This window comes from Parachlamydiales bacterium (assembly GCA_041671045.1).
Taxonomy (GTDB): Bacteria; Chlamydiota; Chlamydiia; order Chlamydiales; family JABDDJ01; genus JABDDJ01.
Genome location: JBAZCF010000003.1, coordinates 57,672 through 115,342, shown reverse-complemented (window position 1 = coordinate 115,342; position 57,671 = coordinate 57,672). Strand labels below are relative to the sequence as shown.

48 protein-coding genes (2 of these 48 cut by a window edge) are annotated in these 57,671 nt (G+C 42.1%); 18 read left to right on the top strand and 30 right to left on the bottom strand.

Annotated features, from left to right (window positions below; genetic code table 11):
* Window positions 1-663: the start of a glycoside hydrolase family 15 protein gene (locus WC222_05065; GenBank protein ID MFA6915747.1), read on the bottom strand. It extends 1,752 nt beyond the left edge of the window; the window shows 663 of its 2,415 coding nt (coding positions 1-663); its start codon is at window positions 661-663; its stop codon lies beyond the left edge, outside the window.
* A gap of 131 nt (window positions 664-794) precedes the next feature.
* Between WC222_05065 and WC222_05060 the strand changes: the two genes are divergently transcribed.
* The 3 genes from WC222_05060 to tdh all read left to right on the top strand — a co-directional run bounded on the left by WC222_05060 (window position 795) and on the right by tdh (window position 4,713).
* Window positions 795-1,985, top strand: a complete 1,191-nt coding sequence (locus tag WC222_05060; protein ID MFA6915746.1) for a glycine C-acetyltransferase — start codon at window positions 795-797, stop codon at window positions 1,983-1,985.
* 144 nt (window positions 1,986-2,129) lie between these two features.
* The gene (locus WC222_05055; GenBank protein MFA6915745.1) at window positions 2,130-3,335 is read left to right on the top strand and encodes an AAA family ATPase; all 1,206 of its coding nucleotides are present in this window, start codon (window positions 2,130-2,132) and stop codon (window positions 3,333-3,335) included.
* A gap of 349 nt (window positions 3,336-3,684) precedes the next feature.
* The gene (tdh, locus tag WC222_05050; GenBank protein MFA6915744.1) at window positions 3,685-4,713 is read left to right on the top strand and encodes an L-threonine 3-dehydrogenase; all 1,029 of its coding nucleotides are present in this window, start codon (window positions 3,685-3,687) and stop codon (window positions 4,711-4,713) included.
* Window positions 4,714-4,835: 122 nt separating this feature from the next.
* On the opposite strand, the gene WC222_05045 is transcribed toward tdh, so the two are convergent.
* The 16 genes from WC222_05045 to WC222_04970 form a co-directional block, all read right to left on the bottom strand.
* Window positions 4,836-5,246 carry an NUDIX domain-containing protein gene (locus WC222_05045; protein ID MFA6915743.1) on the bottom strand — a complete coding sequence of 137 codons (411 nt, stop codon included), beginning with the start codon at window positions 5,244-5,246 and terminating at the stop codon, window positions 4,836-4,838.
* Complete coding sequence (gene fabF / locus WC222_05040; GenBank protein MFA6915742.1) at window positions 5,236-6,480, bottom strand: beta-ketoacyl-ACP synthase II; 1,245 nt, start codon at window positions 6,478-6,480, stop codon at window positions 5,236-5,238. Before fabF ends, WC222_05045 begins: the two co-directional genes overlap by 11 nt.
* Window positions 6,481-6,505: 25 nt before the next feature.
* Complete coding sequence (rsfS, locus tag WC222_05035; protein MFA6915741.1) at window positions 6,506-6,874, bottom strand: ribosome silencing factor; 369 nt, start codon at window positions 6,872-6,874, stop codon at window positions 6,506-6,508.
* A gap of 2 nt (window positions 6,875-6,876) precedes the next feature.
* A complete protein-coding gene (nadD, locus tag WC222_05030; protein ID MFA6915740.1) occupies window positions 6,877-7,482 on the bottom strand; it encodes a nicotinate (nicotinamide) nucleotide adenylyltransferase in 606 nt (201 codons plus the stop codon).
* Window positions 7,479-9,650, bottom strand: a complete 2,172-nt coding sequence (locus WC222_05025; GenBank protein MFA6915739.1) for a glutamine synthetase III — start codon at window positions 9,648-9,650, stop codon at window positions 7,479-7,481. The genes nadD and WC222_05025 overlap by 4 nt, the downstream gene beginning before the upstream one ends.
* The gene (locus WC222_05020; GenBank protein ID MFA6915738.1) at window positions 9,647-10,312 is read right to left on the bottom strand and encodes an HAD-IB family phosphatase; all 666 of its coding nucleotides are present in this window, start codon (window positions 10,310-10,312) and stop codon (window positions 9,647-9,649) included. Before WC222_05020 ends, WC222_05025 begins: the two co-directional genes overlap by 4 nt.
* Before the next feature lie 206 nt (window positions 10,313-10,518).
* A complete protein-coding gene (locus WC222_05015) occupies window positions 10,519-12,222 on the bottom strand; it encodes a hypothetical protein (protein ID MFA6915737.1) in 1,704 nt (567 codons plus the stop codon).
* 212 nt (window positions 12,223-12,434) lie between these two features.
* Window positions 12,435-13,466, bottom strand: a complete 1,032-nt coding sequence (miaA, locus tag WC222_05010; GenBank protein ID MFA6915736.1) for a tRNA (adenosine(37)-N6)-dimethylallyltransferase MiaA — start codon at window positions 13,464-13,466, stop codon at window positions 12,435-12,437.
* 24 nt (window positions 13,467-13,490) lie between these two features.
* Window positions 13,491-13,841 (bottom strand): STAS domain-containing protein, encoded by a 351-nt coding sequence (locus WC222_05005; protein ID MFA6915735.1) that lies wholly within the window; start codon window positions 13,839-13,841, stop codon window positions 13,491-13,493.
* Between the two features lie 142 nt (window positions 13,842-13,983).
* The gene (gene ssb / locus WC222_05000; protein ID MFA6915734.1) at window positions 13,984-14,358 is read right to left on the bottom strand and encodes a single-stranded DNA-binding protein; all 375 of its coding nucleotides are present in this window, start codon (window positions 14,356-14,358) and stop codon (window positions 13,984-13,986) included.
* 185 nt (window positions 14,359-14,543) lie between these two features.
* Entirely contained in the window at window positions 14,544-14,774 is a 231-nt protein-coding gene (locus WC222_04995) for a KH domain-containing protein (GenBank protein MFA6915733.1), read from the bottom strand.
* Window positions 14,775-14,792: 18 nt separating this feature from the next.
* Entirely contained in the window at window positions 14,793-15,149 is a 357-nt protein-coding gene (gene cutA / locus WC222_04990; protein ID MFA6915732.1) for a divalent-cation tolerance protein CutA, read from the bottom strand.
* A gap of 152 nt (window positions 15,150-15,301) precedes the next feature.
* Complete coding sequence (locus WC222_04985; protein ID MFA6915731.1) at window positions 15,302-16,132, bottom strand: hypothetical protein; 831 nt, start codon at window positions 16,130-16,132, stop codon at window positions 15,302-15,304.
* On the bottom strand, window positions 16,099-18,528 hold the full coding sequence (murC, locus tag WC222_04980; GenBank protein ID MFA6915730.1) for a UDP-N-acetylmuramate--L-alanine ligase: 2,430 nt from the start codon (window positions 18,526-18,528) through the stop codon (window positions 16,099-16,101). Before murC ends, WC222_04985 begins: the two co-directional genes overlap by 34 nt.
* 47 nt (window positions 18,529-18,575) lie before the next feature.
* Window positions 18,576-19,664, bottom strand: coding sequence for a UDP-N-acetylglucosamine--N-acetylmuramyl-(pentapeptide) pyrophosphoryl-undecaprenol N-acetylglucosamine transferase (locus WC222_04975; GenBank protein MFA6915729.1), 1,089 nt, complete (start codon window positions 19,662-19,664; stop codon window positions 18,576-18,578).
* Window positions 19,665-19,671: 7 nt separating this feature from the next.
* Window positions 19,672-21,279, bottom strand: coding sequence for a glucose-6-phosphate isomerase (locus WC222_04970; GenBank protein ID MFA6915728.1), 1,608 nt, complete (start codon window positions 21,277-21,279; stop codon window positions 19,672-19,674).
* Window positions 21,280-21,504: 225 nt separating this feature from the next.
* Between WC222_04970 and WC222_04965 the strand changes: the two genes are divergently transcribed.
* Both WC222_04965 and WC222_04960 read left to right on the top strand, forming a co-directional pair.
* Window positions 21,505-22,389 carry a methionyl aminopeptidase gene (locus tag WC222_04965; GenBank protein ID MFA6915727.1) on the top strand — a complete coding sequence of 295 codons (885 nt, stop codon included), beginning with the start codon at window positions 21,505-21,507 and terminating at the stop codon, window positions 22,387-22,389.
* A gap of 132 nt (window positions 22,390-22,521) precedes the next feature.
* Window positions 22,522-24,060 carry a protein kinase gene (locus tag WC222_04960; GenBank protein MFA6915726.1) on the top strand — a complete coding sequence of 513 codons (1,539 nt, stop codon included), beginning with the start codon at window positions 22,522-22,524 and terminating at the stop codon, window positions 24,058-24,060.
* Window positions 24,061-24,069: 9 nt separating this feature from the next.
* Here WC222_04960 and WC222_04955 read toward each other — a convergent pair whose 3' ends face one another.
* Window positions 24,070-25,152, bottom strand: coding sequence for a hypothetical protein (locus tag WC222_04955; protein ID MFA6915725.1), 1,083 nt, complete (start codon window positions 25,150-25,152; stop codon window positions 24,070-24,072).
* Between the two features lie 148 nt (window positions 25,153-25,300).
* Between WC222_04955 and WC222_04950 the strand changes: the two genes are divergently transcribed.
* Window positions 25,301-28,600, top strand: coding sequence for a hypothetical protein (locus tag WC222_04950; protein ID MFA6915724.1), 3,300 nt, complete (start codon window positions 25,301-25,303; stop codon window positions 28,598-28,600).
* Between the two features lie 204 nt (window positions 28,601-28,804).
* Here WC222_04950 and WC222_04945 read toward each other — a convergent pair whose 3' ends face one another.
* From WC222_04945 to murF, 5 genes are read right to left on the bottom strand one after another with little or no spacing between them, the layout of a single operon-like run.
* Window positions 28,805-29,905, bottom strand: coding sequence for a putative peptidoglycan glycosyltransferase FtsW (locus WC222_04945; protein ID MFA6915723.1), 1,101 nt, complete (start codon window positions 29,903-29,905; stop codon window positions 28,805-28,807).
* Between the two features lie 14 nt (window positions 29,906-29,919).
* Window positions 29,920-30,645, bottom strand: a complete 726-nt coding sequence (locus tag WC222_04940) for a LysM peptidoglycan-binding domain-containing protein (protein ID MFA6915722.1) — start codon at window positions 30,643-30,645, stop codon at window positions 29,920-29,922.
* A 15-nt stretch (window positions 30,646-30,660) separates the two neighbouring features.
* Window positions 30,661-31,944 carry a UDP-N-acetylmuramoyl-L-alanine--D-glutamate ligase gene (gene murD / locus WC222_04935; protein MFA6915721.1) on the bottom strand — a complete coding sequence of 428 codons (1,284 nt, stop codon included), beginning with the start codon at window positions 31,942-31,944 and terminating at the stop codon, window positions 30,661-30,663.
* A gap of 2 nt (window positions 31,945-31,946) precedes the next feature.
* Complete coding sequence (mraY, locus tag WC222_04930; GenBank protein ID MFA6915720.1) at window positions 31,947-33,197, bottom strand: phospho-N-acetylmuramoyl-pentapeptide-transferase; 1,251 nt, start codon at window positions 33,195-33,197, stop codon at window positions 31,947-31,949.
* An 11-nt stretch (window positions 33,198-33,208) separates the two neighbouring features.
* Window positions 33,209-34,555 (bottom strand): UDP-N-acetylmuramoyl-tripeptide--D-alanyl-D-alanine ligase, encoded by a 1,347-nt coding sequence (gene murF / locus WC222_04925; protein MFA6915719.1) that lies wholly within the window; start codon window positions 34,553-34,555, stop codon window positions 33,209-33,211.
* A 93-nt stretch (window positions 34,556-34,648) separates the two neighbouring features.
* On the opposite strand from murF, the gene WC222_04920 reads away from it, so the two are divergent.
* Window positions 34,649-35,827 (top strand): branched-chain amino acid transport system II carrier protein, encoded by a 1,179-nt coding sequence (locus WC222_04920; GenBank protein ID MFA6915718.1) that lies wholly within the window; start codon window positions 34,649-34,651, stop codon window positions 35,825-35,827.
* A 38-nt stretch (window positions 35,828-35,865) separates the two neighbouring features.
* Here the strand turns inward: WC222_04920 and WC222_04915 are convergent, their stop codons facing one another.
* Window positions 35,866-37,809 carry a hypothetical protein gene (locus WC222_04915; GenBank protein MFA6915717.1) on the bottom strand — a complete coding sequence of 648 codons (1,944 nt, stop codon included), beginning with the start codon at window positions 37,807-37,809 and terminating at the stop codon, window positions 35,866-35,868.
* Window positions 37,802-38,614 carry an aspartate kinase gene (locus tag WC222_04910; GenBank protein MFA6915716.1) on the bottom strand — a complete coding sequence of 271 codons (813 nt, stop codon included), beginning with the start codon at window positions 38,612-38,614 and terminating at the stop codon, window positions 37,802-37,804. The genes WC222_04915 and WC222_04910 overlap by 8 nt, the downstream gene beginning before the upstream one ends.
* A gap of 157 nt (window positions 38,615-38,771) precedes the next feature.
* Here WC222_04910 and queD point away from each other — a divergent pair, with 157 nt between their 5' ends.
* From queD to WC222_04865, 9 genes are all read left to right on the top strand, one after another.
* A complete protein-coding gene (gene queD, locus WC222_04905) occupies window positions 38,772-39,143 on the top strand; it encodes a 6-carboxytetrahydropterin synthase QueD (protein ID MFA6915715.1) in 372 nt (123 codons plus the stop codon).
* Between the two features lie 101 nt (window positions 39,144-39,244).
* Window positions 39,245-41,011 carry a 30S ribosomal protein S1 gene (gene rpsA / locus WC222_04900; GenBank protein MFA6915714.1) on the top strand — a complete coding sequence of 589 codons (1,767 nt, stop codon included), beginning with the start codon at window positions 39,245-39,247 and terminating at the stop codon, window positions 41,009-41,011.
* Window positions 41,012-41,204: 193 nt separating this feature from the next.
* Entirely contained in the window at window positions 41,205-42,482 is a 1,278-nt protein-coding gene (nusA, locus tag WC222_04895) for a transcription termination factor NusA (protein ID MFA6915713.1), read from the top strand.
* A 3-nt stretch (window positions 42,483-42,485) separates the two neighbouring features.
* A complete protein-coding gene (gene infB, locus WC222_04890; protein ID MFA6915712.1) occupies window positions 42,486-45,455 on the top strand; it encodes a translation initiation factor IF-2 in 2,970 nt (989 codons plus the stop codon).
* Between the two features lie 45 nt (window positions 45,456-45,500).
* The gene (rbfA, locus tag WC222_04885; protein ID MFA6915711.1) at window positions 45,501-45,881 is read left to right on the top strand and encodes a 30S ribosome-binding factor RbfA; all 381 of its coding nucleotides are present in this window, start codon (window positions 45,501-45,503) and stop codon (window positions 45,879-45,881) included.
* 9 nt (window positions 45,882-45,890) lie between these two features.
* Complete coding sequence (gene truB / locus WC222_04880) at window positions 45,891-46,598, top strand: tRNA pseudouridine(55) synthase TruB (GenBank protein ID MFA6915710.1); 708 nt, start codon at window positions 45,891-45,893, stop codon at window positions 46,596-46,598.
* A gap of 58 nt (window positions 46,599-46,656) precedes the next feature.
* Entirely contained in the window at window positions 46,657-47,595 is a 939-nt protein-coding gene (locus tag WC222_04875) for a bifunctional riboflavin kinase/FAD synthetase (protein MFA6915709.1), read from the top strand.
* A gap of 15 nt (window positions 47,596-47,610) precedes the next feature.
* Window positions 47,611-47,895, top strand: coding sequence for a hypothetical protein (locus WC222_04870; GenBank protein MFA6915708.1), 285 nt, complete (start codon window positions 47,611-47,613; stop codon window positions 47,893-47,895).
* A 28-nt stretch (window positions 47,896-47,923) separates the two neighbouring features.
* Window positions 47,924-48,346 carry a hypothetical protein gene (locus WC222_04865; protein ID MFA6915707.1) on the top strand — a complete coding sequence of 141 codons (423 nt, stop codon included), beginning with the start codon at window positions 47,924-47,926 and terminating at the stop codon, window positions 48,344-48,346.
* On the opposite strand, the gene WC222_04860 is transcribed toward WC222_04865, so the two are convergent.
* The 5 genes from WC222_04860 to ychF all read right to left on the bottom strand — a co-directional run bounded on the left by WC222_04860 (window position 48,343) and on the right by ychF (window position 54,780).
* Window positions 48,343-49,461, bottom strand: coding sequence for a DUF4116 domain-containing protein (locus WC222_04860; GenBank protein MFA6915706.1), 1,119 nt, complete (start codon window positions 49,459-49,461; stop codon window positions 48,343-48,345). The two genes, WC222_04865 and WC222_04860, sit on opposite strands and share 4 nt — an antisense overlap.
* A 169-nt stretch (window positions 49,462-49,630) precedes the next feature.
* Window positions 49,631-51,124 carry a hypothetical protein gene (locus WC222_04855; protein MFA6915705.1) on the bottom strand — a complete coding sequence of 498 codons (1,494 nt, stop codon included), beginning with the start codon at window positions 51,122-51,124 and terminating at the stop codon, window positions 49,631-49,633.
* Window positions 51,125-51,215: 91 nt separating this feature from the next.
* The gene (locus WC222_04850; GenBank protein ID MFA6915704.1) at window positions 51,216-52,247 is read right to left on the bottom strand and encodes a collagen-binding domain-containing protein; all 1,032 of its coding nucleotides are present in this window, start codon (window positions 52,245-52,247) and stop codon (window positions 51,216-51,218) included.
* 301 nt (window positions 52,248-52,548) lie between these two features.
* The gene (locus WC222_04845) at window positions 52,549-53,673 is read right to left on the bottom strand and encodes a THUMP domain-containing protein (protein ID MFA6915703.1); all 1,125 of its coding nucleotides are present in this window, start codon (window positions 53,671-53,673) and stop codon (window positions 52,549-52,551) included.
* 12 nt (window positions 53,674-53,685) lie between these two features.
* Window positions 53,686-54,780: a redox-regulated ATPase YchF gene (ychF, locus tag WC222_04840; GenBank protein MFA6915702.1), complete on the bottom strand. Its 1,095-nt coding sequence runs from the start codon at window positions 54,778-54,780 to the stop codon at window positions 53,686-53,688.
* Window positions 54,781-55,207: 427 nt separating this feature from the next.
* Here ychF and sctU point away from each other — a divergent pair, with 427 nt between their 5' ends.
* On the top strand, window positions 55,208-56,287 hold the full coding sequence (sctU, locus tag WC222_04835; GenBank protein MFA6915701.1) for a type III secretion system export apparatus subunit SctU: 1,080 nt from the start codon (window positions 55,208-55,210) through the stop codon (window positions 56,285-56,287).
* Window positions 56,288-56,319: 32 nt separating this feature from the next.
* Window positions 56,320-57,671 carry the 5' portion of a type III secretion system export apparatus subunit SctV gene (gene sctV / locus WC222_04830; protein MFA6915700.1) on the top strand. 826 nt of this gene lie beyond the right edge of the window, so 1,352 of the gene's 2,178 nt are visible here — the first part of the coding sequence; it begins with the start codon at window positions 56,320-56,322; the stop codon falls past the right edge of the window.

Sequence of the window (57,671 nt, the reverse complement as noted above, 5' to 3'; positions counted from 1 at the left end):
ACCATCGTCAGCCCTCTCATAAGTATCCAAAAGGTCTTTATTCTTTTTCAGCTCTTGCCAAGCATCGCTGATTCCCACATAACCTACAGTCATGCGTTTAAAAGGAGTGGAGCAAGCACAGGCCATGTTTAACGAGGGAGTGTTCGTTGAGCTTGCAAACAGCATCGGAAACCCTTTATACTCACCTGACCACCCTGTATTACCCATTCCCTTATTACGCATATGCGGCGCCAAAAGGACAAAAATTTTGTAATCCTTCAGTGTTCCTATCAAGGGTATAAATTCGATTTGCTGTAAAAGTACGCTGCGGCGAGTATCCGCAATAATTCTCTTCTCGATACGGTAGCGACCTTGGTTACAAGTATTTATTAGGTGGTATGCCGGAACGCCCTCCCCCAATGTCGTATAGTCATGGATCGCATCGCGTTTTTCCTCGGAAAAAAACTCTTTACCATCAGTAACAATCAGCTCCATATCCCGCAAGTTTGCTACGTCAATCCGTGGCCAATACACCTCATTGACAATTCCATGCGAAATTGTAAACCAAAGGTTGCAATCGTTGTATAATGCTGTACCGACACCGATTTTAGCACTCGAAGTCCATCTAGCAATATGCCCGGGCGCTCCAGGCGCTAATTTAGAATGGTCTATTGTTGCTGTCATGCCTATCCAATTTAAAAATCTAAATTATTTTTAACATAATATTTTAACCTAATAAATGTGAACAACTACCTAGGCAGAATATTGTGTAATAGCTATTCTTTCTGTGAATATTTTTATAAAACGGATTTTTTATGAGCCAGAATACATTAAATACTTTTCTCTTGAATCAATTGGATGAAGCCAAAAAAGCAGGGCTCTTTAAGGAAGAAAGAGTTATCTCCTCACCCCAGGATGCAGTCATTAAATTGGCTGATGGTAAAGAGGTCATCAACCTTTGCGCCAATAACTACTTGGGCCTTGCCAATCATCCAGCTCTGATCGAAGCTGCTAAAAAAAGTTTAGATGACTACGGATTTGGTATGGCATCCGTCCGATTTATCTGCGGAACTCAGACACTGCATAAGCAATTGGAAGAGAAAATTTCCCATTTCCTAGGAACCGAAGACACGATTCTATATTCCTCTTGCTTTGACGCCAATGGCGGTCTATTTGAAACTCTTCTTGGCCCTGAAGACGCTATCATCAGTGATTCGCTTAATCACGCGAGCATCATCGACGGCATACGCCTCTGCAAAGCTAAACGTCTACGTTATGCTAACAACGATATGCAAGAATTGGAAAAATGCCTTCAAGAATCTCAGTCAAGCCGTTTCCGTATTATCGCCACGGACGGTGTTTTCTCCATGGACGGTATCATTGCTAACCTCAAAGGCATTTGCGACCTTGCGGATAAATACAATGCGCTAGTGATGGTAGACGACTGCCACGCCGTGGGTTTTCTGGGTGAACACGGTAGAGGCTCGCCCGAATACTGCCATGTCTTAGGACGTGTGGATATTATCACAGGAACTTTAGGTAAAGCACTAGGCGGAGCTTCCGGTGGATATACCTCCGGCAAAAAAGAAGTCATCGCTTGGCTGCGTCAACGTTCCAGACCTTATCTTTTTTCCAATACATTGATGCCTGCCATTACTGCTGCATCCATCGAAGTCCTTAGAATGTTAGAACAGTCGGGCGACCTGCGTGTTAAAGTGCGTGAAAATGCCGCCTATTTCCGTGAAAATATGGAAAAACACGGTTTCAAACTACTCGGCAAAGACCATGCTATCATTCCTGTGCTGTTAGGTGATGCTGCATTAGCTCAAGAAATGTCTAAGAGAATGCTCGAGCATGGAGTCTATGTCGTAGGTTTTAGCTATCCCGTCGTACCGCAAGGGCAAGCGCGTATTAGAACGCAAATGTCCTCGGCTCACACTAAAGAACAGCTAGACAAAGCGATTGAAGCTTTTGCAATTGTAGGTAAGGAACTAGGAGTAATATAGCTATCTCTTGAACTGTTAAGACAAAAAGGACTTCGTTTTGTTCTTTTTGTCTTTTCTAATAGTTAAACTAGACATTTTTTATTGATTTAATACCTTAATGTATTTAAAGTATATTATTTAATCAAACTATAAAAATGTGATTCTATGTTTAAAACTGCACTATCCATATTATTATTGCCTGTAATGATTCTAAGTGCTCAACCGCAGAATCTTCAATACTCTAACACCGTTAATACCTATGGCTGGTGGGACGATTCTGATTCTAAACCTGCACAACCCAACCCTACTCCTCCAAATACTCCTAAGCCAACTCCTCCAAATACTCCTAAGCCAACTCCTCCAAATACTCCTAATCCTACTCCTCCAAATACTCCAACACCTCCTCAGCCCGGTGTTCCCACTCAACAAAAAGGCTTCGACTTCAGCAATATCCTAACTTTGGAAGAAAGGCTTAACAAAAAAATTATCGGTCAGGAAGAGGCAATCCGAGCAACCGTTGATTCAATCCTTCCCTATACTGCCGGAATCCATGACAAAAATAAACCTATAGCTACTTTAATTTTCATAGGTTCTACAGGCGTCGGTAAAACTGAACTCGCGAAAGAACTCGTGAATGAATTATCCAAAAACCCTACAAAAAGCTTTATCAGGGTCAACATGTCTGAGTACTCCTTAGAAGACGGAGTAAATAAGATTATTGGCGCAGGACTTGGATACAGAGATAATGAGAAAGGCGGAATCCTTGCTAACGCTATCAAAGCAAACCCGGCTTCTGTTGTTCTTCTGGACGAATTCGAAAAAGCTAACTCTCTTGTACATAAACTCTTTCTGCAAATTTTTGACGAAGGATATTTTTCTGACGGATCAGGCAACATCATAAACTGCCGCAGCTGTATCTTCATTGCTACAACCAATATCGGCGCAGAAAAATTACAACAAGCTTATGAAGCAGATGTTCCATATGAAGATGCACTTTCATACGTCGAATTAGATCTGATGAAAAAACTTTCTCCAGAGCTTTATAATCGGATGGAACCTGTCCTCTTTAAAGCAATCTCAGAAGAAGCTTTAATGCATATCGCATGCAATAAACTGAAAAAGCTCTCTGAAAAGATTTATTCCCTCAAAAAAGTAAAAGTCGATTTTGACAGCTCTGTACAAGAATATATTCAAAACTATGGATATAATAGAAAACTGGGTGCACGTCCGCTTAATAGAATTGTGGATAAAGAAATCAGCTCCACTATTACACGCTCATTAATTACTCATGTCTATTCCGAGGGGGATACTATGATTATTGCCCACGACGGAAGTCACTTCATCGCTTCTCATCTAGAAACGAATAAATAGTCTCACTGTGCATTCTTCCATTGATCCGGTTTAATTGCTGAGATCAATGGGTATATTTAATACAATTTAATTTATTTAAAATATTTATCACAAACCGTTATAAATCATATCCAAGGATATTTATGTCTTTAGGGGTTACAAGACAATTCTTGGCTCCTCATCGACTCTCTCTTTTGCATTGTGGATAGAGCAAATAGACGCTATAATTAGGTTAGACCAAAAATAAGTCCTATCCCATAAATATAAAGAAAGTCTTTTACTATACCCTTTTTATTGACAGAATACCTCAATCAAAGGACAATACTCTTTTTTTTTAATATTAATATCCTTCTCTTTAATGGTAATACTTATGAAAGCAATAGTAAAAAAAGAAGCTAAGGAAGGTCTCTGGCTTTCCGACGTTCCAGTACCCACCCTCGGTAAAAATGACGTTCTCATTAAACCCATCAAAACTGCTATTTGCGGAACCGATATTAATATCTATAAATGGAGCCCCTGGGCTCAAAAAAATGTCCCCGTTCCTCTTGTCATTGGACACGAATTTGTTGGTACCATCACAGAAGTCGGCTCAGATGTAAAACACCTTAAACCAGGTATGCGTGTAACAGGTGAAGGCCACCTTACCTGCGGACACTGTACTGGCTGCCGCCACGGTAAAAGACACCTCTGCAGCAATGTCAGAGGGCTGGGGTACCACTCTCCCGGTTGCTTTGCAGAATATTTTACTATGCCGCAGGAAAATGTCTTCCCTCTTCCAGAATCTATACCTGACGACATCGCGGCCATTTTTGATCCATTTGGCAATTCAGTACATACAGCTTTTTCACTTGAATTACCTGCTAACAACATCCTCATCGCGGGTTCCGGTCCGATAGGCATGATGGCCACTGCCATTGCAAAACACGCAGGTGCTCGCAGAATTATCGTTACCGACGTCAACGCCTCAAGGCTTGAAATTGCTAAGCAAATGGGCGCCACGGACATTGTCGACGTTACAAAACAAAAACTATCCCACTATCTAAAAGAGATCGGTCTGGAAGAAGGTGTGAGCGGAAGTATGGAAATGTCAGGGCATCCGGACGGCCTAAAACAACTGTTAGAGAATACGCGTTACGGCGGAACAGTTGCCCTTCTCGGTATACTGCCTCCAAATACTGTGATCGACTGGGATTTAGTCATCTTCAAAATGCTGATACTAAAAGGAATTTACGGACGCGAAATCTTCGCTACCTGGGACTATATGGTCAATTTAATCGAGTCAGGGCTAGATCTCAAACCTATCATCACACACCGATTCCACTACACAGATTTTAACGAAGCCTTCCAGACAATGACCTCCGGCAAAAGCGGTAAAATCATTCTTGACTGGTCTGTCTAATCAGGGAGCTTCCCCTACTATACTAGGCTTGTCCTAGTATAGGAGCTGCGAATTGCCGCACTCCTATGCTAGGAACATTTTGCTTCGCAAAATAATTTCCAATATTAACATCTCCACATTCTCTATGAACTTTTGCTTAAAATAGAATTAAGTTGGATAGCTAGTTGCTGGGAAGGATTGTAGGTAAGGATTTGATGAGCTGCGGAAAGGAGCACCCAAATGTGGTTAGAGATTTCTGAAGGTTGGGTAATGACATCTCCTTTAACGATAGCAGGATAATAGGTAACGGTTTTAGGGATGGAATTGTGTAAATAAGATTCTGAGAGTGGCGGAATATTGAGCCATTCGGAGATATGGAGGTTAGTTTCTTCGAAAAGTTCACGTTCAGCAGTTTGCTGAGGAGTTTCTAAGGGGTTGGGATGACCCTTGGGAAACGACCAGTGATTGCCGGAGAGAAGCTGGACGAGGAGAACGAACCACTCCCCCTCACGCAATTGGAGGGGGATGATACCAAAGGATGTCTCAGTTTTCATATTTACTGAAGATAATAGCGGCGTTATGGCCGCCAAATCCAAATGAGTTAGAGATAGCGTTTTTGACATCCCATTTCATGGCTGTAGGGGAAGTGACAAAGCCAATGTCATCTTCAGGGTCTTCAAGGTTTAGCGTCCCGTGAATCTCACCGGACTGGATAGCCATGATGGTGGCGATAGCCTCTAGTCCGCCGGCAGCCCCTAAGGCGTGGCCGATCATGGATTTCGTGCCATTGATCGCAACCTTTGAAGGATTCGCAAAGATTTTTTTAAGGGCATTAAGCTCGGCTACGTCACCTGCTGGTGTGGAGGTAGCGTGAGCATTGATATAGTTGATAGAGTCCGCACTGATTTGAGCGTCAAGCAGAGATTCATGGATACACTGAGCAACACCTTTACCTTCCGGATGCGGGTTTGTCATATGGTATGCGTCACAGGAAACGGCACCGCCGAGGTATTCTGCGATAATATGCGCGCCGCGTTTTTGAGCGTGTTCTAAAGATTCGAGGACAAGAACGCCTGCGCCTTCTCCCATAACAAAGCCGTCACGCCCTTTATCAAAGGGTCTGGAAGCTCGTGTAGGTTCGTCATTGCGTACGGAGAGGGCTTTAATGTTACAGAAACCGGCAAGGCCGATAGGAAGGATAGCAGCTTCGGAGCCCCCGCAGATCATAAGTTCAGCGTCGCCTTTACGTATGTGGTTTGCGGCGGCAATGATGGAGTGGTTGCTAGTAGCGCAAGCTGTCGAGATAGAATAGTTTGGTCCCATAAAGCCAATTTCTTGAGCGAGGAGGCCGCCGCCCATGTTCGTGATGATGTAAGGTATGAGGAACGGAGAGACATGTCTTGGGCTTTCGTTGAGAGCGTTTACATTCTCCACAAACATGTTCATACCGCCCATGCCGGAACCGATGATAATACCGCATTTAGCAAGATTAAGGTCACTCAGAGAATCTGCATTGAGGTGTGCATTTTCTAGTGCAAGTTTTCCTGCTGCAATAGCGTAAGCAATAAATTTGTCCACGCGCCGAGCTTGTTTTTTATCCAGGAATTGTGTGGGGTCAAAATCTTTTACTTCGGCGGCAATTTGCGTGGTAAAGTTATCGGTGGGAAAAGAGGCTATTTTCGAAACACCGGAAGTACCTGAGAGGAGTGCTTGGTAGAATTTCTGGAGATTTGTGCCAAAGCAGGAGACAAGTCCCATACCGGTGACAACGATTCTTTTTTTAGACATATGTCCTCTTATTAAACATTAAATATTATTGTAGGTGGGTATGAATTAGAACGTCGACTATTACCCCTTGATTCCATACTTTTTCTAGAGAGTATCTTTCTCTAAGTTCCGGTGTGAAAAGGTGAATGAGAAAGTTAGTGTAGTCTAAGACGATCCAATCAGAGCCTGAACAGCCTTCCTTGCGGGAGGGGTGTCCAATTTCAGGCTGTAGGGTATGCATCAACTCATCAGCGATAGATTTCACATGACGGTCGACGTTTCCTTCTGCGATGATAAAAAAATCTGTCAGTGAGGAGATATTAGAAACATCCAGGATGAGGATATTACTCCCCTTTTTATCGTATATGGTTTGGGCGATGAGATCTAAGATGGGAGGATGTGATTTTTTTTTCATCGTTAATTATATATTTTTTTGCGTTTAATATATTTCCAAACAGGAGTTGGTAGTAAGTGTTCTACATGCTGTCCTTTTCGGATACGCTTCCTTATGTCCGTGCCAGAAATTTCTATATATCGTGTTAAAGTAATTCCATTGTTCAATTCATGAGGAATATTATGTTTTACTTTTGAAATAATTTCTCTTCTTCCAACAATAACAGTAACTAATTTTAATATATCTTGGGGTTGTTTCCAATCAAAAAATGTTTCGGCGGAATCTTCGCCAAGAATTAAATAGAACTTAGTGTTCCTTTTCTTTTTAAGCATCTCGTGTTGAAAAATGTTTAGGGTGTCAATGGTATAAGAGGGGGCAGGTCGTGTGAGTTCAACATTTTTACATTTAAGTTGTGGAATGTCCTTTATAGCAAGACGAATCATCGCTAGCCTATCTTCATCAGAAGCTGAAGCACCCTGTTTTTTTAAAGGGTTGCGTGCTGCCGGACAGAACCACACCTCATCCAATTTGTGTGCATCCAGCATTTCTAAAGCGAGACTTAAGTGTCCTATATGGATCGGATCAAAAGTCCCGCCTAGAATTCCAACAGAGCGTTGCTTGCTTATCATAGGATGAAAAGCAGCTCACGGTATTTAGGTAGCTGCCAAAGAGTATCGTCAACGATACCTTCAAGTTCATCGACATTTTTTCTCAACTGTTCAGCAGCACGCTGGACTTCATTTGCATACACTTTAGCTTGAGAGCCAATAGGTAGTGATTTAGCTGCAATAAGGTCTTCGTTGAGTTGTTCTGCAGATTGAATGGCAGCTTCAGTCAGCTCCACAAGCAGTTCAAAATGGCGATGCAGCCCTGAAATATTAGCTTTAACCGGAGCCGTTGCTGCTTTAACAGAACCTAATGTATTGGCTACAGCATGCTGTTGATGGAAAAGTACCGGAAGGATTTTCGTGTAGAAAATGTCCAACATAGTACGGTATTCAATGGAAAGAATGTGTGCGTAATGTTCTACAGTTACCTCAAAGCGGCTGGCAAGTTCTCCTGGAGTGAGAATGCCTTTAAATGCTGCTATCGTTTCGGGCGATTTAAGCGCATCGAAGGAATCAATAGATTTAGAGATGTTTGGGAGCCCTCTTTGAGCTGCTTCATCCCTCCACTGCTCGCTGTAGTTATCACCCGAAAAACGGACCCCTTTAGATGCCTTGAGGTACTCTTGAAGGACAGGGATAACAGTTTCAGTTAGATTGCTGCCTTTATGCGCATCGATTTTATCCATAATTTCGTTAAGACTTTGAGCGATGGTGGTATTCAGGACAGTCACTAGAGTTGACGGAGAAGCAGAGGACCCTAGAGCGCGGAATTCAAACTTATTGCCTGTAAAAGCAATAGGTGAGGTGCGGTTGCGGTCAGTATTGTCCATGTTCAGTGTGGGAAGCACGTGGCCGAGGTCGATATGGCCAGATTTAGCGGCGGAGGTGTGTGTTCCTGTAGATTCAATATCTGAGAACAACTCCTCTAGGGCGCCGCCTAGGTATATAGACATAATTGCAGGCGGGGCCTCATGACCACCTAAACGATAGTCGTTGGAAGCTGTTCCGATAGAGGCTCGTAAGAGCTTAGAATGTTTATATACGGCATGCATGATAGCTGTTTGGAGGACTAAAAAGTGCAGGTTGTTATCCGGAATGCCATTAGGGTCTAACAGGTTGATCCCGTTATTGGTGCCTATGGACCAGTTGCAATGTTTTCCTGAGCCATTTAAACCTTTGAATGGCTTCTCGTGAAGCAAGCAGCTCAGATTGTGTTTTCCGGCTATGTGGCGCATAAGCTCCATAAGGAGGATATTGTGATCGATAGCTAAAGAAGCCCTTTCATAGACGGGAGCGACCTCATGCTGAGCAGGAGCGACTTCATTATGCCGTGTTCTGACGGGAATGCCTAAACGGAGAGCTGCAATTTCGAAATCCTGCATAAAAGCGAGGACACGGTCTTTCACACACCCGAAATAGTGGTCTTGGAGTTCCTGTCCTTTGGGCGAGGCTCTCCCAAATAATGTACGGCCAGTGAGAAGGATATCTGGCCTAAGATCACGCCATAGGCGGTCAATAACAAAATATTCCTGTTCCAGCCCTAAGAACACATTAACGAAATCGGCTTGAATGCCGGTTTTTTTAAGCAGGCGCATGACAGCGTTATTTAGATTTTGCTCAGAACGTAGAAGAGGAATCTTGTTATCTAGGACGTCACCGGTCCAGGAGAAAAAGACTGAGGGGATACATAATGTGATGCCGTCGCCGCCTTCCCAAAGAAATACAGGGGAAGTAGGATCCCAGCCTGTATAGCCTCTGGCTTCATAAGTACTCCTTAGTCCACCGGAGGGGAAAGAAGAAGCATCAGGCTCCCCTTGGATAAGTTGGCGGCCACTAAATTTTTCGATAACCTTATCCCCTGTTCCCCAATCAATGAAGGCGTCATGTTTTTCAGCGCTGGCGTTGGTAAGTGGTTGGAACCAGTGCGTATAGTGGGTTGCGCCATGCGACATAGCCCACTCTTTCATAGCTACAGCTACGGTATCAGCGTATTCGGGGCGTAGTTTTTCGCGGCTGTCTGCAGCGTTGACGATATTTTGAAAAATTTCTTTAGGAAACATTTTCTGCATTATGCTGCGGTTGAATACTAAAGAGCCAAATTCTTTTGAGAATTTGCCATATTCCCCACTGGTATGCGCTCTAGAAGGGCGAGAAGCAATAATTGAGAGAGCATTTACGCGGCAGTTCATTGATACTCCTTGGAATAAATCGCGGTCCAGTCGTTAGCGATGCAATATTTTAAAAGTTTTTTATTGGGGTGGAAAACATAGCAATTTCCAGCTGAAAACATAAGTGGGAGGTCATTCTCGCTATCGGTATAGACGAAGTTTTCTTTAGAATTAAGCTTATATTTTTCACATAAAACCGCATGATGTGCGGCTTTTACTTCACCTTCAACAATAAGTGAAATATCGCAAAAGACCCCCTCTTTGTCAACAGCGTATTTAGTAGCTAAACACTCATCAAATTTGAAGAAATAGGCTATGGGTTGTACAAGAAAATCGGGTGAGCTCGAAAATAGAGCTGTAAGGCACTTATCCTTTTGAGCTTTTTGTAGAAGATCTAAAGCGACAGGGTTGACATAAGAATCAATTTTTTTTGAAAGAAAGTCGTTAACAAGGTGTGTAATTTGTAAAGAAGATTTATTTTTAAAGATGAGCGAGAAAATGTAGCGGTGCATTTTATCGATTGAGAGGAAACCTAGGATAAACAAACTATAATAACTTAGAACTATCACTGTTTGAAATAAAGTGATTATCTTTTTTTTATATAGAAATTGCCCAAAGCGGTAACTGATGTTTTCATTGATAAATGTATGGTCTAGATCGAAGATGTGTAAAGGCGAAGGCATGCACGCCCCTTTGGGGTGGATTTACTATAAGAGCATTATGGTATAGAGGGTGTTTTTTATTGTACATGAATGCATGCAACTTATTGCTTTGCATTAGATTTCTTTCGAAATTAGGGTGTGTGCAGTAGGGAGTTTAGGAAGATACGTGGTCGACAAGTCTCCACGTATCTTTATGAGAATTGCAGGCCGGAGCCTGCATTCAAAAATTAACGGCGCAATTTTCTTTCTAAATCAGCGATTGCTGTTTTAGCTTTTTCATCACGTTCTTTTTCAACGACGATTTGCTCGTTGATTTCAATTGCTTTAGAGATATCGAAGCCTGAGCCACCGGATTGTTTTTTCAAGTTATCAAGGTTTTCTTTAATCACCTGGCGGTATTCGCGCAGTTTCTTAAGGTCAGCTTTGATAGTGGCTAAATCTTCGGATCCACCTTCGTTCTCTGCAAGAGCGAAAATGGCCTGGTCTTTTTTGTGTGAAATTTTCTCTTTGAACTCGCGGAAAAGCTTCTCTATCTGAGATTTTTCATTGCGGGACAAATGGAGCAGGTCAGCTTCACGATTAAGCTCTTGATAACTTGTGGAAGCATTTTCAACAGTTAAAGAGTCAATTGTTGAAACAGCTTCTTGGAGTTTGTTTTTCAGAGCTTGTATCTTCTCTTGACGCTGAGCCGTTCTTTGCTGTTGTTCAAGATTTCTTTCGTGATGAATTTGTTTTTCTTTCGATTCGATAGGTTCGCGTAGTTTGAGTAGAGCTTCACGCAAGTATTTAACTTCATCGCGGCCTAACTCAGTTTTACGCATTATATTGCTGATGTTTTCCAGCTGTTGGCGTGCATCGTCAACGGTGATTTCGTTGGCGGCCAGTTGTGTTGCAGCTGTATTAATCAATGCTTCTAGTTCATCTTGATGCTGTTTGTAGACAACTTTTTGTTGTGTGCGTACTTTTTTGCGTTCTTTTTCCACTTCTTTCAGCGCGTCCCAGCTTTGGCTAAGGGTTTGACGGCTATGCATGAAAGCGTGTGTATTCAAAGTGAGTTGTTTTGCAACATTTTGAAGAGCTTTAATTTCTTCTCTCAACTCATAAAGATCGCCATCAGGTGTATTATTGGGGAAATGAGTTGCGATAAAGGCGTTAACGTCTTCAATGAAGGTGTTACTATTTTGTCTGATGAGTTCCTTTCTTACAGGAAATACCTTGTCGCCTGCTGCGGAAAGACGTTGGAAGAACTTGTTTTTTAGACGGATGCGCATTTCTGTTTTAATGAGTTCTTTACGCAATACGTTGATACGGGACGCATGTGCGTTAAGAATTCCTAAACGTTTTTGGATGAGCGAATATTTTTCGATATGGTCATGGAAAAAGCGTGGTGCGTTTTCGAAAACCACTGTAGGTGCTTTTGCAAGAACTTCGTCTTCGTTAATAATTTCATCTTCTAGGGCTTTTACCGCGATTTCAATTTGTTCAACGGCGAAGGCTGTCTGCTCGTCAAGGATTTCTTTAAGCTTACGAGCTTCACGGGATAGTTCACAATATTTTCCCCAAAGATAAGCACGCGCTGGAGGAGGTATGTTATCTTTAAATAACTCTAGACAAACCTTTCTTGCTTCCCAAAACTCTTTAAAGTGGGGTGATCCTGATTGAGAAAGGGCTTTTTCCATAAAATCCAGGGCATTGGAAATTTTCTGATCAGAAGAAACTGAGTCGTCTCCAAAAGAAGGGAGTGTCGTTTTTTCTTGCAATTTGCTGGATTCGTTTTTTATATCTTGGGTACTTTCATCTTCCATGGGGAGCCTTTCTTCCTCTGCGATTATCTCATTTTCTTCGATTATCTCATTTTCAAAGGGGTTATCAGCGGCTAATGGGTCCGCTTCTAGGAGTTCCTGGGAGTTAGTGTTAGGATTATAATTCATTTTTAGCAACTACTTACTTTTAGGTTGTTTCGTATGCCACTAGAGGTTTTTTCTGACACTCTCTTAGGCAAATTGAAAATAATTTAATGTGAAGTTGAAACGCATTAGGGTAAAATCAGCATTTAAAGAAAGAGAATATACTAAAATTGTTTTTTCGTAAAGGTTTCCTCTACAATAACGGCAATTTTTCTCCAAATCAGAAATCGTTAAAGTTATTCTTTTAGGTCTTTAATAACGATTTCAAGGGCTGTCTCTTGGTCCAACATATCCATATCCAGCCAACGGTAAGCCGGTTCGTGCCTGAACCAGGTGAACTGTCTTTTTGCATAACGGCGGGATGCTTTTTTAAACTCATCGACGAATTTATCAAAATCTTGTTTGGTTTTAGCTGAACGGAAGTAATCCAGGGCCTGCCTGTATCCAATGGCTTGGCAGGCAGAAGAATTTTCAAGCAGTCCCTCGTCGACAAGCCTTTCAACCTCTAGCAAGAGACCATTTTCGATCATTTCTTCACAGCGCTTATCGATGATGCTATACAGAGAATCGCGCGGGCGGTGGAGAAACCAGCAGCGGAAGTCGTAATTCTGGGGCGTCTTCCTCCCTTTCCAGGAAAGCTGGCTCACTTTTTTGCCTGTGAGCGAGATAATTTCCAGGGCGCGGACAATTTTCTGTTTATCATTTTTTGTAATGGTAGCGGCATATTGAGGATCAAGCTGTTTCAGCCTTTGAAACAATATTTCAGCTCCTTGGATTTCGATTTCTTCCTCCAAAGACTGACGAAGCTCCGGAACGGAAGGCGGCCCATTAGGAGGCCCGAACATTAATGAGTGGAGGTAGAATCCTGAACCGCCTACAATGATAGGAACGCATTCTCTTGCTTGGATGATTTGACAGCAGTGCCTAGCTTCAAAATAGAAATCTACGACATTAAAAGGTTCATTGATGGGACGGATATCGATGAGGTGATGTGGTACAGCATCGCGCATTTCCTGAGTGGCTTTGGCTGTGCCAATATCCATACCACGGTAGATTTGCATGGAGTCGGCGGAGATGATTTCGCCATTGACTTCCTGTGCCAGGGGAATAGAGAATGCAGACTTTCCACAGCCGGTGGGGCCGGCAATCACTACAACTTTTTTTTTGGGTTGATAAAATGTTCGGCTTAACTGTTTTTGGGCTTCGATTGTAAATCCAAAGAACAACTTTTCGATTTCTTTTTTTTCAAGAGTACAGTCACCACTCACAATGCATCCTGCGATATCTATAGGTTAATATTTGCGCAATGCATTTTCTTCTGTATTTTCAATATCGAGAACACGGTCGAAGCCTGACATCTTTAATACATCCAAAACGTTATCGTTAACTGAACATAGGATGATTTTGCCTACATTCTTCAGTTTTTTTGTGATGGATAGGAGCATGCGCATGCCTGCACTACTCAGATAATCGAGCTCGGAAAAGTCAATCAGGATTTTATTATGGCCATGGTGGATATGTTCAAAGATTTTTCTTTCAATGGAGGGGGTGGTAATGGCATCCAACCTGCCGGATACTTTGAGTACCAGAACTCCATTTTTCACTTCTTCTTTTAGCCCTGCTATGCCCTGATTGGTCGTCATAATATCCTCGATGCTTTGGTGAAGTTATACACTTGTCAGCGCAAATTGATGTAGAACTATATGAAAGCTATTTTTAAAGATTTCATAGTTGATTTTACACACTAGTGTATATCTGCATCCTAACGTATTCTCAGTTATTACATCAACTAGCACCTATCATGGACTCAGAAATTTTTTCAACAGGGAGTTTTTTATCGAGGAATTGGACTCTTTCAGCGGCAACGCGGAGCTTGCATCGTTTTTCGCCATCTTTTGCATACCAGACGTCTAATTGCAAACGGCCTTCCACGAGAACAGCTGAGGAACAATCAAGATATTGAGTACAGAATTCAGCTTGTTTACCCCAAACGACCACATCAACAAAGCATACTTCTTGTTGTTTTGAACCATTTTGATTAACAAACTCTCTATTGATAGCTACCAATAGATCGGTAACAGCTATGCCATTAGGAGTTTTTCTTAGTTCTGGCTTACGTGTCAAGCGTCCTGCTATAACAACTTTATTTAGGGCGACCATGGTACTACCTTAATCAGAGTGTTAATTTTTTGGCGCAGAGTGAGTGAATTTTACAGGGTGAGCGCGCCTATATTTAGGGCAAAAAATTAATTCAGCCCTAAATGCCACTTTATCAAAAAAATATTTTTTGACAAGCCTAACAATCTAAAAAAAGTATAAAGAACTAATCTTTAGTAATTTAAATTTTATTGCACTAATTCTACGCGCACTCTGCGCCCTAATCTTGCACAAATAGTCATAGCGATTGTCCTTATTGCATTGATTGTAACACCACGCGAGCCTACAACTTTACCGACCTCTTCTTGAGCAACTCTAATTTCAACAATGAGCCCTTTCTCGCCGTCGAAACAACGCACATCGACTTTATCGGGATGGTCAACAAGATTTCTTACAATATATTCAATAAATTCTTTCATGGTGCGACTTAAGTTGTGTTAATTAGTGTTTTTTGATGTGGGAGAAACGTTGGAATAATCTTGAATGCTAGCCTCCAACCAATGAAGGAAGTCGTCATTCCCCCCTTCTATAGAAGAAAATAGGATTTCAGGAACTTGATAAGAGCTATTTTCGATAATGACTTGAGTAACTTTATCGATGAGGCTATGTCGAGTTTTAAAATAGACTTTAGATTCTTGAGCTGTTTCAAGCTGATTATTCAACATATAGATAGATTCAATCCAGGGGACTATTTGTGCGTTAGCCACTAATCTTTCTTGGACTAGATACCGTGCAACTTTACGCGCTTCATCGATACTTCCGCAAGACCAGCTCATTTCAACAAACTTTGTCATTTTAACCTCAGAATGACCTCTCAACAATGTACTTGTATAACAAATGAGAGGAATTCTTTCAAAGCACTCTTTTAACATTTTCCATAAACCACCTCATACAGTTTGCATTATCAATAATACATGCATCGGCATCCTTGTAAATTCATTGGGGGTTATTTTTGCGAGAGAAGCAGAAGGTCTGAGAAACGCAAGTCAATGATAGTCGGCTGCCCTTCTCTATTTTTTTCCCATTGTTGGATATAAGGATAGAGTTTTGCGTAGCGGTTAAGATGGGTGGAAAGATCAGCAGCTTTAAGCCTTAACCATTTTTTATTATTTTGGGTTTCGATGCCCAAAATGATTTCTTGAAAGGGGTGGTTATTATTTAACATTGAAGAGACATCGATCCAGCTAATTTTTTCTGATGGAATTTCAAATGACTCGATCTGAGTAAAAACCCGTTTTACTAGTTCAGCATTTTCATCTTCAATGACAGAAGTATTCCATTTCAAATCATCCTTATTCAATCTGACGATGGGCATCTTTTTGGGGGTATAGTAGGGGAAAAATGGAAAGGCGATGAAATTGTTATCTATCGCGGTATTGCTGATATCATCTAAATAGGCGATGGGTTCCCTTAGTTCGTATTCAACGACTAGAGTTTCTGGAAAAGATTTAGAGATATTTACCACTTTGAATATGCCTAATGTAGCCAGGCTGTTGGACGCCTTCGCCGTATCAAAGTAATATAAATTTATGGGCTTATCTATACTTAAGCCTAAAAGCTCAATTAATGCGGAAGTAGGTAGATTGTATTTGCCATTTGCCCGCTGCACAAGCGCCCGGACTTGGTAGTCCGGGTCTTGAGAACGCTTCTGCGTCAGATAATAATTTAGGAATAACCAACAGGCGGTTGTGCCTGATATGGCCAATGTCACGCAAATGATGAACGTGAAAGCCTTTCTGATGCTCATGCCAACAGTGGATTGGGTTGGAACTGCCATTTTTCTTTCTGTTTTCTACTGCGTGCAAATGCATTGACAATGAGTGACTTGATCAATTCTTTTGGAGGCAGGCCGTTTTGTTCGCAAATCTGTGGATAAAGGCTTATAGAGGTCATGCCAGGGATAGGATTGATCTCATTGAACCAGAAGTTACCTTCTTCATCTAATAAGAAATCCACTCGAGCCATTCCTTGGCAATGACATGCTTTATATGCAATGGCGGCAAGTTCGCATCCTTTTTTAATCATATCATCAGGCAAGACTGCTTTGGCAGTGATTTTTGGACCATTTGGACCCACTTTATCTTCGTAGGAGTATATTTTTCCGTTGGTGCAAACTTCACCCGGAGGATAGACGGCTGTGGGTGCATCCCCAAAGACGGCAAATTCTATATCCCTCACCTTCAGCCTGCTTTCTACGACAACATCGGTATCGGATTTGAATGCTTTTTCTATGTATTCCTTTAACTGATCACGGTTTAAAGCTTCGTTGACGTTGATACTAGATCCAATATGGCTAGGCTTAACAATCAGAGGGAAGTCAATGTTTCCAAGAATTTCTTCTAGAATAGCCTCATTATCCTGGATCCAAGAATGCTCTGTCACGTGTACGAACGGTACGACTTTAAGGCCGTGGAAAGCGGCCAGCTTCTTTGACATAACCTTGTCCATGCAGACGGCTGAAGCTCTGTGATTGCAGCCGACATAAGGTCTTCCAAGAGCTTCAAAAAAGCCTTGGACAATTCCATCCTCGCCGAATGTTCCATGCATTACCGGAAAGAACACATCGCACCCGAAAAGTTTATCTAAGACATCGTGTGCGATAGGCTTACTTGAAAATACTGTTGTTTCGCTAGCGTCATCAGTAATAGACTTAGCTGCGTTCCACTCCCCGCCTTTAGAAACGTGGAAAGACTCTGCTTCAAACAACTGCGGGTCAAGGTGTTTAAATACAAATTGTGCTGAATTAACAGAAACATCGTGTTCAGAGGAAGGTCCGCCAAAAGCGACACCCACACGCCATTTTTGCGGAGGATTTTCTAAGAGCTTTTTACCAAGAGCGTGAGCAATATGAGTGATATCGCCTGCTCCAAGACACACAAAAACATCCATAGGCCGTGCAAATTCACTAAGTTGTTGTACAAGTTGATCTTTGGAGATGTATTTGACTTTTGAGCCTAGCTCTTTTTTCAATGCGTTGAGAACCAGCTGCTCATCAATACCTTGAATAGGCTTTTCACCGGCTGCATAAATATCAGTAACAACAATCTGGTCTGCAGCTAAAAATGATCGGTACAATTGTGGCAGCTCCTCAACCAAAGAAGCGAGCCGGCTATACCTATGCGGCTGGAATACTGCTGTTAACCGGGCATCGCCTATAGCTTCCCTTATTCCCTGCAAAGTAGAATCGACTTCAGCAGGATGGTGGGCATAATCATCGATGACGGTTACGGTCGGATCGCTGGGAACCTTCTGACTGCGGCGATTTACACCTTTAAAACTAGATAAACCGCGGCGGATCGCTTTTTCATCTAAGCCCAATTGAATACATAAGATGAAGACACCCGCCGCATTGAGCGCCATGTGTTTGCCCGGCAATGCAACTTCAATAGAAGGGAATGATTTTCCTTCCCACGATAGATCAAAGAAGCTGCTCCATTCATTTTGACGGTAATTTGACAGGATAGCGTCGCACTGTTCACCAAATCCATAGCAAATTCCACTTAGGTCAAGATCTAATAAGCGGGTGTCATCACCACACCAGACCAGGTGTTGGGGAGAGCGGACCTGGTCGGTAAACTGCTTAAAAGCTTCTATGAGTTTATCTTCCGTCTGATAATAATTCATATGGTCAAGGTCAATGTTAGTTACTATCGCCCCAAAAGGACGATAGCGCAGGAAGGACCCGTCGCTTTCATCGGCTTCTATCACAAAATAGGGGCCCTCCCCTTTTTTGCTATTAACTTCTTCACTTGTTAAGACCCCACCTAGGGCATAGTATGGCTGTCGTTGTGCTTGCTCTAGGACCCATGCGAGTAATGAACTTGTCGTCGTCTTCCCATGTGTTCCGGTAACTGCTAAGGGATAGTCAACACTATGAAAAATCTCTGCAAGGATCTCGGACCTATGCATGATTATGCATTCCTTCTTTTTTGCGGCTTGCATCTCAATGTGTTTGTCATTCACATCGCTTGTGTAGACTACGATACTCTGTTCGGGAACGTTGTTTTCTGCATGCTCATCAAAAATCTCTGCACCAAGTGCGCGTAAGGATTGTTTGAGAGGAGATTTCGAAGTGTCGCTGCCGCTAACTTTTTTCCCTTGCTGGAGTAAAATACGGGCGATAGCGCTCATTCCTATGCCGGCAATGCCTATAAAATGTGTATGCTGTGTCATAAGTATTCTCTATACGAGGTGTTTATTCATCTTTGTATTTATATACATTACTTCTGCAGCGACTTTAGAAATTCTCTTGCTGCTGTTTCCAAGGAAGGTAATTTAATATGCGCAGTATAATTTTTGATAGCATTTTCCCAGGGCTCTAACTGTTTTTTCCCCTCTAGAAAAGCAGTATAAAGCTTTTGCGGGGTTAACTCATTCTGGAGGATGAGCGAACCGCCTCCTACGGTGTCGACAAAAAAGTCTGCGTTATGCTTTTGATGGTTTTCAGTAGCATAAGGGTAGGGTATTAATATTGCGGGTGTATGTGTCTGCAACAATTCTGCTACTGTACCGGCGCCTGAACGTCCCATAAAAAAATCGGCCGCAGAAAGCGCCAAATCCATCCTAGGTTCAAAATGTTTTACGCAAGCGCTTACATTAGCTTTTGCGTAGGCCTCACTGTATTTCTCTATAGAAGATGCGGCGCCCACTAAATGAATAATTTGCCAACCTTCCATAAGACGGCTGCAAAAAGACTCTGCAACACAAGCGTTGATAGCTTCTGCACCTTGAGATCCCCCCGTAATCAGAATTGTTTTAGCTTGTGGCGAGAGATTGAAGTAGGAATAAGCTTCCCCTCTTAAGCTTAGCTTATCTATGCTTGTGAACTTTCCACCCATACTTATGAGCTTGGATGAACCTTTTATTGCACGCTGCGCATAAGGAAATTGCACTGCAGTCACTGCAGCGTAGGAAGAGAATAGTTTTACAACCTTCCCTGGGACACTATTGGCTTCATACTGAAATAGCGGAGTCCTGCACAATTTTGCAGCAGCCATGATAGGAAGAGTATGGAAACTCCCAAATCCTAATATGGCTAGCGGATTGAACGATTTGATGGCTTTTCTAGCCTGAAAGAGACCTGTGAGATTCCCTTTGGTCAGATCCCATAACGATTTAAGAGAAAAGCCTTTCCAAGGGGAGGCTTCGATCGATAGAAAAGCATGCTTTTCACGATCGAAGTACTTGGAAGTATTTAGCCCGCCCCCCATGAAAAGAATATCGTAGTCGGACAAGGACTCCGCTATTCTCATTGCCGGATAGAGATGTCCTCCTGTTCCTCCGGCAGCAATAATAATTTTTTCACGCATCCTTTATCTATAGCCCTTTAAACTCATTTAACATTGCTATTCCTGCAAGATCGGCTACCGGGCCGCTCCCCTTTTTCTGCTGGTCAATCAGCTGTTTGGACATGACTTTACCAAGCTGTACCCCTTCTTGGTCGAAAGAATTAATCCCCCAGATAAAGCCTTGGAAAACCACTTTATTCTCATGATAGGAGAGCAGCGCGCCTAACTGATAAGGAGTCAACTGCTTAGCTATCAACACATGATTAGGTGAATTACCCGGGAAATCTTTATTAGGGTTTTTGCTTTTCTGCCCTTTTGCCAAAGAAATGGACTGTGCCAGAAGGTTTGCGAGCAGTTTTTGCTGCGAAGTCGTCCCTTCCAATTCTAGATCGTGTTTATACTGACCTTCAAGGAACCCGATAAATTCTATAGGAATACGTGAAGTTCCTTGGTGTAGTAGTTGGAAAAACGAATGCTGAGCATCTGTTCCGGGCCTTCCCCAGATGATCGGACCGGTGTCGAATTCTACAAAATTGCCATTTTGATCTACTCTTTTACCGTTAGACTCCATATCAAGTTGCTGCAAATGGTCGCAGAAAAAGCTCAACGCAACGGAATAAGGAATGATGGCTAACGTGGGAGACTTGAGGAAATTACGATTCCAAATTCCTAGAAGGGCGGCTAAGAGGGGTAGATTTGTTTTTAAAGTAGGAGTAAGGGCTGCCTGATCCATAGCATGGGCGCCACGTAAAAATTCGATAAATGCATCATAGCCTTCGGAAAAAACGATTGGAAGCCCCCCTACTGTAGATGTAGAGGAATATCTTCCGCCAACCCAATCCCACAGTAGAAAAACGCCGCGGTAATTTTTAGGGTTGTCCAGTGGAGACCCCTGTCCCGTGACAGCGTAGAAATACTGATTGGCATCTAATCCTGCCTGCCTATATGCATCCCTTAAAAGGAGCTCATTGGTAGCAATCTCTAAAGTTGATCCCGATTTCGAGACGACAGCAACGATGGTATTTTTTAATGAAACGCACTTTAAAGTTTTTGCAACAGCGTCCGGGTCCACATTACTGATAAAGTAGACTTTTCTGTTAGGCTTTTTCAAATACATCAGTGCATTATAGCATGCTTTTGGACCTAATTCAGATCCACCTATAGCAACAATAATGAGATTTTGAATCGCAGGATCTTTCTCAATATCTTCAGAGAACTTCTTTAATGCATCCAACTGCTGTTTTGCCATTAAACGCGCTTCTTTCGCTGCGGGATCTTGACGCGGATTATCAAACTGATCTCTCAAGGCTGTATGGAGTACTGCTCTGTTTTCGCTGTCGAAGCCTTTAATAAAATTTATCTTCTCACCGGCTTGTAGCTGCTGCATTTTTTCAAAAACTTTGCGTTCTTTGGCAAGTTCAATTAATTGCTGCATTATCTGATCGTCAATTCTCTCAGTCCCGTAAAGAAGCTTGTAACCGCATGCTTGAGAAATGTATTTTTGTACTCGCTCAGGGGTTAATGCATTAGAAGCTGTCAGATCAAAGGGATGCTTCGCTAATTTTTCAAGCTCTTTGTAAGCAATGCTGCTTGTAAACTCTGATATATTTGCAGGGGCTTCCTTTAAAAGGGACATGTCTTGACTCCTCATTAAATTCTTTCACCACATTGAATGACATGCACGTAAAAATCAAGGCTTCAGACAGCAAAACTTGCACGGCTATTTGATTTTAATGAACCCATGATTAAGCTGTAATCGCGGTGTAATAGCAAGCTTATGAGAGAAATTAATACTAAAATGGGTTTGAGGGTACCGCCTAATTATTCCAAATTGTATAATTAGTGGAAACAAGGACCCCTTATGCAAAAACGAAATGAACTTTGCTGGTGCGGCAGTGGTAAAAAATGGAAAGCTTGCCACTACCCAATCCATAGAAATCAAGTTAAACCTTTGGATTCCAAAGAATTATACTATAAAAAAAACGGAATTATCCTCAAAACTCCCGAACAAATTGAGGGGATACGCCAAGCCTGCCACTTAGCGGCTGAGATCTTAGATAAAACATGTGCAATAGCCAAAGTTGGAGTAACCACCGATGAACTCAATCAATTTGCTCATCAACTGCATCTAGATGCCGGAGCTATTCCCGCCCCTTTAAAATACGGACATCCCCCCTTCCCGAAAAGCATCTGCACTTCTATCAATGAAGTCATTTGTCATGGTATTCCCGACGATACCCCTCTAAGAGAGGGCGACATAATAAACATCGACGTCACTGTAATTTTAAAAGGATATTACGGCGACTGCAGCCGGATGGTTATGATCGGAGCGGTCAGCGAAGATAAAAAACGTGTTGTCGACGTCTCTTACGAATGTTTAATGCGTTCTATTGCTATCTTAAAGCCTGGAGTTAGAGTATTCCAGATCGGCCAGGTCATCGAGGATTATGCCAAACAACACAGTTGCTCTGTTGTGAACCAATTTGTAGGACACGGAGTGGGTGTCGAGTTTCACGAAGGCCCTCAGATTCCCCACAGCCGTAACAACAGCCAAATAGAACTTGCAGCCGGTATGACCTTTACCATTGAACCTATGATTAATGCAGGACTACGTGAAGGTGTTGTAGACCCCAAAGACCAATGGACTGCACGCACCGTAGATGGCAAGCCAAGCGGCCAATGGGAGCATACATTGCTCATTACCGAAAACGGCTTTGAAATTCTAACGCCTTGGAAAAGAAATTAATTAATGATAAAAGGATAAGGAAGCATCGCTTCCTTATCCAGCCATCGAACACCGTCTATTCTCCGCTGTACTAAACCTCTCTGGCATAAATCTTGCATACTATGTTTTGAGTATTATCCCCTCAGAGGAATTATGTCTGTCGCTTCCATCTCAGTCAGTCCGATTGTTTTATATGGAAGCGTACAAAATGCTACTACTGCTAGTAAATCAAATAGTTCAAAACAATTATTAATTAAAGATCATCAGAACTCTATCCTCGCTGCTGCAGAATGCATCAATAAATATGAATATAATCTTTCGAATGAGAAACATAAATATAGCAAAGTCACTGTCATTGATGACGCCAATAAATCCCATACGGTATTTGTTAAAGTCAAATCCCTAAAATTAACCGGAGAAAGCAAAAAAACATCTCATTCAGAAACTGAATTAGTGGATATGATGAAGCAACAAGGTATGGATAAGTATTTACGCCTTACCTCAATGAAAGTCATCGTCGAAGTCAAGAAAACTAAAACCCACTCTCAGCAACAGTTAAATGCTAGCCAAGTTCTATTCCTCGTAAAAGATATTGAAATGAATAAAGATGAATGGATTAAGGAAGCGAATGAGAAGAATCACTGGCTCAAGAAAACCATTGAAGTGCCTGACAAAATACAAGGCACCCTTAAAGTCACGATTGAAATTTTTCCAAAAACACGTAGAAAAATAGATAGCCTTGGCCAAATCGATATCAAACTCAGACACATAGGTAGTGGAGGTTTAAAAAACGTTCATGAATCGTTTAATTACCAGAAATCTACCCTGACAGCCGGTCTATATACTAAAATGTCCGATGAGGCAGATAAGCAAAATCAAAAAGAGAAAGTCCAAACCGAGATAAATGTCCAAACAACTCTTCTTGAAGCTGAACCAAAAGACAAAAAGAAATTCATGCTCTCTAAGGCCATTGATATTAGGGAAGACAGCAGCTCAGGAAAAACCCGAACCAAAGTAAAATTTACTCAAAGACTTTTGAAGGAAAGCAGCTTATTTGATGTAATGACCTCAGGTAGATTGCCAGATGGAACTCCCTTAGATGCAAAGACTTCTAAGATTTTCACTCAAGATATCTTACATTCCTTAGAATATTTCGAAAAAATGGGTATAGTCCACAGAGATCTCAAAACTGAAAACATTCAAATTGTCTACTCAAAGAAAGAAAAACGCTTTGTTGCTAAACTTGCTGATTTTGACTTGGCATTAGACAACAAGAAAAATTTGAAAGTCGTAGGAACACCTCATTATATAGCCCCCGAAGTCCTGATGGGCGAAGGCGCTGATCACCGTTCCGACTTCTATGGCCTAGGTAAATCGTTAAGCCCTCAATATGACCCTTGGTGGCGCAAAGGACAACTCGTGGAAGGCCTTCTCCATAAATATATGGAGGATAAAGAAACATACTTCGAAGAACCTAGAGATAAGAATTCTTATGCCTGGTTTAACTGGAAAATGACGCATCCTGATAAAATGCAAAGATTTCAAAGCGCTGCTGAAGCAAGAAAATTCTTAGAATCGCTACCTCCTCCTACAGAGCCATCCCTCTCCTTAGAAATGCAAATGCATGTGCGTGTCGACGATGACGATGGTCCTATGTTTAAAGCGCTTAGACCTAAAATTCCCAGATTTTAATAACCCGATCTAAACTCTTCCTCGAGGAACTTTTGTCTTGGTTATTAACTCTTCTAAGGCCAAAAGCTCTTCTTCTTTAGCACTCAGTTCTGCCACTAGCTTAGATGTGTGTTCCAGATGGGATTGAGCGTCTTCCCATTGGCTCTCTTTCAGTTTTATTCTCTCGCTATTCAGTTCCTCAAGAGCGATAAAACGGTCCTTTCTAGCTTCTTCCAGGGCTTGAGATTGTGTTTCAAACTGTTCCCTCAGCTGCTGGTGCAATCCGCGATAGCGCCGATATTCACGGTCTGCTTCCTGCCAAGCTGATAAAAGATCCTGAGGTGTTTCTAAAGTGTTTTCTACTTCTTCTTTAACCTGAATCTGCTTGCATTTTTCCTCTGCTAAGCGAAGTTCTTCATTAAGGTGGCGGAAACAAGTGGTTAGGTCAGCGTGCTCTGCTTGCACCTTTACAAAATTCTCTAGCACCTGGGCATGCTCTTCTTTCAACTTTTCAAATAATACTTTATTTTCATCAATGCGCTCTCCAGCCTCTTGATAGCTTGCTATCTGTGATTGTGCTATTCTAAGAGTTTGTTCAAGCTCGATCACTTTTGCACTTGCCTGCGATGCATTGTCCACATTCTGACTATAGAGCGCTTTTTCCTGCTCTAGGGCTTGCTCTGCTTCTACAGCTCTATACTGCCATTGCACAAGCTGCTGGAGCTGCTTACGTAATTCAATGACCTCAGGGTCGACTTTCACTTCAGGTTCCGGTTCCACATCTTTAGGGGTGGCGGCAGGGATTTTGTTTTGAGGGGGCTCTACTGTAGTAGTATAGACAAACAAACTTGCGCAGAGAGAAGCTAAACAAAGATAAAACCAATAGCCCTCATACTTTGTCAGCTCTCCTCCATAGATATAGGCGAGGATTGCCAATGCGATAACGCTGAAGATCAATCCCGAATTCCTAAAAAGACGGCAAAAAAGCAAACCCGTCCAGGCAGTAATAACAGCGATTTCAACAGGGATAAGTAAGGCTGCAGGAGTTGCTACAAGAGGTAAGGTAATAAATGCTGGTGCGATGAGTACTCGCAGGTCTTTCACTAATGACATAATTATACTCTTTATTAAATAGGAGAGATTAGCATGAAAAGGGTCTTTTTCGCCAACACCTATAATAAATAATTTAATTTTATTATCTTAATGAACTTTTATTAGAATTCATGTAGATTACCCTCTTTTTTAACCTTCTAGGCCCTATATGACGCATATTACCTTCTACGATGTAAATAATCAATTTAGTAATATATTAGTTAAACTAAGAGGACAAAAGACTTCCAATAATAATTTTTGGCTCACCACGCAACTCGAGTTTATCGAAAAATGGGGAACAACCTGGCGCGACTTAACCTCAGTTTGTACTTTAGGGACAAGCTTCCCCCTTTCACACGTTAAAACAGTTCTAGTGGCTGAAGCAATTTACGAAAAGTGCAGCACTTATAGTAAGTATCGGCTTCTCTCCTCAACTGCAAGTCAAGATGCTCTCAGCATACTGGATGAATTAGATTCTTTAACAGGTCGCAAATATAATTCTCAAATTGAAGTCCGAAGAAAGAAAATCGAACAGTTGTCACTACAAAATACAAATCCTACAGACGCAACACGCAGATTCGAGCAGCTACTACTAGATGTACAAGACCGCAGTAAATGGATCACATCCGATCTTACTTCCCTTCCCAAATACAATAAATGGCACCTTCGCATTGCTTCTTTTGTGAATACCCTGTTCTTATCCTTCTATGACTATTTTGCTCCAATCAGGAGCGCGTGCGTTGCACAAAAACTTTACGACGAATGTGTGTTCCTCGAGAAGCAAGAATTATTTACTGAAGAATGTAAAGCTAAAGCCTTAGAGATATTGGAAGCGCTAAATTTACGCACGCATCAAAAATTCGAGCCGTCTATTTCCCACTGGAAAACTAAAATTGAAGGATTAATACCACTCTTCAGTTCGGAAGAAAACGTAACACAACAGTTCGATTCCCTCGCAAATGAGCTCCTAGCAGACCGTTCCAAAGCTTTAAACGAATCACTAGAAATCGTCTCCAATAAAGGAACTTATACCTATTTTTCAAATGATACGTCATTCAACACACAGCAAATTGAAAATATCGCTCTAATCCTGCTTAGAAAATGCCATTTCTACTCAGAGGATGCAAAACTGTCCGAAAATGGCCGTAACAACGCTATGCGTGTTTTAGCGGAGCTGATTGCACGTGCCGGCGCAACCCAAGTCCTAACGAACTCAGCAAAAAGACTTGCAGAATTTGCAACGTCTGCATCTGCTGAAAAGAATGGGCTCTCAAAACCAAAAGTAGTGGATAAGCAAAGTGAATCTGATACTACTGGAAAAACAACTGGAACTTCTACTAGTACAGATAAAAAGGGTCCGCCACCGCCTCCCCCCCTACCCAAACTTTCTGAAAAACAAAAATCAAAATATCTTCTGAGTGTGAATGCTATGCCCAGAAAAACTCAGCAGGAAAGTTGGTTAGTTGAGACACTAGAATTTAGAAATGCTCAAGCCAAATTTGGTTCTATGAAAGAGTTCTTGAGTAATTTAAAGCCGCCTTATAGCCTAGAATGCGCACTACAATCCCTTGACTACCGCAGCTATAGTGATCCGATTAAAAATCGTTTTTACAACTGGCTTCTAAAAGAAAATGAATTATTCGAAAACCTGAATCTTTCCCTCAAAGAAGTCATCAAAAAGAAGTTCCTAGAACAACTCAGCAGAATCACTGGAATAGCCATCAATCCTCTACGGTTATTTTGGTTTGATCAACCCAAGAAATCTATCCATGATTTACTCATTGAAGAGATCGAACTCAAATTCCCCCAAAAGTTAAGGCAGCTGCTCGTAGATAAATTACAGGCTAAAACAAATTTAAGTCGTGAAACGATACTTCTCTTATGGTTCAACCAAGAAAAAAGCATTAAAGACATTCTAAGAAGGAGCAAGAAAGAGACTAGTGAATATCTCATTGAAACAACACATGAAATATATAGAGAATCATTAGTCCACGGTAACAAAGAATCACTCCAAGCTGAAGCGTTAGAGATAGCTAAAAAGTGTTTTGATTCAGACGACTTTACCGGAGAATTTGGCGAAGAACGCCAAAGTGTTTTTGACACTCTCTTTGCTCTAAGTACATCTCAAAGTGCTAGAAATTCCGTCAGTTTTATACTTTCTCCTTTCTCAAACAAAAAAGAAACCTTGATTATCGATGGCATGCTGTTCTCTGACAAAGAGGAAGAGGATTACAGCCTTTTCCAAGCTACTTTTGAGAAGTTCAAAGAAAACCCTAAATTTATTGAGTGTTTAAGCAGAATTCAAACAAGCAGGGTAAGTTTATATTTAGCAAAAATCGAAGGTGTAAAAGACTCTTTGAAACCTGAACTCAAGACTAAATTAACAGAAAAACTTACACAAAAAACAGGGCTGCCTACTGATGTGATTGAAAATATCTGGTTTTCAAACATTGAGAGTCCTCCTTCTGCAAAAGTAGTTAATGAAGGTTCTACTTTGCAGATTCTTAGTGAAGATAAAATTCAAATAGAATCGGATCTTGTCAAAATAGTTTTTGATGCAATCGCAAAGTTCCCTAGTTTATATAAAAATATATTCGAAGAAGATGTAATTAAGATTCGACAAGTTTTGTTCTTAACAATATTCAATAACACAGCAAAAAATAGTGTTTTACATCTCTTACCTAAGGAAGAAGGCAGAAGCCTATACCATGACACTGTCCTGAAAAATCTATTCAATGATGGTGAGTATGATAGCAATGCTGTTACCGATATCTTAGAAAAATATAAAACCAATGAATATTTTGTGTTCCTTTATAAAACAATCTCAAATGAAGTCAAATCGTACTTCGATGAGAAAGTAAATTCTATCCAAAAAGATCCAAGTTATATCAAAGACTGCTATACAAAAAGAAAAGCTTCTGATGATGTTGTGAAGGCTAAGTTAAAAACTATCGCAAAAAACACTCTTGCCTTTTACCTTAAGATACCCCGGGATTGTGCAGAAGAACTTCTATCAAAAGATTCAGCGATGCATGCTTGTACATTATTGAGCGAATATTCACCCCAGCACAAAGTTAAGCTTAATAAACTCAAACTTGAATTGATCTATTCTGAATTCAAGGATGAACTGCCAGGCGCGCTTAGTGAAGTAGCTCAAAGAATTTATTTTGAAAGCTTAGATCAGTATAATACAGAAGATAGGAACACCCCCTTAGCACAGTTAACTCTGGATGACATGCAGGATGACGAACTTCAAAAATTTTCTTTACAGAACAAGTGGATAGAAGAGCTTGAAAAAGAACTATTAGCTGAAATCGCAAATGAAATTGAAGACATCGTAGAAAATCCGGAAGAACGTGAGAAGTATGCGAAGGGCTTGTGGTATTCGATCAAAGGTATTAAATCCAATGAAATTGCAGCTAAGTTAGAAGTGCCTCTTAAAAAAGTTGGAACTTATATGTTTTATTGATAAGTGTCACGGGTCCCCCCGCGGGGGACCGTGTCGATGTGAGAATGGTACGAAACAATCGTGCTAGTGACAGCCTAATGTAGGGCGAAGCTTCTCTGCGATCTTTGCGTCTCTGCGTTCATAAAACACTTCACAAACGATGCTACAAGCAACTTCATGCCGGGCGAAGCTTCTCTACGTTCATAAAACACTTCTCAAACCATGCTACAGATAACTATTCTCTCTGTGCTCTTTACTGCTAAACAATAGCCCTAACCCTGCCAGATTGGCCATCAGAGAGCTACCTCCTTGGCTGAAAAATGGCAGGTTTAAGCCTGTACTTGGTGCCAAGCCGGATACCACAGCTAAATTTAAGAAAGCTTGTATGCTAAGCACCGTCATAACTCCCGCAAAGACGCACAACGTTGCTTTGTCCTTAGCTCCCATTGCTATCTGAGCCATCGTTAATGATAATCCCATAAACAGTGAAATCAGGAGTAATATACCTGCAAATCCATATTCTTCAGCATAGATAGCGGCTATATAGTCATTTTGCGCTTCGGGAAGGTAACTTAATTTTTGCCAACTGTTCCCGGGCCCCTTACCGAACAGCGCACCTGATCCTGCTGCAATTTTAGCTTGATACGGTTGATGTCCACGACCTAACAGATCTTTTTCAGGATGTAAGAAAACATCTATCCGTCCCGAAACATAGGGTAAAAGAAATGCTGCCCCTATTCCGAGACAGACGAGTAATAGAATGGGTGCAGCCCAAATCCGCTTTTTTACTCCCATAACAAAAAGTAGAACGATGATTTCGACGAGAATAAGTGCAACAGTACCGTTGTTAGGTTCGAGTAAAACAAGTCCTAAAGGGATGATCAAGGGAGATAATAGTCTTGCGCACTCTTTATAGGAATGGACGAGAAATTCTTTTTCCCTAAAAGCGTGAACTATATAAAGAGGGATAATGAATTTCAGAAACTCCGAGGGCTGCAAGGACATTCCTGCAATGCTAAGCCAACGTTTGGCGCCGTTAACCTCCCTTCCTACTCCGGGTATAAGAACCAGCACTAAAAGAATGCTGATGAAGGCAAGAAGTAAGGGGCTGTAGCGAAGCCAGCTTTCCAGTCCTCTTCTAGCAACGATCCATGCTAAAAAAATCCCTGCACATGCGTACGACATTTGTTTAAATAGGGGTTGATAAAGTCCTTCATCCCGTTCATGATCGAGTAGATCTGCGGATGTTGTACTGAAGATCATCACCAAACCCAGCGCAAAGATTGCGCTGACAAACATCAGTATCTGTGTGTGCTCGCGTGACATATCAACCTATGAGGTCATTGAGGAACGCGAATCACATCACCCGGTTTCAGGTTCTTTGCAGAGTTCTCGTCCAGATTGTTCAAGCGCAGGATCTCTTCAGCGCTTACATTATAGAGTTTAGAAATTTTCCAGGGGCTATCACCACTTTTTACGCGATATGTTCCCGCGCCATCAGCAGGCGTAGGTTTAGGAGACGCAAGAGCTATTGGCTCGGCCCTTGAAATGAGGGGTATCCGCAATACTTGTCCGACTTTAAGCTGGTCATTTTTTAAGTTGTTAGCCAATTTAATTGCTTCAATGGTAGATCCATTTTGATTGGCGATCTTTTGCAGGAAATCCCCTCTTTTGACGACGATTTCGATCATATTTTGATTTTTACCCGAAGTTGCCGGCTTAATAGGGCTAGGGGGTGGCAGTGGGCTAGGGATTTGTGGAGGCAATGAGGGTACAGGTTCATCCACTTTTGCAATCTGTTGTTGCTGTGATGCAGCTACAGCTGCGGCAAAATCGCGAAGTACGGTATCCACTTCATCGACAGGTGTTTCCTGTACGTTGCGGTTTTTTGCGATCTGTGGAACAACTGTTTCTTTGTTTTCTATTAATTTCTCATATAGGGGTACTGCAGCTATTTGCGGGGATTCAGCAATATCAACATCCATCCTATTTGCCATAAAAAACAAAACCGAAAGCAAAATCACATTGATGATGACGGTAACTGCTATGACTTCTCTTCGATTCATCGTTTTTCTCCTTCTTTACGATGGATGTTTACAGCTTAGGCGCTGTACACACTCCTGAAATACTTGCCCGCGATGGGCATAATCGCGGAACATATCAAAACTTGCGCAACCCGGTGAAAGCAAGATGACATCACCCTGCCCCGCTAGCATAAAAGCCGAGTTAACAGCTTCTTCCAACGTCTGATAACTATTGACTGTGTAGTCGTCGCCGAGTTCATGATGTAACTGACCTGCGGCTTCTCCGATTGCACAAACTGCTTTTACTTTTCCGCTAAAAGGCTTTTTCCAACAAGTGAATTTCGCACCTTTTGGAACTCCTCCTGCAATTAAAATGATTTTTTTTGGTATTGCGGATACTGCTTTTATGACAGCATCTACGTTTGTTCCTTTACTATCATCATAAAAATCAATGCCATTGACTGAGGCTACGAATTCTATACGATGCTCACCTTTGCTGAAAGTTTTAAATGCATCTAGGACCTTTTTATAGCCAATATTCCAATATGAACAGATTGCACACACTGCAGCGATATTCTGTTGGTCGTGCAAAGGCAGAGAAGAGTCGAAGTGTGTTAAATAAGAGTCGTAGACGGATAAGTCATAAGGCATTTTAGCAAAAAGCTGGGCATAGTTCTGTTTGAGTTCCGAACTGATATACAGGGGTCTCCCCGGTTTAAGACAAAGGCCAATGCGAGCTTTGGAAGAGCCATATTCATCCATATCATTATAACGGTCGAGATGGTCGGGAGTTAGATTTAAAAATATGGCAGTATCAAGAACGGGGGTACTCATTGTTTCTAATTGATAGGAACTTAACTCCAGCGCTACCACGTCCACATTATCATCCTCACAGAGTAGTTCTGATAGCGGTATGCCAATATTTCCCATGGCTTTTGCTGAGATACCGTAGAAGTTAAGTGTATGTACGATGTGGGATGTTACAGTTGTTTTGCCATTTGTACCGGTAACACCTATGAATTTGCCTTTAAGATGGCGGCAGGCAAATTCAATTTCACCTACAACTTCTATTTTCAACTCTAAAGCTTTCTTGCAGATGGAATGCTCTAACGGGATACCTGGTGAAAGGATGACCCCAGAGCAATGAGCGGGAAAATAGGGATCTTCATCTTGATATAATTCCAGGCCCCTGTGGATTAAGGATGCTATAGCCGGGTCGATCTTAAGCGCTTCTGCACGTCTATCGTATGCGGTTACTGCAGCGCCAAGATGAAGCAGCGCTTTGGCAGCACTGCGTCCGCTGATACCCATTCCTAGCACAACATAATGAGATCCTTTCACACCTACCCCAGTTTTATTGAAGCTAGCCCGCCTAAAGCTAACAAAAGTCCGATAATCCAAAAGCGCAAGACAACTTTCGTCTCCGGCCATCCCTTATATTCAAAATGGTGATGAAGAGGAGCGCATAAGAAGATGCGCTTCTTATTTCGCAATTTATAGCTGCCTACTTGCAGAATGACGGATACTGCTTCTGCAACAAAAATTCCGCCTACCAATGCTAGAAAGAGGACTTTTCCTATTAACACGGCAGATACGCCGATGATACCACCAAGTGCTAGAGAGCCTGTGTCGCCCATAAACACTTGAGCGGGATGGCCATTATACCATAGGAACCCTAGGCAGGCTCCGCACAGTGCAAATAGGTAGATAGCTATTTCCCCTGCACCTTGGATGTAGAGCAGATTTAGGTAGCGTGCTAGCTCGATGTTATTGGAAAAAAATGCGACAATAGCAAGACAAGAAGCTACGAGGATAAGATTTCCTGCGGCCAGACCATCCAGCCCATCCGTTAGATTCACAGCGTTGGAGGATCCGGTAACAACGATAATAATCAATAAAGCAGCCAGAATTAGGCCAATGCCGGTGAAAGTAATAAGGGGATCGCGAAAGAATGGCATGAATATTCTTGCAGCCACATCCTGTATGGAGAGTGTGCGTTGAATGGTGGTCCATTGCTCTGTGCTTCCTAAGTAGGAAGTATCTACTGCTAGTCTGACGAGGGGTTGTTCCTTCACAATGGGCGGAATAAACCAATTGCCTACTTGAAGCGAATTACTCATGGCAGGCCACACTAAATACAGAGCAAGCAGGATTGAAAGTCCCACTTGAATGGCTAATTTTGCTTTTGCGGGGAGCCCTTTTGTATTTTTATAGCGTATCTTCAGATAGTCATCAGTAGCTCCAAGTCCGCCTAACACTAGGGTTGTACAGAAAAGGATAAGAGTAAATGGGCTCCGCGGATCCATAAATAGGAGAAGAGAAACTAGCATTGCAGTCAGGATTAATAGGCCTCCCATCGTGGGGGTGTCCTTTTTTTTGAAATGCAATTGACCTAGCAGAGGGCACTCTTCCATACGAATGGACTGGCCGATTTTCAGTTCGTAAAGTTTTTTGATCATCCAAGGTCCAAGGCTGATACAAAGCAGAAGCGATGTAGCAGCAGCCAGTATCATCCTTGTTGATGTGTAGGTCAGGATAGAAAATACCCCTGTACCGAATTGATTTTGAAGTAGCTCAATGAGTAGGAAAAGCATTCCCTTGCATCCTATATTTCTTCTATCACTTTCCACATTTGTTTTAAACGCGACCCCTTTACTAAGACAACGTCGCCGGGCTGAACAGTTTTCCTCAGGGCGTCAATGAGCTCATTCCGTTCGATAAAGAGATGGCAAGGTTTTTTATTTACTTTCCATACGTCTTCTATAGGTTTACATCCTTCCCCTAGGCAGAATATTTCATCTACGGTGGTCAGAGCATGCTCACCCACAGCACGGTGATGTTTTTCGGTCAAATCACCGAGTTCAAGCATTTCGCCTAAGGCTGCGATTGTTCTACCTTGTTTTTTGGGGACGGGTAGAGCATCCAAAGCCGCTTTTACTGCTACCATAGAGGCATTATAAGAGTCATTCACAAAGAGAATGCCCTTCTTTTCAATAAATTGGAGACGTCTTTCAGGAAGAGTAAGCAGGGGTTGTCTTTGAGCAATTTCTGTCCATGACATCCCGATGAGGTACGCAGCGACGGCAGCTATTAGAAAGTTATATCCGTTGTGTTTTGCAGGCAGATGCATGGGAGGGAATTCTGCAGCTACACCATTGACCCCTTTAATTGCAAGAGTTCCGTCGGGGTAGATGTCGAAGATAAAATCTGCGTGTTTGTTCTCTTTGGAAAAAGTAAAGATTTTCGGTTTGTGATGTTGGTGAAGTTTCTTAAGGCCTTCCACAGAGCTATCGAGTAGGCCGAAGGATGTTAAAGAATGTGAAAAGATCTCTGCTTTGGCCTGGCTGATCCCCTCGATACCTGAAAAGTTACAGGCATGTACAGGTTCAACGCAAGTGATGATGCCGAGGTAAGGAGGAGCGATTTTTACTAATTTGGCGATATTGCCTGCATGCGTCATGCCCATTTCGCAAATGACAACTTGTTCATCCCCTTCTAATCCGTTTAATAATGCCAGCGGGAGCCCAATCTGGGAGTTATTATTACCGGGAGTGCGCAAGACTTTATATTTGCCGTTAAGGAGAGTAAATAAAAATTCTTTTGTCGTTGTTTTACCTAGAGATCCGGTGATAGCAATAACACGGGAGTGTTGGCGGGCCAATAGGTCGCGTGCTAATTGTTGAAGAGTATCTAAAGGATCGTGAACAAAAATGAGGGTCAAACCGTAGTGGGGACCGGAATAATCGTCATGAACAATAGCTGCTACCGCACCCTTCTCAGAAACTTCTTTGAGAAATTGATGGCCGTCGGTTTGAGCGCCTTTCATGGCGACAAATAAATTCCCCGCTTGAACGAGGCGGCTATCGCAGGCAACACCCATGAAATCTTGGTATCTAGGGGCGCCTCCAATTCTTCCGTAATGTGTAAGTTGGTAAATATTTTGTTTTTTCATTGTCTTGCGAAATAATAATTGGGGGCATAATATGCTTAGGGTATATTTTCGGCAGTTGTAAGGCAATCAATTTTTTCTATTTTTCGAGGTAGCATGCGTAATCCCCAACAAACAATAATCCTTGCAACTGGTTTTGCCATGTTCTCGATGTTTTTCGGAGCAGGAAACATAGTCTTTCCATTGGCAATGGGTCAGCATACCGAATCGATGATACCATTCGCTTTTATGGGTTTATTAATTACTGCAGTGGGCGTCCCCTTTATGGGATTGATAGCTATGACTTTGTATGATGGGGATTATAAAGAGTTTTTTGCTCGATTAGGTATTTGGCCCGGATTTGTGCTATCTGCAATTATTATGGGGTTGATAGGCCCATTTGGAGCTATTCCACGTTGCATCACCTTGGCCTATTCTACTGCGCACATGTATTTTCCGGGTATTAGCCTCCCCGTTTTCAGTATCATTTCCTGTTGCGCTATCTTTTCCTTAACGTATAAAAAGAACAAACTCTTGGACATTTTAGGCTATGTATTAACGCCATTCCTTTTGTTGACTCTGACTATCATCATAGTGAAAGGTCTTCTAGAATCACAGCATATGCCACAAAGCACCTTCTCACCACTTCCTGTCTTTTTCTATGGATTTAATGAAGGGTATAAAACTATGGACCTTCTAGGCGCTTTCTTCTTTTCTTCAGTGGTAATCGCGGGCCTAAAAAATGATTTGAATGCGACGAGTTCAAAACAAGACTCCAGTGCATTAATAAAAGTAGCGATTAAAGCCAGCGTATTAGGTGCTATATTATTGGCTATAGTTTATGCAGGATTCAGCGCAATAGCTGCCTATAATGGCAGTTTATTAGAACCTCTACCTAAGGATGAAATGATCGGTGTACTTTCCAGAAATATCCTAGGACAATATGCAGGATTCATTGCGACAGTTTGTGTTGCCTTGGCGACCTTGACTACTGCAATGGCGCTTTCATCGGTTTTTGCGGAATTTCTACATAAGGATGTGGCATTAGGGAAAATAGGCTATATTCCTTCACTGTTGGTCACGCTCGTCATTGCCTTTTTTGTTTCTACTTTACATTTTACAGGCATAGCACAATTTTTAGAGCCTATATTGCAGGTCTGTTATCCTTCCATGATTGTGCTTAGCGCAGCCAACTTATGTTATAAGCTATTTGGTTTTAAACCCGTAAAGTCCCTTGTATTTGGCACTTTAGCGTTAACAATAGCTATTTATGGCGCTGTGCTTTACTTGGGTTGAGGCTCGAGTTTTCTACCAAACTTTAGCTCAAGTCGGGATTAAACATTCTGCAGAAAAGTTTCAGCGTGGAGAGATTCCTGGACCATTTTAAGGAAGCTTTCCCTTTGTTCTCCATTGGAGGATAGTAAGGCAAAGCAGAGATAAGGGACATTGTACACTTGCACAAATGAATGGGCAATATTTCCCCCTTCGTGGTTTAAGTGCGATATTAACCGCATCAGCTCATCTTTTGTTTTTACATCGTCTGCACTGACTATAAGTAAAAGGGAGTCTTTTGTTTCTGCGGACTTAAATATGGGAACGCCTGTTTTAAACAGCCTTTCATCAAGGACCACATTCAATAAAGAGAAAAGCTCTCCCATCAGCCTTACATCTAATACTGTGCGCATCACTACTGGGGAAAGGGAGTAGAAAAAGTTTTCCAACAATAGATCATTAGAGCGTGTTTTACCTTCTAAATATTGTCTTAATGCGCACAACTGTTCGTTTTGCTTTGAGATCATGCCCCCGTTATAGTCGCGGAAATTCCCTAGCATCCCCCCCAGTTTTTCCACTAGTAGCTGACGTGCCTTATTTAAATCAAGCGAGCCATTGCCGCGAATAAAGGCATTTTTTCTAAGTTTTGCCCTAAAGACGGAGGCAAATTTTGCATATTTTTTCCTCAGCATCCCCACCATTTTGGTGCGTTCATGGGTGTATGAGATCTGTGCGGTGTTTTCTTGCAGCAGATCTTGAATCGTTGGAGATCCTGGGATACTAACTTGAACGACCGTCACAGTAAAGAGAAGGCTGTCGCGTGTTTGTTCATCAAAACTGATAGAAACTTGCGGCATATCTTTGACGAACTTTATCTGGCTGCTCAAGTTTAGTATGTTGCGCATGATATCTTCTTCATTACGCGGCATGAAGACAGGATGCATTAGATGCTCTATACGGTCTTTTAAATCGTATGGAAGCTCTCTCTGAAGAAGGAGTATTTCCTGCACGGTAAATAGGCTGCCATCTTCTTTTTCTATTTCCATGTAGATTGTACAGACATGTTCAGATCCTCTTCTATGCGAAATAAAAGAGCCTTCTATAGGAAGTACATGAGATAGATAATTGTTGATCGCCTTCATCAAGTGCTTCTCATTGAAATACTCATTTTGCCCAATAAAATTGACGCCGATCACAATCCCTAAAACCATCCTCGGATTTTCCGGATCCATCATTCTGCAGCGTAATAGCTTAAGGTAAAGGTAGCGCTGTTGTGGATCTTCCTCAATTTTTTGGCATAAGTCTTTTCTGAAAAGATATTGTGTACAAACTAAGCGAGTGAGATAGCGGCTTTCACGATGAGAGAGGAAATCATCTTTCATCATGACCAGCATATGTTGCATTTCAGTGATCAAATCGTTGTCAAAGTATTTGTTTTGTCTCTTTAGCATGAAGCTAATCTGTTCATGGATGATGACTGTCTTTTCATCTGTTGTCAGCCCCTTCACTTCAAGAATACGCCAAGCAATAAAACGGGATTTTACTCCGGAACGGATTTCAGACTCGATGAGGGGGAGGTTATTGCGTATCTCTTGCATTTCATGTTCAGAAGTAGGCAAAAGAGTAATTTCACAAATTGTCAGCACTTGCGGGGAAAGATCGGGCAGCTTTACATCCGATGCAAAGACTGTCGTGACATTGATACGTTTACCAGGACAAAGCCATCTCGTCAACATCTCAAAAACGAATCTAAAGACGTGGGGTTTATTCTTCCAAAGGAGTGTAAAAGAGACAAATTCTTCAGGACTTTCACCCACCCTAGCTAGAAATACTGGAAGATTTTGTTCGAACTCATCTTTTTCGTCCTCATGAATATCTTTATCATAGGTATGAGGACAGATCAGGTGTTCTGGTATAACGGTATGGAGAAGGTGTTCTGCTACTTTCTGGTAGTAAGGGGAAGTAACACTAGTATGAAGGATGGCAGGCTCGCTTATCTTAAGCATATGTCACCTGCTCGGTACAGTCTTCGTAGATGGGCTCGTGGATTCGTATTCCTCGGTTTGAAATGATAGTCCTGTGAACTCGCTCCTCGTCTTGCTGCTGATGAAATGTCATGACATGCAAAGGAATGTTATTTCTTTCTGCTAACCGCACGCAACGTGCATGCAAAATTTTTCCAGTCCTTGCGATAATCTGCAAAGCTTCATCAAATGCCAGCTCAGGATAATGCTGTGCAGAGGCATTCTTTTTAGGATCATCGCTAAACAAACCAGGGACATCTTTATAGAACTCGATATGATCTGCATTCAACGCCACTCCCAAAGCTACAGCTGTGGTATCGGATCCACCACGTCCTAGGGATGTAATGGCTCCTTGGCGGCTAACGCCTTGGAAACCTGCAACGACAATAACTTTGCCTTCGCTGAGCGCAGGAGCTATGCGGTTAGGGCGGACATCTAAAATTCTTGCTTCTGCGTGTTCTTCTGTTGTTATTATCCCCGCCTGGCTACCTGTAAAACTTATTGCCGGAATGCCGCGTACGTCCAGAGCCATCGCCAAGAGTGAGCAGCTCATCCTCTCGCCCACAGTCACCAACATGTCATATTCTCTTCGTGGTGGAAAGGGATTGACAGCGTGAGCCATTCCAATAAGTTTATCAGTAACGCCTTGCATTGCACTGACAACTACAATAATTGAAGAATATTCATTTTTTTTAGAAGCAATGAGTCCTGCAACCTGCGCAAAATGAGTTAACGTTTCGACAGATGCACCACCAAACTTCATGACGAGTGTTGAGTTTTGCTTCATGATAAAATGCTGTATGTTGTGTCGGGATTCTTGCAGGAGTTTTCCTACGTGTCAAGAACAAAAAATCAGTAATTCCTTCGATTACGTTCTAACCACCCTTGCCCTTCTATTTTTCGAAGCTTCCCTTTTTTGCACAAATGGGCTATGCTACTAATCTATGTTTGAGCTGACGAAAGAATTCCGCTTTGAGGCGGGACACTCCCTCGAATTTCACGACGGTAAATGCCGTGGTCCGCATGGGCATTCCTATATTTTGATTGTGCATCTTTGCGGTGAAGAGTTGATAGCATCCGGAAGCAAGAAAAATATGCTCGTGGATTTCTCGGATATTTCATCTATCGTCAAACCGATGATTCATGACTATTTTGACCATAAATGGCTGAATGTTAGTTTAGATAATGATTCCCCCAGCGCTGAATTCATCGCACGTTGGATCTATCACTTTCTTGCCCCTTCCTTACCCCTATTATCCGCCATTACCTTATACGAAACAGCAACTTCCAAAGTTACGTATCGTCCCAAATCATAAATCTTCATTCCTATAGACGCGCCTGGGATAAATTCTTGCTCTTTTTCTTAGAGTTCTGGTATCGTATAACCATTAGCCTAAAATTTAGGAGAAACCTTTAAATGTCAAAACAGTCAAAATATACCTGGAACGATGATGAGATCTTGGATGATGTGCTCTTCGAAGAAAAAGATGCGCAATTATTCAAAAATCTTCTCAAAAGTGATAACAGTTCCGTCGAATCTGAAAACGCAGTATTAGCTCCAGGGTCCATACTCAAGGGTAAAATTGTCGAAATCACCAAGGACCACGTCGTTGTAGACGTAGGCTTGAAATCTGAAGGCATAGTACCTATTGAGCAATTTTCCGATCCTTCTCAGCTAGTTCTAGACGGTGAAGTGGAAGTCCTTCTCGACCAGCCCGAAGACGATAACGGCCAAATCGTCCTATCCCGTGAAAAAGCAGAACGCTTACGTCAGTGGGAATATATCCTACAGCATTGCGAAGAAGGATCTATCGTTAAAGGTCGCGTCCTCCGTAAAGTCAAAGGCGGCTTAATGGTCGACATAGGCATGGAAGCATTCTTGCCAGGCTCTCAAATTGACAACAAGCGTATTAAGAACCTTGACGAATACATCGACAAAACTTTTGAATTCAAAATTCTTAAGATCAATATCGAACGCAAAAACGTCGTCGTTTCCCGCCGCGAACTGCTTGAAGCCGAGCGCATTTCCCGCAAAGCAGAGCTACTTCAGACTATCAAAGAAGGCGACAAACGCGAAGGCGTCGTCAAAAACATTACTGACTTCGGTGTGTTCCTTGACCTCGACGGTATCGATGGCTTGCTCCACATTACAGATATGACATGGAAGAGAATTAAACATCCTTCCGAGATGGTCCAACTTGGCCAAAAACTCGAAGTCATCATCCTTAATGTCGACCGCGATAAAGGCCGCGTAGCTTTAGGACTAAAACAAAAAGATAGCAATCCTTGGGACGAAATCGAAAAACGTTACCCACCAGGTACTCGTGTTCATGGTAAGATCGTCAACCTTCTCCCTTATGGCGCATTTATTGAACTCGAGCCCGGTATCGAAGGCCTTATCCACGTTTCAGAAATGTCATGGGTAAAAAATATCACTGACCCAAGCGAAATCGTGAAGAAAGGTGAAGATATCGAAGCCATCGTTCTTCAAGTACAGAAAGAAGAAGGCAAGATCTCTCTAGGCATCAAACAAACTGAACATAATCCTTGGGATGATGTAGAAGCGAAATACCCAGTAGGCAGCAGCGTAAAAGCGGAAATCCGCAACCTGACAAACTACGGCGCTTTCGTTGAACTAGAGCCAGGCGTTGAAGGTCTTATCCATATCTCCGACCTAAGCTGGATCAAAAAAGTATCCCATCCTTCCGAATTGCTGAAAAAAGGCGACGTCGTGGAAGCGGTTATTCTTTCTGTTGACAAGGAAAGCAAAAAAATTACATTAGGTGTAAAACAGCTAAGTAATAATCCTTGGGCTAACATTGAGAAGATCATGCCTATCGGTTCTCTAGTGAAAGGTATAGTTTCTAAAATCACCGCTTTCGGTGCTTTTGTAGAACTTGACTGCGGACTAGAAGGACTTATCCACGTCACTGAATTATCTGACCAAGCTTTCGGTAAAGTAGAAGACGTAGTCTCCAAAGGCGAAGAAATTACTGCTAAAGTCATTAAACTTGACCCAGAGCACAAAAAAATCGCCCTCTCAATAAAAGAGTACTTAGTAGAGAAAAACCAGTTCAGCCGCGATGATATTGACATTACCAGTGCCCGTCCTTCAAAAGATGATAAAGAGCACAAAAAAGGTAAGCGCCAACATCAAGAAGATGAAGAAGAAGACGACCAATAAATAAGGGTCTAGCGAGTTGCGCCTAATAGGCGCAACTCCTACCATACATTGATTAAATCTAGGACTCCTAAATTCAATTCAATGTAAGAGCATTATATAGTATTGCTGTTAGACGATTTCTGCCGTAATAGTGCGGCCTTACACCATTTCCTTCGAGGATACTCCTCAAGAAGTGTTTAGGAGTTAAGTTTTCATGAACAAAGAGTTGATCGCCATCTTTGAATATCTAGAACGCGAGAAAGGGATCAAGCGTGAGATAGTGATTGCTGCTATCGAAGAATCCTTACAAGCAGCTGCACGAAAAAGCATCAATGGGGCCTCCAATGTAACCGTTACTATCCATCCTAAAACGGGCAGCATCGATGTATACAGCGAAAAAGAAATTGTAGAAGAAGTAGAAATCCCTACTCTCGAAATATCTCTCGAAGACGCTCGCGTCATCGACCCCGAGTGCCAACTCGGTCAATTCATCGACGTAATGGTCAAAGCCGGAGATTTTGGACGCATAGCCGCTCAAAAAGCCCGCCAAATCATCACACGTAAACTTCGCGGTGCAGAACGCGATGTTATATATGAAGAATACCGACACCGCATTGGAGAACTAATCTCCGGTACAGTAAAACGTTTTGTTCGCGGCACAAGCCTTATCGTCGATCTTGGCAAAGTGGAAGCTATCCTTCCGATGCGTAACTACCCACGCACCGAAAGTTATCAAGTCGGCGACAAAGTCCTTGCACTGCTATTAGATGTGGTTGACACCGAAAACGGCGGTGCCGAAGTCATCCTCACTCGCAGCCATGCAGAATTTGTAAAAGCCCTATTAGCGCACGAAGTTCCCGAAATCGAAGACGGTACCGTCGTTATCGATAAAATCGTCCGCGAACCAGGCTACCGCACTAAGTTATCAGTGCATTCAGAAAACCCCAAAGTCGACCCTGTCGGCGCTTGTGTGGGAATGCGCGGAACCCGCGTAAAAAATATCGTTAGAGAGCTCAACAATGAAAAAATCGACATCATCCCCTTTTCGACAGATCCAGTTGAACTACTCCAAAATGCCCTCTCCCCTATAGAGATGCGTAAAATCAGCGTCAACGAAGAAGATAACTCTATCTCCATCGTTGTAGAAGATGACGATTTCGCCGCAGCAATCGGCAAACGCGGCATGAATGCCCGCCTCAATAGCCAACTTCTAGGATGGGATGTAGAAGTCAAGCGGATGAGCGAATACCATCAAGAGATGGCTAAACAACATGATGACATGGAAAAAGAAGGAGAGGCTGAAGACCTCGATACAGAACTCACAGGGATTGAAGGCGTTAAACCTCTAATTTTTGAAACTCTCTTTGACCATGGCTATAAAACACTCCGCGATTTCTTACGTGCAACACCTGAAAAGCTTGCCGCTATTCCCGGCATCTCGTTAGAACTTGCGGACAAAATCCTAGAAAAAATCCGTAAAAAGAGGATCTAAGCGTTGGCTAAAAATTTGAAATTAAACATTAAAAACGAGCAGCTTGCACAAGCAGTCAACCTGGGCAACATCAAAGGAAAGCTAGCTAAAAAAGGTTCATCTTCGGATGCTTCTCAAGCACCTAGCGCAAACGCCAAAAATGCGGACGCCTCCTCTTCAGAAAGTCAACCCAAAGAAGAAGCCCCTCGTATAAAAGCCAGATCACGCTCAGCTTTTGCCGAACCTGCAGCTTCAACTTCTGCTACCCCACCCGTGGAAAATCTTAAAGCGGAGACAGGAACACCTTTGCGTAAAGAAAATTTCCTGCAAGCTGAAGCCGATGCAGATACTGCTAGACCCAAATCAAATGCTGAACTCAGACGCCAAATCTTTGGCGATGAAATGGACATGTCCTCAGGACCTATGACTCCCGAGCCTCTTCCTAATGCTCAGTACAAACCGAAACCCACTCCAACTCCACCACCTGCACAAGCTCAGGAAGAGGAACCCAAGGCAGAGGCCGCTGTACAGAAAGAAGAGCCCGTAAAAGCTCCTCAGGAAGAACCTAAGCGACCCATTGAAAGACAAGCTGAAAGACCTCCCCGTTCTGAATACACACCTCAGCACCATGCTTCGACTCATTCTCATCCAAGACCTCCACAAAGATATCAGGATGGGCCAAAACATAACGCACCTTTCCCCCAAACGGAAAGCCAGAAACAAGATAACATCAGATATTCCGAATCACGTCGCCCAGCAGGCCCTTACGAAAAGTTAGGACCCACCGGTAGACACGTTAAAGATTTGGTTCCGCCTCCTAGGCCTAGAACACCTCGTCCGGGACAAGATAGCAGACCGCCACGTCAAGGTGATGACCGTGGACCTCCAAGAGGCCCAATGGGACCTAGGCCCCAAGCTCCTCAAGCCGGTGCAGGCGCTCCTCCAGCTCAAGATAAAGAAAGAAGACGTCCTCGCGCTAAAGACGATACGACAACTATGTCTATTGCCTTCAGAGATGCAGATGAGGCAGGAAAGGTTGCCAAAGGACCTAAAGCAAAAGAGTTCCGTGACGTTAAACCTGCTCGTAAACTGCCTGATGTTCAACGCTCCTTTGATGCCAGAGACCGCCACGGCCTAAGAGCCGATGAAGAGGGTCAAGGCTGGCGTAAGAAGAAAGCCAAAGGTCGTAAGCTTATCGAGGACACAACTCAACGTCCAACTACCCTTGTTGTACGTCTTCCAATCACAGTCAAAGACCTTGCTTCTGATATGAAGCTAAAAGCTTCTCAGCTTATTGCTAAATTATTCATGCAAGGTGTGGCTGTTACACTCAACGATCTTCTCGAAGATGAAACGACCATCCAACTTTTAGGACAAGAATTTGGATGCGAAATCACTGTTGACCGTCGTGAAGAAGAACGTATCCGTATCACCGATAAATCAATACGTGACGAAATCGCTGAACGCCAAGAAGGTGAAACTCTCCTAACTCGCGCCCCCATCGTTGCTTTCATGGGTCACGTCGACCACGGCAAAACCAGCCTCATCGATGCAATCCGTAAAAGTAACCGCGTTGCCGGTGAAGCAGGAGCTATTACCCAGCATATCGGCGCCTTCCGCTGCAGTACTGCTGTGGGTGACATCGCTATTCTTGATACTCCCGGTCACGAAGCCTTCTCCGCCATGCGAGCAAGGGGTGCAGATGTTACCGATATCGTCGTTCTCGTTGTCGCAGGCGATGAAGGAATCCGTCAACAAACGATTGAAGCGATTCAACATGCCAAAACTGCCGGCGTAACTATTGTCGTTGCTATCAACAAATCCGATAAGCCTAACTATAATACGGAAACTGTCTACAGACAGTTGGCAGAACAAAACCTTCTGCCTGAAGCTTGGGGCGGCCAAACCATCACGATTAACTGCTCTGCTGTTACAGGTGAAGGTATTAACGCACTTCTTGAAATGTTAGCTTTGCAAGCTGAAGTCCTCGAACTAAAAGCCATACCGGAAATGCGTGCACGCGGCACCGTTCTAGAGTCTGAATTGCACAAAGGAATGGGTAACGTTACTACTGTGCTCGTCCAAAACGGAACATTGCACCGCGGCGACGCCGTTGTCTTCAGCCAACACTGGGGACGCGTCAAAACGATGCGCAACGAGTTCGGTAAAGAACTGGAAACAGCTGGACCATCTACTCCTGTCGAGATCACTGGTCTTTCGGGACTTCCTGATGCCGGCGAAGAATTCATCGTCGTTAAATCCGAGAAGGAAGCTCGCGAAATCGCTGAAGCACGTTCGCAAGGCCTAACGCAGAAGAGAATGCAGCAAGGCAGAAAGATGACGATGGAAAGTATGCTCCTGAAGTCTAGCGAAGCCGGCAAGAAAATACTCAATTTGATTGTACGTGCTGACGTTCAAGGCTCTTTAGAAGCTTTACGCACTGCATTAGAGAAAATTCATTCTGACAAAGTCGATCTAAACATCATCATGTCCGGTGTAGGCGAAATTTCAGAATCCGATGTTCTCATGGCAGATACATCTAAAGCTGCCATCTTGGGCTTCCATACCCAGATTGAAGCACACGCAGAAGCCCTCATTAAACAATACGGAATCCGTGTTTACCTGCATGACATCATCTACCACGCTATCGATCAAGCTAAAGAGCTGATGACCGGCATGTTAGATAAAATTGCAGAAGAAAATGAGAAAGGCCAAGTTGAAGTTAAAGCTATCTTCAAATCCTCACAACATGGCGTCATCGCTGGTTGCCAAGTGTCGGAAGGCTCTATCCACCGTTCCAACCTTGTTCGCTTACGCCGTGGAAAAGATATCATCTGGAAAGGAACTATCTCTTCTCTTCGCCGCGGTAAAGACGACGTACGCGAAGTCCAAAAGGGCTTTGAATGCGGTGTAGTCTTAAACGGCTATAATGATGCGCAGGAAGGCGATGTGATCGAATCCTACGAGATGATTTATAAACTACAAGAATTATAAGCTTTGGCGGAGAGGAAACTCTCCGCCTTAAATAGACACAAGATTATGCCAGTAAAACGCACAGACCGATTAAATTCGTTACTCAAAGAAGTCATCGATGAAGTCATTCGACGCGATGTAAAAAATCCATATGTCAATGAACTTATGACTGTTACCCGTGTAGACATTACAAAAGACCTGCATTACGCAAAAGTCTATATCAGTGTCATCGGCTCTACTGTTGAAAAAGAAAACACCATCCACGCATTACAAAGTGCTGCTGGATTCATTGCTGTCCACGCTTCTAAAAAAGTCGTGATGCGCTATTTCCCCTCCCTTACTTTTCATCTAGACGATTCTGTAGAAAAACAAATGCGCATGGCCCAACTGATGAATAAAATCAGTGACGAAAGACGCGCAAGAGAAGAAGCAGAACCGCAGGAATAAGATTTTATCTTGAATATTGAACAACCCGCACAGGGAATTTTGGTCGTTGATAAACCGGCTGGAATCACCTCGTTTACTCTAGTTGCCTGTTGCCGTCGTGTAACAGGTGTTAAAAAAATCGGCCATGCAGGCACGCTGGATCCTTTTGCTACCGGCGTTATGGTATTGATGATCGGTCGTGACTTCACACGTTTGTGCGATCAATATACTGCAATGGACAAGGTCTATGAAACAACCCTGCATTTAGGGATTGAGACAGACTCCTATGATGTGGATGGTAATATCACAAGGCAGTCTGATCACGTCCCCTCTTTGAGTGATATTAATGACGCATTACTGACATTCCAGGGTGTACAGCAGCAAATTCCACCTATGTTTTCTGCCAAAAAAGTCAAAGGCCAGAAATTGTATCACCTAGCTAGACAAGGGGTGACAATAGAACGTACACCGGTTCAAGTGAATATGACCGTGGAGTTACTTGAGTATGCCTACCCCCATTTAAGATTGCGTATAGAATGCTCAAAAGGCACTTACATACGCTCTTTAGCCTATGATCTTGGGCAGAAACTTCAATGCGGAGCACATCTCATTCAACTACGTCGCATTAGAAGCGGCGCATTCAATCTTGATAATAGCTTAGATGGTGCCAAGTTGAAAAGTGGTGAAGTGACCCTAGAAGAACTAAAAAGCCATCTTTTACCCGCAATGACGACATAATATCTTAGACTAGCTGATAAATATCTGAATACTCTATTCTATGAAGGTATGCAGCAGCTTGACTATAACTAAGACACGTATGACCATCATCCACAATCCGAGTACGCCGCTTCATCTATCACAAGACTTAGCTGTAGCCATCGGCATGTTCGATGGTGTGCATTTAGGGCATAGGGCCCTGATTGAACGGGTAAAAGATGTCGCCAAAGCACGGCACTGCCCCGCAGCCCTCATTACTTACGATAATCACCCCTCGCTAGCACTGCGCCCTAACGAACCCACTCCGCTGATATATACCTCTAATCAGCGCCTTTCATTATTGGAACAGTTTGGTGTCGATTACATCCTGCTTTTCACCTTCAATCATAGCTTCGCCAATCAAACAGCAGAACAATTCTTAGCGCATATTAAAAACATCTGCCCCTTTAGCTATCTGAACATGGGATACGACGGACGCCTTGGTAAAAACCGCTCCGGCGATGAGGAGCATCTAAAAACTTTAAGTAAGCGTTTCAATTTCATCTTAGAGTACATGCCTGCGTATTCACTGGACAACGAGAAGGTTTCAAGTACGGCAATAAGGGATTTAATTCGCGCAGGCGACCTGAATAATGCCTCTGCTTTACTTGGACGCCCTTACAGTATTGCAGGACATGTTATCACGGGGAAAAAACTTGGAAGGACAATAGGATTTCCTACCGCTAATCTTTTAGTACATAACATTGTTACTCCCCCGCCAGGTGTTTGGGCTGTGGATGTTATCTGGGAAGGACATAAAAGGCAGGCCGTCGCTAATTTAGGTGTTGCTCCTACAGTAAATACACTGCGAGAGTTATTGCTTGAAGTGCATATTCCTCATTATGATGGCGATCTTTATGGCAAAGTGCTAGAAGTTGTCTTTAAAAGATATCTCAGACCCGAAATGCGTTTTGATGGATTACCACATTTGCAGGCTCAGCTTAAGAAAGACGTACATTCTGCTATTACAGAGCTGTGACACAAGATACTTGCCTTGACTAGAATATCAGATGCTCCTCCCGGCTCAAAAGATTCCTTTGATTTTAAGAAAAACCATAAAAAAAACGAATTAGTCATCACCAACAGTAATAATGTAGTTATTTTGAAAGCAAAAACGATTTCAAAGAAAGAATTGGAAAAGACACCAGAAATTGAAGAAAACCTATCTTCCGGGACAAGTGGCTTTAAAAAAATCCATGTAATTGATAAGGGCGGAAAAACTAGAGATGTTTACATTCAATTAAAAACACTTAGCTCACCGGATATTAAACAAAGATGATCAATACGATACACTTTTTAAAGATCTAATGTTAAAACTGCGTATTGAAAAGAAATTTGAAACGTTAAGAAATCCTCCAATGACAATTACAAAAAGCAATCCGTTAGTTACCGGAGGCCGTGAAACAAAAAAATTAGAATTAAATGATGAACAAAAATTAAAGCTAATAACTGAAATTGAAACGAACCGAGAAAAATGGTTACTTGAAGCTCAAAGCAATAATTTCAAAGGTGTTCATAAAAAAATCCCTATAACTAAAGAATTTTCTGCTGAAGTAGATATTTATGATCGTTTTATTGAAGCTTTCAAGGTTGATACAAAAATAAACTATCCTGAAAGGTCTATTGAATGGGGTATAGTTAAATTAGTTCAAACGGATCCTGATTTGCGTTTTCAAAGTGCTTCAGAAGCCAAAGAATACTTTAAAAAGGCAGGGGCAGATTTAGATTAGACTTCTTCACTGCCAAAATTACAATGAATTAGGGCTTCACCTAGGATTTTATAGCCCTCAGGAGCTTTCTTTACGATGGCTTGGATTTCCGGATCCTGGATAAGAAGTTTGGGCAATCTCTTAAGATCCTGAGGTTTATGAGTGATATACCGAACGGCAAATTTTTTTTCATTGATGATGCGCGAAGAGGCTTCAAAATAAGATTCGATATTAACATCCATCGCTGCATTTACAAGTTCTTCATTATCTTTGAGAGACGGTGTAGCCGCCTTAATAACTCTACCATCCACCTTCACGGCTTTGAGCATAAACTCTTTGCTTGCTAAAAGCTCTGAGTGTAGCCCACAAGCGTTATTTTCAGGGGAATTCAAAAGAAATTGAAGCGCGAAGTCTTCGTTTTTTTGCAGACGCTCCGACAAGGATAAGTAAGCTCTAGCATTATTCTGCATAGCAAAAACGGCTATCTGATCATCATTTTGAAACTTCTTTGGAAAATGCTTTAAGATACAGCCTTGTATTTGGATGAGTTCTAAAGCAAAAACATGTTCGGAAAGAGTTTTAATGTCTAGATATTGAGCAAAATCATAGGAAACACCCTCTTGAAGGCATTTTATTATGAATCTATTATCTTCTTTAAGCTCATGATGGAGAAATTTTGCTTGATGGAAGTCATATTTTAAAGCAGTTATTACCGCTTCAGTATCCAGAGCAATGTAAGGCTGAAGCCCTTGTAATGCTTGATTCTTGGGATTTAGCGCATCCTCAGATTTCATTTTAATGCCAAGAAGTGCGTTACGCCTATTATTTTCGTTTGTATTCACTTCAAGAATATCCGCCAGATTCAACTTATTAAAGTATTGAGAAACATATTTCTTTCCATTCCAGCTTCTGGAAGCATAGGTCCAAAAGGTGTTAGAGAAAATGCCAAAACCTAAAGTTTTAACTAAAAACCAAAGCGCTCTATTACGATTTTTAACCCTTGATATAGAACTGAGGTCTTTATCTATATTAAGGAGAAAATATTCATTCCCTTTGTATTGACGTCTGACCCCGGTTGAATAGGGGGTGGAGTTTGCACTTAGAGTTTTATCTTTAAACTTTATTTCAAAAGGCATAATTATTATAAATTATAAATTATTTATATAGATTATAATAAAATTATTATTAAACAGCAATCCTTTTCAAATTCTACTCGTGAATTAGACGTTATTAATGAATTCTTAGTTTAAAAACCCATGCAATTTCTCATTTGCTTATCACTGATCTGACTTGCTCTCTGATTTTTTATCCATGATCTATGAGATTTATATAAGAATACTCTCTGCTTATCCAAATTTTAACCTCTTGTGAGATAGAACTCCCTTTAAGATCCAGTTCTCTCAGGTTTTGTAAGCGTTTAACCACTTCGACGATTCCCTTATCAGAAATGTTTGGACATTGCTGTAGAACTAGTTTTTGGAGGACCTTACACCGAAACCCAATATCGACTAAGGCTGCATCCGTTAGAAGACAACGAGAGAGATCAAGCGTTTGAATATTCCTTACGAAACGCCCAATAAGATAGAAACCTTGATCTAAGAGCTTATTACATTCCGTTAAGTTTAATACCTGCAGCTTTGAGCAGCCTTGAAGAATAATGCTTAAATCAGCATCTCTAATTTGGTGGCAGCCGGATAGATTAAGACTGCGTAATCCTTTCAGTTTATTGAAAAGCCCCCAAGCTCTGTAGTCGAGATGGGTATTTTTAGCCAGTGTCAAATCGGTTAATCCTGGAGCCTTTATAAATACGCTTGCAAGGGTGGATGCATTCAACCACTCTGAAAGTGTTATATTTAGGTTTTCAAGTTTTGGGAATAGGGCCTGAAGAATATACGTTGCATCTGTAGCATCCGAGAGATCTAATGAATAGAGATATTGGCTAGCTGCCACCAAATCAACTAATGGCTGTTTTTCAGCCAGAACACCTTTGCAGGTAAGGTGTGAAATTTCATTTTGCAACAGATTATATATTTTCAGAGTATCATCTAGAAAATTATGTACCTCAACAGCTAAACCAGGCTTCTCTAAAAGGAATGTGATACCTGAATTCAATGTGTTGGCATAATCAGCACATACGATAAAAAGGCAATTCCAACGGCATTGATAAGCAAAAAGGGCACTTTCAAAAACGTTTTTTTTATCTAAATATCTTTTATAGGTATCTGCTGCTAACTGTTCTAAGGGCTTGCATTCGCAGTTTACCGCCATCTTCATAAAGGAAAGGAGTTCCTCGGCTTTCTTATGCCAAAGATCGGGTAAGCTCCCTTCCTGACAGTATGTAAGATAGGTCAGAAAAAACTCTTTATCAAAAGGAGGATCGATCAACTTAAAGAATTTTTTATCTTTATCTACACATTCATTCAAAACTATTTGTCTGAGAAATGCACTATCAGAAACAAATAACAACGAGTTTACTTGGAATTCCTCGCCTTGAAAGGCAACCGTCAAATCATTGATAACGTTCTCCTTAAGCAATTTCCACTGGCTGCGTATCGCCGCTGCAATAATGGATGCTGTTTCAGGGAGAATCCGCTGTCTGAAGAAACGGCGCGTAAGGACTTCAATTGTTTTTGAGAAAAAAGTGGGATGGGCATCCACCCAAGTATGATCATCCAAAGAAGAAATAAAAAACTTTATTAAATCGGGAAGATTATCCTTCAAGCCATTAAAAAGGCTTGTCTCATCCTTTACGGCACAATATTTTTCTAACTCTGGAGGAAGTAAGGAAGGTGTTTGCATGGGTACAAAAAAAATAAGTTTTACTTTTCGAAATATGTTATCACACGTCGAAAAAATAAAACTTATTTATCCTTATGGTCGCTTTTTACCACTATGCGGTAATATTAATTTTCCTTCTAGCGGCATATATACAAATCAGTAACATGCTTCCTAAAATCAAGTATGTAGAGGGTTCAGGTACGGCAATGCTTGCAAATCCGCTAAAAGATCCTGACACGACTGAACCGGCTCCTCTTAGGTTGTTTGCTACTAAGTTACCTGTAACTTGACCGCTAGGAAATGTAATCAAAGCGTTCGGTGCCAGTAAACTGGCATTCTGTCCGCTGATGAGGATATTGGTGGCGGAATTAGCGTTGACTAATAGATTGCTTGAAGTCATTCCCCCGGTAAAGGAGTAGACTAAATTATTCAAGGTTCCGCTAAAATTAGTATCTGTGATGTTTATTACCAAATTGGAAGCATTTGTTCCGATAAAATTCATTCCCCAATAAGAGTTGAACTGTGCCGCTGTAAGATTAAGGAAGTTCATACCGGGAGTTAACACTGTAACAAGTAATTGGCCAAAGTTATTGACAGCTAAAACATTAGTACTCATTGCAGCCCAAGTAGAGCTGGCATTTTGAAAGAAGGCTGAAACAGCAGATAAATTAATTGATGGGGTATAAGGTGTGTTTTCTTGAAGCGTTCCGCTAATAGTTAATGAAGGGCTGGCCTGGTTAGTCTGTGCAAGGGTTACATTTCCGGAAATATTACCGCTGGTCCCTGTTAGCTTCCCACCGCTAGATATATTTCCATTCACAGATGTAGAACTGATCGTAACATTTCCTCCGGCATCTATCCCACCATTTTGAACGTTTCCGCTAGTCCAAACGGCTTTTCCACCTGTATATAAAGAATAGGCTGTGCCTGGTCCCGCTCCGGCATTGGAATGTATGCTAGCTCCATTGAAATAAGCATTGTTACCTGCCCCTACAATTCCTTGAATAGAAGATCCGTAAGCTTGGGCTGGAGTACCTATGGAATCTATAGCGTACACGTTAAATAGCCAGGGAGAGAAGTCTGCATTGACAGGTGCGAAGGAGAATAGAAGGGCAGACAATAAGGCAATAATTTTATGAGACATATATTAGCCTCTCTTTAAGACGTTAACTTCATTATATCACTTTTCAAATAGATTTTATACATTATGAAAAGAAATTTAAATGATTAGCCTCAACAAAAATAGGACCAAGATTCCTTAAGATGAAAGACTTAAGTGAATAGCATTGAGATGTTTATATAAATAAACCTAGCGATAATTCTATTTTACGAAGAGAAGTGTTGCTAGTATTAGAGTATCCTATACTAGGACAGGTTTAGCCTGTCTTAGCATCTCCTCCAGATAAAGTTGAGGCCTAGGGGAAAGGCCTCCTGTTTAGATGCGATTACTTTCTAGTAAGCAGTTGTATCGGGAATCCCCCGTTAGACAGCTTAATCGATTGACTACCGGACCATTTTTCTTTGGATTCACTAGGGATTAAAACGCCATAGTTCTCTGGTTTACGTAAGGCAATGAATTGGCTCAGCAGTGAATAAAGCTGTCCAGCCTGGGGACCTGAACTTAATCTACGGTCATAGGGTGGGTTTGCAACAATCCATTTGATAGGACCTTTAAATGATGTTTCTGTAAAATCTGTATGCTCGACTTGAATATCATTGTGAAAACCTGCAGCACGAAGATTTTTCTTGCAGATTTGGATAACACTGCTATTGCAGTCTACCCCGAGAATAGAGTTTTTAGCTAAGGGACGGCGCAATCTATCGATTGTGTTCTTCAATTTCAGCCACTCTTCCTGCTTAAAATGAGGATGGTTCATAAATCCCCACTTGGTGCGCAAAAATCCGGGAGCAGTCCCCGTTGCCATTAGCGCAGCTTCAGCTAAAAAGGTGCCTGAACCGCATAATGGATCGCATAATACGCCGGAGCCGTCATAGCCGATAAGTTGGAGAATGGCTGCTGCTAGGTTCTCTTGCAATGGAGCCATGCCCCCATCCAGGCGATAACCTCTTTTATGCAGGGGTATTCCTGAAGTGTCCAGGTAAATTGTGCCGTGGTATCCTGAGACGTGAAGATTGATTTGAACATCAGGTTCTTCAATATTTACACTGGGGCGCTCGCCGCGCAGGTCACGTAACCTATCGCATAAGGCATCTTTGACGACCAGTCCGGCAAAATGGCTATTATTGAACTGATTGTTATTGGTGACGTTGCTGTCAATGGCGATAGTTGCCCTTTTATTGACAATTTTTTCCCAAGGTATATCCAGAGCAGCTTTATAGAGGGCGTCGCGGTTATTGCATTTAAAGCGTACCAAAGGCCAAAGTACACGTGTAGCTATGCGTGAACAGTAATTGATGCGGCAGCAGTCTTCGAGTGATGCTTCATCGACGTATACGCCTCTAAATCCTTCTTTAAGGAATAGGCAACCTAAACGTTGCAGTTCTGCAGCTAATAACTCTTCGAGGCCAGGCCCGCAGGTTACAAATATGGTATCTTCTTCTTTGGTCATCCTTGCCTCAAATCAATTATGCATAAACAAAATCACATCGCCATCCTGAACGATATATTCGCGCCCTTCCGAGCGGGCCTTTCCAGCTTCGCGCGCACCTACTCTTCCGTTGCAAGTAATAAAATCGTTGTAGGCGACAGTTTCCGCGCGGATAAATCCTTTTTGGATATCGGTATGGATTTTTCCGGCGGCTTCGACAGCAGTCATTCCTTTATTGATTGTCCATGCGCGAGTTTCAATTTCACCTGTCGTAAGATAGGTGATCAATCCCAACATATTGAAGGAAGCACGGATTAGACGTGTTAAACCTGATTCTGTCAGGCCGATGCTTTCTAAGAATTCAGGACGTTCTTCAGGAGGGAGTTGGGATATTTCGGCTTCGATTTTAGCGCAGATGGGGATGACTATGCTGCCTTCTTTTTCGGCATATTCTCTGACTTTCTGAACGTAGGGATTTTCCATAGATGGCAAGAAGTCTTCGGATACATTGGCAGCGTAAAGAACTCTTTTATTGGTAAGGAGGGGGTAAGGAATAAGCAGTTGGCGTTCTTGCTCGGTTAAATTTAAAGTACGCACAGGGAGGTTTTCGTTAAGGTGTGCCTGGACTTTTTTTAGGCACTCCAGTTCCACTGCGATTTCTTTGTTGCTTTTGAGTTGTTTTTCCAAACGTGACACGATGTTGTCGATAGTTTGAAGGTCTGCAAGCGCTAATTCAATGTTGATCACTTCAATATCGCTGATGGGATCGACAGTTCCATTGACATGGATGACATCCTCGTCTTCGAAACAGCGGACGACATGCACGATAGCATCTGTTTCGCGAATATTGGCTAGGAATTTATTTCCCAATCCTTCTCCTTTGGCAGCGCCGGCAACGAGTCCTGCAATATCTACAAACTGCATAGTGGCATATAGGATCTTATTGCTGTGGGAGATATTAGATAATGCCTGTAAGCGAGGATCGTATACTTCAACAATACCGATGTTTGGCTCGATTGTGCAGAAGGGGTAATTGGATGCGCTTGCCAGGCAAGAAGTTAAGGCATTAAAAAGTGTGGATTTGCCGACATTAGGCAGTCCGACAATGCCGCAGGAAAGTTGAGCCATATATTCTCCAGATAGAAGAGATGCTAGAATTTTTTCATATTTACTAAAACAATATATCTATTTTGAAACAACTTTACAAGGGTAATGTTTTAGAGCCTATCTTCAAAGTTGAATTAGATGATTTATGAATGCATCTTTGTATTGATAAAATGTTAAATAACAAAACACGAAACACAACACAATTACACAATATAAATTAAATTTTTATTAATGCATTTATCTTGACAGTGACGATTTTACTAAAGTATACTAATAATAAGAGAGTATATAAATTGCTTATATATGTAATGTTTGAATTTATTTCCCCTGCGAATTCCTTGACCATGATTACTCTCTAGAATGGACTAAAAGTTGTTGTATTTATCATTTTTTGCTGTTTTGATGTCATGGCACCCCTTGAAAATCAAGGGGCCGGAGGTGACGGACGATGGGTGAGAAAACCGAGAAGGCAACCCCGAAGAAAATGCGGGATGCCAGAAAGAAAGGACAGGTTGCTAAATCTCAGGATTTACCCTCGGCATTTACATTTATTGTATCTGTCTGGGCTGTTCTTGGAATGAGCCATTTTTTGTACAACAAAATGGGTGCGGTTCTTGCTGAGAATTTTAAGTTAATAAACTACAACAACTTAGAGACAATCCTTCCCTCTCTTTACATGTCCTCCATCATGGACATTTTTTACATTTCCCTTCCAATCTTAGTGATCGTATCCGTTATTGGCGTCGTTGTTAACTTCCTAGCTGTAGGCCCTGTTTTCACCACGGAAGTTTTCAAGTTTGATCCAAAGAAATTCGACCCTGTACAGAATCTTAAAGCTAAGTTTAAGTTGAAAACACTCATAGAGCTGCTCAAATCCTGTATTAAAATCACAGTTGCAGGCTATCTTGTTTACCTCGTCATGTGGCATAGCATTCCTGTCTTAATAAAAACATTGGATGTTCATACGTCGACAGCATTGCTTGTGTTTTACACGTTTTTAAAAGAAGTTATTATTAAAGTAGGTATATTTTTCGTCATTGTAGCGGTGGCAGACTTTGCATATCAGAAAAAGTCATTTGCCAAAGAAATGAAAATGGAAAAATTTGAGATAAAACAAGAATACAAAAACACTGAAGGCGACCCCCACATCAAAGGTAAACGTAAACAAATTGCTCAGGAAATCGCATTTGGCGAAGGACCTAGCGGTGGCATAAAAAATGCAAAAGCAGTGGTAACAAATCCGACGCATTTAGCTATTGCGATAGGTTACAACAGAGATACGGATGCAGCGCCTTATATTCTTGGCATGGGGGAAAATTTAATCGCAGAGCAGATGATTCGCTTTGCAAAAATGTATAATGTTCCGATTGTAAGAAATATAAGATTAGCACATAAACTTTGGGATGAAGGAGAATTGCACGAATTTATTCCAGAAGAAGCCTATGAAGCCACGGCTGAAATCCTGCGATGGATTGCGGCGTTGGATACAGAAAAAGAATATGATTATCAAGAAACGGATTTAGATTGAATGACGGATAAGGACACTGGGAGAAGGCATATATGGAACTGATAAGAAGAATCCTGGATGGGATTACCGCCAGACTGGGCGGCGACCAATCGATGGAAAATATTTCGCGTGCAAGTGACGTTGCACTAGCGCTATTGATCATCGGCATTATTGGTATGATCATTATTCCATTGAATCCCCATCTGATCGACTACCTTATCGCCCTTAACCTGACCATTTCCGTCCTCTTGCTGATGGTTGCTTTATATATCCCCAGTGCAGTCCACTTGTCCATCTTCCCTTCCCTACTACTGATTACCACCCTTTACCGGCTGGGCTTGAACATTGCCTCTACTCGTCAGATCCTTTTACAAGCAAATGCGGGTGACATTATCTTCGGATTCGGTAACTTCGTCGTTGGGGGCAATTTCGTCGTCGGTGGCGTTATCTTCCTTATCATTACCCTCGTTCAATTTATCGTTATTACAAAGGGTGCTGAACGTGTGGCTGAGGTTGCAGCCCGTTTTACCTTGGACGCTATGCCCGGTAAGCAGATGAGTATTGATGCGGACATGCGCGCAGGTTTGATCGATTCCAACCAAGCGCGAGACAGACGTTTAGCCATTCAGAAAGAGAGCCAATTATACGGTGCGATGGATGGTGCGATGAAGTTCGTTAAAGGTGACGCCATTGCCGGTATCGTTATCACTTTGATTAACATTATGGGTGGTATCACCATCGGTATGTTGATCAATGGGATGGAAGCAATGGATGCGGTTCAAACTTATTCCATCTTGTCCATTGGTGACGGCTTGGTGTCCCAGATCCCTGCGCTTCTAATTTCTATTACGGCAGGTATCGTGACGACACGGGTTACGAGCGATACAGGTAAATCCAATTTAGGTTCGGAGATTTCGGGCCAGATTTTAAAACAACCAAAAGCGCTACTTCTATCTGCAGCCTTCTTAATGGGTATGGCTGCTATTCCCGGCTTTCCTGCCCCTCCTTTCTTAATTTTGGCCTCTGCATTGGGAATGCTAGGTTATGCATTAATGACAACTGAACAAAGCCGTAATACTTCCCAAGCGTTGGCCGGTACGGGCGGAGGTACGATCTCATCCGCTGCTGATGAACCTTCCAGTATTGACACTGGTGTTAAAGGACATAAGGTCATTTCAGGCGGTGGCATTGACAGCTATGCATTAACCCTCCCGGTTATATTAGAAACAGGTAAAGGTTTAAGCCAAGAGATACAAAAAGTTGCTAAAGGAGCAAGCTTCGTGGATCAAATGATTCCCCGTATGAGGCAGGCGCTGTACTCGGACTTAGGCGTACGCTTCCCCGGCGTTCACGTCAGAACAGACTCCCCTATATTGGAAACAGATGAGTATTCTATCCATTTGAA

Excerpts from the sequence above, each read along its gene's own strand:
- WC222_05060 (MFA6915746.1), top strand. The coding sequence starts at position 795 with ATGAGCCAGAATACATTAAATACTTTTCTCTTGAATCAATTGGATGAA.
- WC222_05055 (MFA6915745.1), top strand. The coding sequence starts at position 2,130 with ATGTTTAAAACTGCACTATCCATATTATTATTGCCTGTAATGATTCTA.
- murC (MFA6915730.1), bottom strand. The coding sequence starts at position 18,528 with ATGACACAGCATACACATTTTATAGGCATTGCCGGCATAGGAATGAGC.
- WC222_04970 (MFA6915728.1), bottom strand. The coding sequence starts at position 21,279 with ATGTCCCTTTTAAAGGAAGCCCCTGCAAATATATCAGAGTTTACAAGC.
- WC222_04910 (MFA6915716.1), bottom strand. The coding sequence starts at position 38,614 with ATGAAGCAAAACTCAACACTCGTCATGAAGTTTGGTGGTGCATCTGTC.
- rpsA (MFA6915714.1), top strand. The coding sequence starts at position 39,245 with ATGTCAAAACAGTCAAAATATACCTGGAACGATGATGAGATCTTGGAT.
- mraY (MFA6915720.1), bottom strand. The coding sequence starts at position 33,197 with ATGCTTTTCCTACTCATTGAGCTACTTCAAAATCAATTCGGTACAGGG.
- WC222_04845 (MFA6915703.1), bottom strand. The coding sequence starts at position 53,673 with ATGACCAAAGAAGAAGATACCATATTTGTAACCTGCGGGCCTGGCCTC.
- WC222_05015 (MFA6915737.1), bottom strand. The coding sequence starts at position 12,222 with ATGAATTATAATCCTAACACTAACTCCCAGGAACTCCTAGAAGCGGAC.
- WC222_04985 (MFA6915731.1), bottom strand. The coding sequence starts at position 16,132 with ATGGCAGTTCCAACCCAATCCACTGTTGGCATGAGCATCAGAAAGGCT.
- WC222_05045 (MFA6915743.1), bottom strand. The coding sequence starts at position 5,246 with ATGAAAACTGAGACATCCTTTGGTATCATCCCCCTCCAATTGCGTGAG.
- sctU (MFA6915701.1), top strand. The coding sequence starts at position 55,208 with ATGGGTGAGAAAACCGAGAAGGCAACCCCGAAGAAAATGCGGGATGCC.
- WC222_04950 (MFA6915724.1), top strand. The coding sequence starts at position 25,301 with ATGACGCATATTACCTTCTACGATGTAAATAATCAATTTAGTAATATA.
- WC222_05025 (MFA6915739.1), bottom strand. The coding sequence starts at position 9,650 with ATGAACTGCCGCGTAAATGCTCTCTCAATTATTGCTTCTCGCCCTTCT.
- WC222_04960 (MFA6915726.1), top strand. The coding sequence starts at position 22,522 with ATGTCTGTCGCTTCCATCTCAGTCAGTCCGATTGTTTTATATGGAAGC.
- WC222_04860 (MFA6915706.1), bottom strand. The coding sequence starts at position 49,461 with ATGCCTTTTGAAATAAAGTTTAAAGATAAAACTCTAAGTGCAAACTCC.
- WC222_04915 (MFA6915717.1), bottom strand. The coding sequence starts at position 37,809 with ATGCTTAAGATAAGCGAGCCTGCCATCCTTCATACTAGTGTTACTTCC.
- rsfS (MFA6915741.1), bottom strand. The coding sequence starts at position 6,874 with ATGAAAAAAAAATCACATCCTCCCATCTTAGATCTCATCGCCCAAACC.
- ssb (MFA6915734.1), bottom strand. The coding sequence starts at position 14,358 with ATGGTCGCCCTAAATAAAGTTGTTATAGCAGGACGCTTGACACGTAAG.
- WC222_04975 (MFA6915729.1), bottom strand. The coding sequence starts at position 19,664 with ATGCGTGAAAAAATTATTATTGCTGCCGGAGGAACAGGAGGACATCTC.
- cutA (MFA6915732.1), bottom strand. The coding sequence starts at position 15,149 with ATGACAAAGTTTGTTGAAATGAGCTGGTCTTGCGGAAGTATCGATGAA.
- WC222_04865 (MFA6915707.1), top strand. The coding sequence starts at position 47,924 with ATGTTAAAACTGCGTATTGAAAAGAAATTTGAAACGTTAAGAAATCCT.
- WC222_05020 (MFA6915738.1), bottom strand. The coding sequence starts at position 10,312 with ATGCCTTCGCCTTTACACATCTTCGATCTAGACCATACATTTATCAAT.
- WC222_05005 (MFA6915735.1), bottom strand. The coding sequence starts at position 13,841 with ATGACGACCAATCAGGGCATAGCAGGGCTAAAAGAAGAAGTGAAAAAT.
- rbfA (MFA6915711.1), top strand. The coding sequence starts at position 45,501 with ATGCCAGTAAAACGCACAGACCGATTAAATTCGTTACTCAAAGAAGTC.
- WC222_04855 (MFA6915705.1), bottom strand. The coding sequence starts at position 51,124 with ATGCAAACACCTTCCTTACTTCCTCCAGAGTTAGAAAAATATTGTGCC.
- WC222_04940 (MFA6915722.1), bottom strand. The coding sequence starts at position 30,645 with ATGAATCGAAGAGAAGTCATAGCAGTTACCGTCATCATCAATGTGATT.
- WC222_04955 (MFA6915725.1), bottom strand. The coding sequence starts at position 25,152 with ATGTCATTAGTGAAAGACCTGCGAGTACTCATCGCACCAGCATTTATT.
- tdh (MFA6915744.1), top strand. The coding sequence starts at position 3,685 with ATGAAAGCAATAGTAAAAAAAGAAGCTAAGGAAGGTCTCTGGCTTTCC.
- WC222_04945 (MFA6915723.1), bottom strand. The coding sequence starts at position 29,905 with ATGTCACGCGAGCACACACAGATACTGATGTTTGTCAGCGCAATCTTT.
- WC222_04995 (MFA6915733.1), bottom strand. The coding sequence starts at position 14,774 with ATGAAAGAATTTATTGAATATATTGTAAGAAATCTTGTTGACCATCCC.
- ychF (MFA6915702.1), bottom strand. The coding sequence starts at position 54,780 with ATGGCTCAACTTTCCTGCGGCATTGTCGGACTGCCTAATGTCGGCAAA.
- queD (MFA6915715.1), top strand. The coding sequence starts at position 38,772 with ATGTTTGAGCTGACGAAAGAATTCCGCTTTGAGGCGGGACACTCCCTC.
- murF (MFA6915719.1), bottom strand. The coding sequence starts at position 34,555 with ATGAAAAAACAAAATATTTACCAACTTACACATTACGGAAGAATTGGA.
- WC222_04965 (MFA6915727.1), top strand. The coding sequence starts at position 21,505 with ATGCAAAAACGAAATGAACTTTGCTGGTGCGGCAGTGGTAAAAAATGG.
- nadD (MFA6915740.1), bottom strand. The coding sequence starts at position 7,482 with ATGATAAGCAAGCAACGCTCTGTTGGAATTCTAGGCGGGACTTTTGAT.
- nusA (MFA6915713.1), top strand. The coding sequence starts at position 41,205 with ATGAACAAAGAGTTGATCGCCATCTTTGAATATCTAGAACGCGAGAAA.
- fabF (MFA6915742.1), bottom strand. The coding sequence starts at position 6,480 with ATGTCTAAAAAAAGAATCGTTGTCACCGGTATGGGACTTGTCTCCTGC.
- WC222_04850 (MFA6915704.1), bottom strand. The coding sequence starts at position 52,247 with ATGTCTCATAAAATTATTGCCTTATTGTCTGCCCTTCTATTCTCCTTC.
- WC222_04920 (MFA6915718.1), top strand. The coding sequence starts at position 34,649 with ATGCGTAATCCCCAACAAACAATAATCCTTGCAACTGGTTTTGCCATG.